The 56,335-nt window shown below is 65.9% G+C and carries 51 protein-coding genes (2 of these 51 running past the window's edge); 20 read left to right on the top strand and 31 right to left on the bottom strand.

The genetic code is table 11. The features are described 5' to 3' along the window. From msrQ to AC3ANW_RS18345, 5 genes are all read right to left on the bottom strand, one after another. Positions 1–338, bottom strand: the 5' portion of a protein-coding gene (gene msrQ, locus AC3ANW_RS18325; protein ID WP_488342263.1) for a protein-methionine-sulfoxide reductase heme-binding subunit MsrQ. 322 nt of this gene lie to the left of the window's left edge; the window shows 338 of its 660 coding nt (coding positions 1–338); it begins with the start codon at positions 336–338; its stop codon lies off the left edge, out of view. 15 nt (positions 339–353) lie between these two features. Beyond that, positions 354–1,352, bottom strand: a complete 999-nt coding sequence (msrP, locus tag AC3ANW_RS18330; protein WP_488342264.1) for a protein-methionine-sulfoxide reductase catalytic subunit MsrP — start codon at positions 1,350–1,352, stop codon at positions 354–356. A gap of 113 nt (positions 1,353–1,465) precedes the next feature. After that, positions 1,466–2,830: a c-type cytochrome biogenesis protein CcsB gene (ccsB, locus tag AC3ANW_RS18335; protein ID WP_488342265.1), complete on the bottom strand. Its 1,365-nt coding sequence runs from the start codon at positions 2,828–2,830 to the stop codon at positions 1,466–1,468. 16 nt (positions 2,831–2,846) lie between these two features. Continuing rightward, positions 2,847–5,012, bottom strand: coding sequence for a cytochrome c biogenesis protein ResB (locus AC3ANW_RS18340; protein ID WP_488342266.1), 2,166 nt, complete (start codon positions 5,010–5,012; stop codon positions 2,847–2,849). A gap of 145 nt (positions 5,013–5,157) precedes the next feature. After that, positions 5,158–5,766, bottom strand: a complete 609-nt coding sequence (locus AC3ANW_RS18345; protein WP_488345462.1) for a c-type cytochrome — start codon at positions 5,764–5,766, stop codon at positions 5,158–5,160. Between the two features lie 196 nt (positions 5,767–5,962). Here AC3ANW_RS18345 and yihA point away from each other — a divergent pair, with 196 nt between their 5' ends. Beyond that, the gene (gene yihA / locus AC3ANW_RS18350) at positions 5,963–6,745 is read left to right on the top strand and encodes a ribosome biogenesis GTP-binding protein YihA/YsxC (protein WP_488342267.1); all 783 of its coding nucleotides are present in this window, start codon (positions 5,963–5,965) and stop codon (positions 6,743–6,745) included. Here the strand turns inward: yihA and AC3ANW_RS18355 are convergent. Then, positions 6,742–7,605 carry a lysophospholipid acyltransferase family protein gene (locus AC3ANW_RS18355; protein ID WP_488342268.1) on the bottom strand — a complete coding sequence of 288 codons (864 nt, stop codon included), beginning with the start codon at positions 7,603–7,605 and terminating at the stop codon, positions 6,742–6,744. The genes yihA and AC3ANW_RS18355 overlap by 4 nt on opposite strands. Further along, positions 7,602–8,456: a lysophospholipid acyltransferase family protein gene (locus AC3ANW_RS18360; protein ID WP_488342269.1), complete on the bottom strand. Its 855-nt coding sequence runs from the start codon at positions 8,454–8,456 to the stop codon at positions 7,602–7,604. Before AC3ANW_RS18360 ends, AC3ANW_RS18355 begins: the two co-directional genes overlap by 4 nt. A 222-nt stretch (positions 8,457–8,678) precedes the next feature. Between AC3ANW_RS18360 and metK the strand changes: the two genes are divergently transcribed. Together metK and AC3ANW_RS18370 are read left to right on the top strand one after the other, a co-directional pair. Beyond that, complete coding sequence (metK, locus tag AC3ANW_RS18365) at positions 8,679–9,860, top strand: methionine adenosyltransferase (RefSeq protein WP_488342270.1); 1,182 nt, start codon at positions 8,679–8,681, stop codon at positions 9,858–9,860. Between the two features lie 76 nt (positions 9,861–9,936). Continuing rightward, a complete protein-coding gene (locus AC3ANW_RS18370; RefSeq protein WP_488342271.1) occupies positions 9,937–10,200 on the top strand; it encodes a hypothetical protein in 264 nt (87 codons plus the stop codon). Between the two features lie 15 nt (positions 10,201–10,215). On the opposite strand, the gene AC3ANW_RS18375 is transcribed toward AC3ANW_RS18370, so the two are convergent. Genes AC3ANW_RS18375 through AC3ANW_RS18390 form a run of 4 tightly spaced genes read right to left on the bottom strand, consistent with a single transcriptional unit; the run spans position 10,216 to position 14,198 of the window. After that, complete coding sequence (locus tag AC3ANW_RS18375; RefSeq protein WP_488342272.1) at positions 10,216–11,208, bottom strand: tripartite tricarboxylate transporter substrate binding protein; 993 nt, start codon at positions 11,206–11,208, stop codon at positions 10,216–10,218. Positions 11,209–11,247: 39 nt separating this feature from the next. Then, complete coding sequence (leuD, locus tag AC3ANW_RS18380) at positions 11,248–11,865, bottom strand: 3-isopropylmalate dehydratase small subunit (RefSeq protein WP_488342273.1); 618 nt, start codon at positions 11,863–11,865, stop codon at positions 11,248–11,250. Next, a complete protein-coding gene (leuC, locus tag AC3ANW_RS18385) occupies positions 11,865–13,298 on the bottom strand; it encodes a 3-isopropylmalate dehydratase large subunit (RefSeq protein ID WP_488342274.1) in 1,434 nt (477 codons plus the stop codon). The genes leuD and leuC overlap by 1 nt, the downstream gene beginning before the upstream one ends. A 9-nt stretch (positions 13,299–13,307) precedes the next feature. Continuing rightward, positions 13,308–14,198, bottom strand: a complete 891-nt coding sequence (locus AC3ANW_RS18390; protein ID WP_488342275.1) for an isocitrate lyase/PEP mutase family protein — start codon at positions 14,196–14,198, stop codon at positions 13,308–13,310. Between the two features lie 237 nt (positions 14,199–14,435). On the opposite strand from AC3ANW_RS18390, the gene AC3ANW_RS18395 reads away from it, so the two are divergent. Continuing rightward, positions 14,436–14,903, top strand: coding sequence for a hypothetical protein (locus AC3ANW_RS18395; RefSeq protein ID WP_488342276.1), 468 nt, complete (start codon positions 14,436–14,438; stop codon positions 14,901–14,903). Positions 14,904–14,961: 58 nt separating this feature from the next. On the opposite strand, the gene uvrA is transcribed toward AC3ANW_RS18395, so the two are convergent. Next, positions 14,962–20,718, bottom strand: a complete 5,757-nt coding sequence (gene uvrA / locus AC3ANW_RS18400) for an excinuclease ABC subunit UvrA (RefSeq protein WP_488342277.1) — start codon at positions 20,716–20,718, stop codon at positions 14,962–14,964. A 177-nt stretch (positions 20,719–20,895) separates the two neighbouring features. Here uvrA and AC3ANW_RS18405 point away from each other — a divergent pair, with 177 nt between their 5' ends. Continuing rightward, positions 20,896–22,143 (top strand): multifunctional CCA addition/repair protein, encoded by a 1,248-nt coding sequence (locus AC3ANW_RS18405; RefSeq protein ID WP_488342278.1) that lies wholly within the window; start codon positions 20,896–20,898, stop codon positions 22,141–22,143. On the opposite strand, the gene AC3ANW_RS18410 is transcribed toward AC3ANW_RS18405, so the two are convergent. Further along, entirely contained in the window at positions 22,130–22,840 is a 711-nt protein-coding gene (locus AC3ANW_RS18410) for a LytR/AlgR family response regulator transcription factor (RefSeq protein ID WP_488342279.1), read from the bottom strand. The two genes, AC3ANW_RS18405 and AC3ANW_RS18410, sit on opposite strands and share 14 nt — an antisense overlap. 301 nt (positions 22,841–23,141) lie before the next feature. Continuing rightward, positions 23,142–23,714 (bottom strand): 5-formyltetrahydrofolate cyclo-ligase, encoded by a 573-nt coding sequence (locus AC3ANW_RS18415; RefSeq protein ID WP_488342280.1) that lies wholly within the window; start codon positions 23,712–23,714, stop codon positions 23,142–23,144. A gap of 10 nt (positions 23,715–23,724) precedes the next feature. Here AC3ANW_RS18415 and AC3ANW_RS18420 point away from each other — a divergent pair, with 10 nt between their 5' ends. Continuing rightward, the gene (locus AC3ANW_RS18420; protein ID WP_488342281.1) at positions 23,725–25,725 is read left to right on the top strand and encodes a lytic transglycosylase domain-containing protein; all 2,001 of its coding nucleotides are present in this window, start codon (positions 23,725–23,727) and stop codon (positions 25,723–25,725) included. Positions 25,726–25,743: 18 nt separating this feature from the next. Here AC3ANW_RS18420 and AC3ANW_RS18425 read toward each other — a convergent pair whose 3' ends face one another. Both AC3ANW_RS18425 and AC3ANW_RS18430 read right to left on the bottom strand, forming a co-directional pair. Then, the gene (locus tag AC3ANW_RS18425; protein ID WP_488342282.1) at positions 25,744–26,934 is read right to left on the bottom strand and encodes a hypothetical protein; all 1,191 of its coding nucleotides are present in this window, start codon (positions 26,932–26,934) and stop codon (positions 25,744–25,746) included. A gap of 293 nt (positions 26,935–27,227) precedes the next feature. Continuing rightward, positions 27,228–28,160 carry a LysR family transcriptional regulator gene (locus AC3ANW_RS18430; protein WP_488342283.1) on the bottom strand — a complete coding sequence of 311 codons (933 nt, stop codon included), beginning with the start codon at positions 28,158–28,160 and terminating at the stop codon, positions 27,228–27,230. Between the two features lie 128 nt (positions 28,161–28,288). Here AC3ANW_RS18430 and AC3ANW_RS18435 point away from each other — a divergent pair, with 128 nt between their 5' ends. Both AC3ANW_RS18435 and uraD read left to right on the top strand, forming a co-directional pair. After that, positions 28,289–29,266, top strand: coding sequence for a Bug family tripartite tricarboxylate transporter substrate binding protein (locus AC3ANW_RS18435; protein ID WP_488342284.1), 978 nt, complete (start codon positions 28,289–28,291; stop codon positions 29,264–29,266). After that, positions 29,263–29,799: a 2-oxo-4-hydroxy-4-carboxy-5-ureidoimidazoline decarboxylase gene (uraD, locus tag AC3ANW_RS18440; protein ID WP_488342285.1), complete on the top strand. Its 537-nt coding sequence runs from the start codon at positions 29,263–29,265 to the stop codon at positions 29,797–29,799. Before AC3ANW_RS18435 ends, uraD begins: the two co-directional genes overlap by 4 nt. On the opposite strand, the gene AC3ANW_RS18445 is transcribed toward uraD, so the two are convergent. Continuing rightward, on the bottom strand, positions 29,789–30,706 hold the full coding sequence (locus AC3ANW_RS18445; protein WP_488342286.1) for an MBL fold metallo-hydrolase: 918 nt from the start codon (positions 30,704–30,706) through the stop codon (positions 29,789–29,791). The genes uraD and AC3ANW_RS18445 overlap by 11 nt on opposite strands. A 96-nt stretch (positions 30,707–30,802) precedes the next feature. On the opposite strand from AC3ANW_RS18445, the gene AC3ANW_RS18450 reads away from it, so the two are divergent. The 5 genes from AC3ANW_RS18450 to AC3ANW_RS18470 all read left to right on the top strand — a co-directional run bounded on the left by AC3ANW_RS18450 (position 30,803) and on the right by AC3ANW_RS18470 (position 35,316). Then, entirely contained in the window at positions 30,803–31,720 is a 918-nt protein-coding gene (locus tag AC3ANW_RS18450) for an esterase/lipase family protein (protein ID WP_488342287.1), read from the top strand. Positions 31,721–31,758: 38 nt separating this feature from the next. Continuing rightward, positions 31,759–32,487: a GNAT family N-acetyltransferase gene (locus AC3ANW_RS18455; protein WP_488342288.1), complete on the top strand. Its 729-nt coding sequence runs from the start codon at positions 31,759–31,761 to the stop codon at positions 32,485–32,487. A gap of 123 nt (positions 32,488–32,610) precedes the next feature. After that, complete coding sequence (locus AC3ANW_RS18460) at positions 32,611–33,483, top strand: CorC family transporter (protein ID WP_488342289.1); 873 nt, start codon at positions 32,611–32,613, stop codon at positions 33,481–33,483. After that, entirely contained in the window at positions 33,480–35,018 is a 1,539-nt protein-coding gene (lnt, locus tag AC3ANW_RS18465; RefSeq protein ID WP_488342290.1) for an apolipoprotein N-acyltransferase, read from the top strand. Before AC3ANW_RS18460 ends, lnt begins: the two co-directional genes overlap by 4 nt. 55 nt (positions 35,019–35,073) lie before the next feature. Further along, positions 35,074–35,316: a helix-turn-helix domain-containing protein gene (locus AC3ANW_RS18470; RefSeq protein ID WP_488342291.1), complete on the top strand. Its 243-nt coding sequence runs from the start codon at positions 35,074–35,076 to the stop codon at positions 35,314–35,316. Here AC3ANW_RS18470 and AC3ANW_RS18475 read toward each other — a convergent pair. Both AC3ANW_RS18475 and AC3ANW_RS18480 read right to left on the bottom strand, forming a co-directional pair. Continuing rightward, positions 35,287–36,012 carry a hypothetical protein gene (locus tag AC3ANW_RS18475; RefSeq protein ID WP_488342292.1) on the bottom strand — a complete coding sequence of 242 codons (726 nt, stop codon included), beginning with the start codon at positions 36,010–36,012 and terminating at the stop codon, positions 35,287–35,289. The two genes, AC3ANW_RS18470 and AC3ANW_RS18475, sit on opposite strands and share 30 nt — an antisense overlap. Positions 36,013–36,047: 35 nt before the next feature. After that, positions 36,048–36,470 (bottom strand): DUF4148 domain-containing protein, encoded by a 423-nt coding sequence (locus AC3ANW_RS18480; protein ID WP_488342293.1) that lies wholly within the window; start codon positions 36,468–36,470, stop codon positions 36,048–36,050. A 206-nt stretch (positions 36,471–36,676) separates the two neighbouring features. Between AC3ANW_RS18480 and AC3ANW_RS18485 the strand changes: the two genes are divergently transcribed. Beyond that, positions 36,677–37,774, top strand: coding sequence for an acyl-CoA dehydrogenase family protein (locus AC3ANW_RS18485; protein ID WP_488342294.1), 1,098 nt, complete (start codon positions 36,677–36,679; stop codon positions 37,772–37,774). Between the two features lie 17 nt (positions 37,775–37,791). Here AC3ANW_RS18485 and AC3ANW_RS18490 read toward each other — a convergent pair whose 3' ends face one another. The 7 genes from AC3ANW_RS18490 to AC3ANW_RS18520 form a co-directional block, all read right to left on the bottom strand. Then, positions 37,792–38,565 carry an alpha/beta fold hydrolase gene (locus AC3ANW_RS18490; protein WP_488342295.1) on the bottom strand — a complete coding sequence of 258 codons (774 nt, stop codon included), beginning with the start codon at positions 38,563–38,565 and terminating at the stop codon, positions 37,792–37,794. Beyond that, on the bottom strand, positions 38,566–38,862 hold the full coding sequence (locus tag AC3ANW_RS18495; protein ID WP_488342296.1) for a YciI family protein: 297 nt from the start codon (positions 38,860–38,862) through the stop codon (positions 38,566–38,568). It lies immediately after the preceding gene. A 10-nt stretch (positions 38,863–38,872) separates the two neighbouring features. Continuing rightward, complete coding sequence (gene catC / locus AC3ANW_RS18500; RefSeq protein ID WP_488342297.1) at positions 38,873–39,157, bottom strand: muconolactone Delta-isomerase; 285 nt, start codon at positions 39,155–39,157, stop codon at positions 38,873–38,875. 31 nt (positions 39,158–39,188) lie between these two features. Beyond that, on the bottom strand, positions 39,189–40,526 hold the full coding sequence (locus tag AC3ANW_RS18505) for a short-chain fatty acid transporter (protein WP_488342298.1): 1,338 nt from the start codon (positions 40,524–40,526) through the stop codon (positions 39,189–39,191). A gap of 32 nt (positions 40,527–40,558) precedes the next feature. Continuing rightward, the gene (locus AC3ANW_RS18510; RefSeq protein ID WP_488342299.1) at positions 40,559–41,608 is read right to left on the bottom strand and encodes a cyclase family protein; all 1,050 of its coding nucleotides are present in this window, start codon (positions 41,606–41,608) and stop codon (positions 40,559–40,561) included. Between the two features lie 21 nt (positions 41,609–41,629). Further along, the gene (locus AC3ANW_RS18515; protein ID WP_488342300.1) at positions 41,630–42,373 is read right to left on the bottom strand and encodes an IclR family transcriptional regulator; all 744 of its coding nucleotides are present in this window, start codon (positions 42,371–42,373) and stop codon (positions 41,630–41,632) included. An 81-nt stretch (positions 42,374–42,454) separates the two neighbouring features. Next, positions 42,455–43,204 carry an IclR family transcriptional regulator gene (locus AC3ANW_RS18520; protein ID WP_488342301.1) on the bottom strand — a complete coding sequence of 250 codons (750 nt, stop codon included), beginning with the start codon at positions 43,202–43,204 and terminating at the stop codon, positions 42,455–42,457. Positions 43,205–43,308: 104 nt separating this feature from the next. Between AC3ANW_RS18520 and AC3ANW_RS18525 the strand changes: the two genes are divergently transcribed. From AC3ANW_RS18525 to AC3ANW_RS18545, 5 genes are read left to right on the top strand one after another with little or no spacing between them, the layout of a single operon-like run. Further along, positions 43,309–44,319 (top strand): tripartite tricarboxylate transporter substrate binding protein, encoded by a 1,011-nt coding sequence (locus AC3ANW_RS18525; RefSeq protein WP_488342302.1) that lies wholly within the window; start codon positions 43,309–43,311, stop codon positions 44,317–44,319. An 11-nt stretch (positions 44,320–44,330) separates the two neighbouring features. After that, complete coding sequence (locus AC3ANW_RS18530; RefSeq protein WP_488342303.1) at positions 44,331–45,149, top strand: enoyl-CoA hydratase/isomerase family protein; 819 nt, start codon at positions 44,331–44,333, stop codon at positions 45,147–45,149. Continuing rightward, positions 45,146–47,245 carry an acetate--CoA ligase family protein gene (locus tag AC3ANW_RS18535; RefSeq protein WP_488342304.1) on the top strand — a complete coding sequence of 700 codons (2,100 nt, stop codon included), beginning with the start codon at positions 45,146–45,148 and terminating at the stop codon, positions 47,243–47,245. Before AC3ANW_RS18530 ends, AC3ANW_RS18535 begins: the two co-directional genes overlap by 4 nt. 30 nt (positions 47,246–47,275) lie before the next feature. Next, entirely contained in the window at positions 47,276–48,262 is a 987-nt protein-coding gene (locus AC3ANW_RS18540) for a Bug family tripartite tricarboxylate transporter substrate binding protein (RefSeq protein WP_488342305.1), read from the top strand. Between the two features lie 11 nt (positions 48,263–48,273). Next, a complete protein-coding gene (locus AC3ANW_RS18545; protein WP_488342306.1) occupies positions 48,274–49,224 on the top strand; it encodes a D-2-hydroxyacid dehydrogenase family protein in 951 nt (316 codons plus the stop codon). Here AC3ANW_RS18545 and AC3ANW_RS18550 read toward each other — a convergent pair. Then, on the bottom strand, positions 49,206–51,641 hold the full coding sequence (locus AC3ANW_RS18550; RefSeq protein ID WP_488342307.1) for a membrane-bound PQQ-dependent dehydrogenase, glucose/quinate/shikimate family: 2,436 nt from the start codon (positions 51,639–51,641) through the stop codon (positions 49,206–49,208). The two genes, AC3ANW_RS18545 and AC3ANW_RS18550, sit on opposite strands and share 19 nt — an antisense overlap. A 110-nt stretch (positions 51,642–51,751) precedes the next feature. Further along, positions 51,752–52,849 (bottom strand): NAD(P)-dependent alcohol dehydrogenase, encoded by a 1,098-nt coding sequence (locus AC3ANW_RS18555; protein ID WP_488342308.1) that lies wholly within the window; start codon positions 52,847–52,849, stop codon positions 51,752–51,754. A 177-nt stretch (positions 52,850–53,026) separates the two neighbouring features. Here AC3ANW_RS18555 and AC3ANW_RS18560 point away from each other — a divergent pair, with 177 nt between their 5' ends. After that, a complete protein-coding gene (locus AC3ANW_RS18560; RefSeq protein WP_488342309.1) occupies positions 53,027–54,097 on the top strand; it encodes a flavodoxin family protein in 1,071 nt (356 codons plus the stop codon). A gap of 30 nt (positions 54,098–54,127) precedes the next feature. Here AC3ANW_RS18560 and AC3ANW_RS18565 read toward each other — a convergent pair whose 3' ends face one another. The 3 genes in view from AC3ANW_RS18565 to AC3ANW_RS18575 are tightly spaced (at most 22 nt apart) and all read right to left on the bottom strand, a layout consistent with a single transcriptional unit that may run on beyond the window. Next, positions 54,128–54,526, bottom strand: a complete 399-nt coding sequence (locus AC3ANW_RS18565) for a RidA family protein (RefSeq protein ID WP_488342310.1) — start codon at positions 54,524–54,526, stop codon at positions 54,128–54,130. After that, positions 54,516–55,652: a DSD1 family PLP-dependent enzyme gene (locus AC3ANW_RS18570; protein ID WP_488342311.1), complete on the bottom strand. Its 1,137-nt coding sequence runs from the start codon at positions 55,650–55,652 to the stop codon at positions 54,516–54,518. Before AC3ANW_RS18570 ends, AC3ANW_RS18565 begins: the two co-directional genes overlap by 11 nt. A gap of 22 nt (positions 55,653–55,674) precedes the next feature. Then, positions 55,675–56,335, bottom strand: the 3' portion of a protein-coding gene (locus AC3ANW_RS18575) for a tripartite tricarboxylate transporter substrate-binding protein (protein WP_488342312.1). The gene runs 326 nt beyond the window's last position; 661 of the gene's 987 nt are visible here — the last part of the coding sequence; the start codon falls outside the window, past its right edge; the stop codon is at positions 55,675–55,677.

Genomic DNA, 56,335 nt, shown 5'->3' on the forward strand with positions numbered 1-56,335 from the left:
CGCTTGGCGATGTCCTTGAGGATCTCCCCGACATCCAGGCCCATGTCGAACCACGAATAGCAGAACAGGTGCAGCACGACGTAAAAATAGACGTACAGGCCGAACATGCGGCGAAAACGCGCCAGGCCGTTCCAGCCGGTGATCACCCGCAGCGGCGTCACCGCCAGCACGATGCAGATGAAACGCAGGGTCCAGTCGCCGGTGGAACGCACCAGCGCCTCGGCCGGGTTGGCGCCCAGCGCATCGGCCAGAGCGCCGTACACCAGCCAGGCGAACGGCCCCAGGCACAACAGGAAAACCAGCGGCTTGGTGACGGGGTTGAGCAACAGCTTGTTCATGCGCGGGGACGGTGATCAGAAGTTCTTCTTGAGGTCCATGCCGGCATACAGCTTGCCGACCTGCGCTTCGTAGCCGTTGAACATCTCCGTCTTGCGGCGCTTGGCGAACAGGCCGCCACCGTCGCCGATGCGGCGTTCGGTGGCCTGGCTCCAGCGCGGATGGTCCACGTTCGGATTCACGTTGGAATAGAAACCGTATTCGTTCGATGCCGCCTTGTTCCACGCAGTGCCCGGCTGCTGCTCGACAAAACGGATCTTGACGATGGACTTGGCGCTTTTGAAGCCGTACTTCCATGGCACGACCAGCCGCACCGGCGCGCCGTTCTGGTTGGGCAGGACTTCGCCGTACATGCCGAAGGTGAGCATGGTCAGCGGGTGCATGGCCTCGTCCATGCGCAGGCCTTCGGCATACGGCCAGTCAAGCACACGCGAGCCGACGAAAGGCATGGTCTTCGGGTCGGCCAGCGTCAGGAACTCGACGTACTTGGCATTGCCCAGCGGCTCGACCTTCTTGATGAGTTCGGCCAGCGAATAACCCACCCACGGAATCACCATCGACCAGCCTTCGACACAGCGCAGGCGGTAGATCCGGTCTTCCTGCGGGCTGAGTTTCAGCAGATCTTCGATGTTGAAGTTGCCGGGTTTCTTGACGAGGCCCTCGACCGCCACCGACCAGGGCCGGGTTTTCAGGGTGTGGGCGTTTTTGGCCGGATCGGACTTGTCGGTGCCGAACTCGTAGTAATTGTTGTAGGTGCTGGCGTCCTTGTATTCGGTCGCCTTTTCCATGGCCTGGGCGCCATCGACCCTGGACTGGATTCCGGCCAGCGCCGGCAGCTTGCCGGGAGCCGCGGTTTGCGCCATTGCCTGGCGGCCGGCCCAGGTCGCCAGCACGGTGCCGGCGGCACCACCGGCAGCCAGTTTCATCATCCGGCGACGGTCTTCATAGACGGCCTGAGGTGTGATGTCGCTGGAGTGGGGATGGTCGAAACCGTCGTCGCGTGAGCGGATGAGCATGGGCAGCCTCTTCGGTGGAACCGTTGAAATGGGTAGAACGAAGGGTTTTCCTCCGAGCCACTATTTTGACTACGCAGCGTCGGGCCGACCGGTTTCGAAACTTCAAATTTCCGTTACAAGGTCCCGTAGCTGTGCAAACCCGACAGGAACATGTTGACGCCCAGGAAAGCGAAGGTGGTAACCGCCAGCCCACCCAGCGCCCACCAGGCCGACACCACGCCGCGCAAGCCCTTCATCAGCCTCATGTGCAGCCACGCCGCGTAGTTGAGCCAGACGATCAGCGCCCACGTTTCCTTCGGATCCCAGCTCCAGTAGCCGCCCCAGGCCTCTGCCGCCCACAGCGCGCCCAGCACGGTGGCGATGGTGAAGAACGCAAAACCGACGGCGATGGCCTTGTACATCATGTCGTCCAGCACCGGTAACGGCGGCAACTTGGCGGCGATGCGTTTGCGGCCGAACATGATGGCCGCGACGATCAGCGCCGACACGCCGAAATACACCATCCAGTAGGCGCTGCCGTTGTTGCCTGCCGTCTTGCGGAAAACGATGGGCTCGAAACACAGAACGATACCCAGCAGCCACAACGGCGCCAGCTTGACCAGCCGGGTCTCGCCGGCCTGCTGCTTGATGAGGTATGCAAAGGCCACCATCGCCGACAGTGCGAAGGTGCCGTAGCCGATGAAGTTGGCCGGCACGTGGAGTTTCATCCACCAGCTTTTGAGGGCCGGCACCAGCGGCTGGATTTCCTGCGCTTCCCGCGCCACCGTGTACCAGAGCAGGAAACCCACGGCGCCGGTCACCACCAGCATGACGAAGGCACCCAGCGCCCGGGTCTTGTAATGGTCTTCGTAATACAGGTAGAAGGTGGTGGTGAGCCAGCAGAACAGCACGAACACCTCGTACAGGTTGCTGACCGGAATGTGGCCGATGTCGGCGCCGATGAGGTAGCTCTCGTACCAGCGCACCATGGTGCCGGTGAGCGCCATGGTGATCGCCACCCAGGCCAGCCGCGTGCCCACCAGCGACATGGCCGTGCCCTCGCCTTTGGACAGCATGCCGATCCAGTAGAAGACGGTGCTCATGCAGAACAGCACGCTCATCCACAGGATGGCGGACTGGCTCGACAGGAAATATTTGAGCCAGAACACCTTGTCGGCCTGCTCCAGCTGGCCTTCGCCACCGGTCTGGTAAGACGCCAGCGCGAGCAGCGACAGCAGCGCCACCGCCAGCATCAGCTTGCGCAGCGGCCGCCAGAACCAGCCCAGCCAGGCGAAGAAGGGAATTGCCGCCAGCAGGATGCCCTTTTCATAGACGTCCATGAAGGCGCCGTAACGCTGCAGGGTGAACAGGCCGCCGGCCGCCACCATCAGCGCGAAGACCCAGTCGAACACGCTGCGGCGGGCGAAGAAACCCGATTCGAGTGTGTAGGTGCGGGGGCCGGTCGGGGACGTTGTCGTGGTGCTTGTACTGGTATTCATCGTCGATCACTCCGTATCAGGTGGCAGCACCGAGCAGACGCTCGCGCAGGCGCTCGAATTCGCGGTCGCCGTCGAGCGTCTTGCGGTTCGCCGACAGGGCCATGGTCGCGGTCGAACCGCCCTGCGCATCCGGCGCCAGCCAAAGCCATAGACGCCGCTCCCGGATGAACAGCATCGCAAACACCCCGGCGATCAGGAACACACAACCGGTGTAGACCACGATGCGGCCGGGCGCGCGGGTCACCTGGAACACGCTGGCCTGCACCTGCTGGAAGTCTTCCAGGCGGAACGCCATGGGCGCCGGATAGAGCGCCATGTCGCCCAGCGACAGCACCGACTGCGTCATGAAGGCACGCGCGGCGGCGTCGCCGGCATCCAGCGGCGGCTTGCCGGCGTCCTTCCGGCTTTGCTGCAGCAATTCGAACAAGGCCCCGTTGAGGATGCGCACCAGCACCTCGCCAGCGCGGGCACGTTCGGCCTCGGGGACGTTGGTTTCCATGAAGGCCGACACCGCCTGCAGGCCCCCATTGCGTTCGGAGCTTCCCTCCGCGGCCTGCGGATTTCCGGCGAACAAGGCGAGCGCCCGCGATGCCGACGCCTGCAATTGCGCGACCAGCTCGGGCCGGGCGGCATCCACCGAAGCAGCCGCATAACGCTGGACGGCCGCCTCGCGCCTGACCGGATCGGCCAGCGCGGCACGCAGGCGAAGGAAGGCGTCGAGACTGCCGTCCTCGTCGGCCGGCAGGCGCAGGTAACGGAAGGCGTCGGCCACGTCGGACCGGGTGCCGAACAAAAACACCGGCACACCGTCGCCCAGTTCTACCGGCAACATGTAGTTCTGGTATTCGATCGCCTGGCCGGCGGCATCGCGCAGGCGGTAGACGATGCTGGGACCGACGTTGCGCAGCGACCGGTCGGCATTGGGCCTGTTGGGTGCGCCCATGCGGGATTCGACGGCCTGGCGCAGGTCGACCTTGCGCACGTCGACCGGGCCGCCATCGCCCGCCGCGCCCGAACCGTTGTCGCCGCCCTTGCCGAAGTTCTCGACGTTGATGGTGCGCAGCGAGGCGTATTCGAGCGTCAGTTTGCCGCCGCCCTTTTCGTTATTGCCGCCCTGGTCGAGCGCGGTGCTGCCGCCGATGGTGCCGTTGACCTCGAAGTCGGCCGCCGTGCCTGCATGCATCGGCACCGCCTTGAGTTTCACCTTCGAGCCGCCGTCGTCGAAACTCGACTGGTAGATTTCCACGCCCCGCCAGCTGACCGGATGGTTCACCTCGACCCGGGCACTGCGCGATTGGCCGGTCTCCCGGTCATGGATGACGATGTCGCTGGCGAACAGCTTGGGCATGCCGGTGGAGTAATGCTCCACCACGAACTTCTTCAGCTCGATGGAAAACGGCAGGTCCTGCACCACGATGCCGTCGGCCTGGTTGAGGATGGCGGTGCTGGACTGCGTGCCTTCGGACACCAGCAGGTTGCCGCGGAAGGTGGGATTGGAAGGCGACAGGCGGTGCTGCGGCGCGACATCGGCGATCATGCCGCCGCCGCCGTATGCGGTCTTGCCGTGCAGCAGCATCTGCGCACGCACCACCAGGTCGCCGTCGAGCAGCCCGCCGATGCAGACCAGCACGATGGCGCTGTGGGCGGCGATGTAACCCAGCTTGTTGGCGCGGCCGGCCTTCGCGGCAATCATCCAGCCGGTGCCCGGACGCTCCTGCAGCTTGACTTTCCAGCCGGCACCCGCCAGCGCTCCGCCGAGGCGCTGCGCCGCGGCCTGCGGAGAGTCGGTCAGACTGCCCTCGGCGCGGTGGGCGAAGGCGCGCAGCCCCTGCACCCGCATGTCTTCCCGGTAGACCTGCAGGTCGGCCAGGATGCGCGGCGCGCTGCGGGCAATGCATAGCGAGGTGCTGGTGACCAGGAAGGCCAGGATCAGCAAGAACCACCAGGCGCTGTACACCCGGTAGAGCGAGGCAGCGTCGAACACCTCGGCCCAGAACGGGCCGAACTGGTTGACGTAGTTGCCGTAAGGCTGCTGCTGTTGCAGCACGGTGCCGATGACCGAGGCGATGCAGATGACGCTGAGCAGCGAAATGGCAAACCGCATCGACGACAGCAGCTCGACTCCGGAACGCAGGAATTGCGACCCGGAATGGACGCGGATGCCGTGAGTGGAAACGGACATGGAGGACGGGAACTAGAAGACCAGAGCCTGGAAAACCAGGGCGAAAAAGAACGGGTCGCCAATGGTGGAAACCCGTAACCAGATGCTTGAGTGTGCCGCCTGCGGATTAGTTCACCCGCACGCGCCGTTGCGAACGCAAAAAAGATCAGCGCAACCCGGCGACGTAATCGCCCAACGCCTTGATCTCGCGGTCGTTGAGCTTGGCAGCCACGCCCGTCATGACCGCATTGTTGTTGCGCACGCCGTCGCGGAATGCCGTGAGCTGGGCGACGGTGTAGTCGGCATGCTGGCCGGAGAGTCGCGGGTATTGGGCGGGCAGACCTGCACCGTTCGGGCTGTGGCAGCTGGCGCAGGCCGGAACCTGCCGGTCGGCGATGCCGCCACGCCAGATCTTCTCGCCCAGCGCCACCAGGCCTTTTTCCTTGGCGAAACCGGTCTTGGGAGCCTTGCTGGCAACCCAGAACGAGATGTTGTGCATGTCGTCTTCGGACAGCGCCGCCGCAAAACCCTGCATGACCGCGTTCTTGCGGGTGCCGGCCTTGAATTCACGCAGTTGCTTGACCAGGTATTCGGGGTGCTGGCTCGCCAGTTTGGGCTGTGCCGGCACGGACGAATTGCCGTCGGCACCGTGGCAGGCCGCGCAGACCGCCGTGTAGCTGGCTTCGCCCTTCGCCAGGTCGGGCCTGGCGGCCTTCTGAGCCGTGGCCGGCGCCCCTTCTGCGGCCCTTGCCGGCGAAACCGACAGCAGGGACATCAGCAACACACAGGCTCCCAGTGTGGCTTGCGTGGCTTGCAGCAAGACGGACATCTTCATATCGAGGGTCTCTTCTTATGAGCGCAAAACCCCATGATTCTACAATGGGCACCCTTGCCGCAAGCCCGGTTTACCCTGGAGCGGCCCCCTCAGTTTCCCTGCCCCCGGCCGCATCCGCGTCCTGCATCCACCACCCATGACTTCTATCCGACCACCCGTGCGCTACGACGGCCAGGCCACCGTTGCCGATGCCGAGGCCAAGGCCGCCATGGGCTGGATGCACACCGCGCGTTTTTTGACCACCGCCGCCCAACTGCACCACCTGCCCCATCTCGAACTGCCCGAGATCGCCTTCGTCGGACGCTCCAACGCCGGCAAGTCGACCTGCATCAACACGCTGGCGCAGCAGAAACAGCTGGCGTTCGCATCCAAGAAACCGGGCCGCACCCAGCACATCAACCTCTTCTCCCTGGGCCGCCAGGGCAGCACCGACGCCATCCTGGCCGACCTGCCCGGCTACGGTTATGCCGCCGTGCCCATGCAGGACAAGATCCGCTGGCAACGCGTGATGGGCCAATACCTGGCCAGCCGTGAAAACCTCACCGGCGTGGTGCTGCTCTGCGACCCGCGCCTGGGCCTGACCGAACTCGACGAACTGCTGCTCGAACTCATCCGGCCACGTGTCGCCGAAGAAGGCCTGAAGTTCCTGCTGCTGCTGACCAAGGCCGACAAACTCACCCGCCTGGAGGCCGAAAAGGCGCTGCAGATCGCGAAACTCAATGCCGGCGGCGGCCACGCCATGCTGTTCTCGGCGCTCAAACGCAAGGGTGTCGACGAGGCTGCGTTGCACATCCGCAAATGGGTGGAAGAAGCCACAGCCGAAAACGCCGCCCGGCAGGCTGCCGTGCAGGCCGAAGCAGCGGACACAGACGGTTCCGACACCGCCGCACCCGACGCAGGACCGTCTTCCGCCGACTAATAGACGCCTTGGTCGCCCGGCGGACGTGTCTTGAATCGTTTGTGCACCCAGTAGTACTGCTCGGGCATGGTGGCGATGAAGCCTTCGAGCCGGCGGTTCATCAGCGCGGTATCGGCCACCGCATCGTCGCCGGGAAAATCCTTCCAGGCCGGCATCAGTTCCACCGTGTAGCCCTGCGGCGTGATGCGCGGCAGCACTGTGATGACCTTGGCACGGCCCAGCCGGGCGAAACGCGGCACTGACGGCAGCGTGGCCGCGGGCACACCGAAGAAAGGCACGAAGACCGAATCCGACGGTCCGAAGTCCATGTCGGGCAGCAGGTAGAAAACGTCGCCGCCCCGCAGCGAAGCCACGATTTCCTTCAGGCCGGTCGTGCGCGAGAACACCCGGCAGTCACCGAAACGCAGGCGCCCGTTGCGGATCCATTCGTCCACCACCGGATCGGCCTGCTGGGTGTAGATCGAGGTATAGCGGCGCGGAATCCGGATCGCGATGGCCGTGGCCGCCGCGTCCAGTCCGTAGAAATGCGGAGCGAAAAGAATGGTGGGCTCGTCGCCTTCAAGTTCATCTAGCGCGCCGACCAGATGGAGCCGCCGAGCCACTACTTCCGGCGGGGCATGCCACAGCCATCCCCGGTCCATCCACGACTGCCCGAAAGCCACGAATGTGCGGCGCGCCAGCTTGCGGCGTTCGCCCGCGGCCATTTCCGGGAAACAGAGGGCCAGGTTGGTCCACACGACCTTGCGGCGCGACGCCACCAGCAGGAACAGCAGTTGCCCCAGTAGCCAGCCGATGGCGCGCACCCAGCGCAGCGGCAGGCAGGCGCTGCGCTGCATGAGATAGATGCCCAGCCGGCTCATGGCGGCGACGCCTCTTGCGGAACTGACATGGCCGACATTGCGCGGGGTTTCTTGTAGCGGGCGTAGCCCCAAAGGTATTGGTCTGGGCGGAGGCGGATCATGTCTTCCATGTCGGTATTGAGGGCGGCCGTGGCGGCTGCCAGGTCGTCCGGCAGGGGGGCGGTCCGGGCGCTCACATGCACCACGAATCCACGGCCCCATGGCAGCCGCTCGGTCCAGGCCAGCAACACGGTGGCGCCCGACTGCTGGGCCAGGCGCGCGGCCAGGGTCATCGTATAGGCCGGCTGGCCGAAGAACGGCACCCAGACACCCATGCCCTCGGGTGGCACCTGGTCGGGCAGCAGGCCCACGGCCTCGCCGCGGCGCAGCGCCCGCAGCAGGCCGCGCACACCGGACAGCGTGGTGGGCACCGCCTCCAGGAAGGGACGCGAACGGGCGGTCGCCATCAGCCGCGCCAGCCACGGCTGCCGGGCTGGCCGGTACAGCACCGTCATCGGGCCGTGGTCCGGGCCGTAGTCGGCCGCCAGGGCTTGCGGCGACAGCTCGAACCCACCCATGTGCGGTGTGAGGAACAGGATGCCGCGTCCCGCGGCGAAGGCCTCGGCGATGCAGCCGCCGTCGTTCCAGGTCCAGCGCGGCACCGGGCCCCACCACATGCGGGGCAGCTCGGCCACCATGCGGCCGGCATGCGCCACCGCGCCGCGCACGACCGCGAACCGATAGCCGCCCAGCGACGCGTTGGCGATGAAACGCCGCCGATAACTGGCAGACAGCAGGAAGGCGCTCCAGCCGAGGAAAACACCCAGGGCATGCAGCAAACCGAGCGGTGCATGAGAGAGAAGCCGACGCAAGTGAACCCGATGCTGAAGGGTGGAAGAAAGCAAGGACAGAAAGGTAAGCCGGCGTGACTGGCGCAATCGTTTGCGCCTCGTTTGGCTAGAATGTGCAGGTCGCCGAGTTAATTTGAGCAACTTGCAGGGCGACGTTAAACACAACTGCTAAAGCGTTCGCCACAGCTCCGAGAGGCCTGGGCAGCGCCCAACCAGCCTCGCAACCCCGGAGTTTATTCAAACATGGCGAACGACTTTCTCTTTACATCCGAATCTGTTTCCGAAGGCCACCCCGACAAGGTCGCCGACCAGATCTCCGACGCCATCCTCGACGCCATCTTCGAACAGGACCCGCTGAGCCGGGTCGCTGCCGAAACCCTGACCAACACCGGCCTCGTCGTGCTGGCCGGCGAGATCACCACCAACGCGCATGTCGACTACATCCAGGTCGCGCGCGACACCATCAAACGCATCGGCTACGACAACACCGAATACGGCATCGACTACAAGGGCTGCGCCGTCATGGTGGCCTACGACAAGCAGTCCAACGACATCGCCCAGGGCGTGGACCACGCGTCCGACGATCACCTGAACACCGGTGCCGGCGACCAGGGCCTGATGTTCGGTTATGCCTGCGACGAAACGCCCGAGCTGATGCCCGCGCCCATCTATTACGCCCACCGGCTGGTGGAGCGCCAGGCCCAGCTGCGCAAGGACGGCCGGCTGCCTTTCCTGCGTCCCGACGCCAAGAGCCAGGTCACCATGCGGTATGTCGACGGCAAGCCGCACAGCATCGACACCGTGGTGCTGTCCACGCAGCACAGCCCCGACCAGAGCGAGACGCCCAAGAAGATGAAGGACAGTTTCATCGAGTCGGTGATCGAGGAAATCATCAAGCCGGTGCTGCCCAAGGAATGGCTGCAGGACACCAAGTACCTGATCAACCCGACCGGCCGTTTTGTCATCGGCGGCCCGCAGGGCGACTGCGGCCTGACCGGTCGCAAGATCATCGTCGACACCTACGGCGGCGCCTGCCCGCACGGCGGTGGCGCCTTCAGCGGCAAGGACCCGTCCAAGGTCGATCGTTCTGCCGCTTATGCCGCGCGTTACGTGGCCAAGAACATCGTCGCCGCCGGCCTGGCGCGCCAGTGCCAGATCCAGGTGGCTTATGCCATCGGTGTGGCCAAACCGATGAACATCACCGTATACACCGAAGGCACCGGCGTGATTCCGGACGACGAGATCGCCAAACTGGTCGAAGCGCATTTCGACCTGCGGCCGAAGGGCATCATCCAGATGCTCGACCTGCTGCGCCCGATCTATCAGAAGACGGCGGCCTATGGCCACTTCGGCCGTGAAGAGCCGGAATTCAGCTGGGAGAAAACGGACAAGGTGGAACTGCTCAAGGCAGCGGCAGGCCTGTAAGGGCGGTCTTGTCCGACACTGGCCCGGCGTCGGCGGTTTGAAGGTATCTGCTGTTCCCACCGACAGGAGATTCACCATGAACCAGAAAACCACCATCGAACGCACCACCGACTCCGTCGGCCCATCCGACGAGGGCGCCCTGCCCGGAGGCAGGGTCGATGGCGGCTCGGCCTCGGACCGGGTCGCCGTCAATTTCGACGACGACGAAATCTATTCCGGCACCGGCAACAACACCCGCCAGGGCGGCACGACCCATGCCAAGGGCGGGGATAGCGGGAAGGTGGAGGCACCGTCCGAACAACTCTCGCGCAGCAACGAACCGCGCGAACGCAACTTCTGATCTGTCCGGCCGGACCTATTCCGGCGTGGCGCCGGTCGCCTTGACGACCTGCTTCCAGCGCACGATGTCCCTGGCGACGAAGTCGCCCAGGGCCTCGGGCGTGCCGCCCACGCCGTCGAGTGCGTCCAATTCGAAACGCGTCTGGACTTCCTTCGATGCCACGGCTTTCACCACTGCGGCGTTGAGCGCCGCCACCACCGGTGCAGGCAGCCGGGCCGGACCGAATACCCCCCACCAGGCAGTCGATTCGAAACCCTTGACGGTTTCGCCGACTGTCGGGACTTCCGGAAACTCGGTCATGCGTTTGACGCCGGTCGTCGCCAGCAGCTTTACCTTGCCGGTTTTGATGTGCGGAAGCACGTTGCCGATGGACGAAAACATGACCTGCACATGCCCGCCCAGCAGGTCGGCCAGGGCGGGTGCGGTGCCCTTGTAGGGCACGTTGACGATGTCGGCTCCGGTGACCATCTTGCATTGCTCGCTCGCCATGTGCAACGACGAACCGACCCCACCGATGCCGAAGCTCAGCTTGCCGGGGTTCTTCTTGGAGTACGCGATGAGTTCCGCCACGTTGCCCACAGGCAGAGACGGCGACACGACCAGCAGGGCAGGAGCCGTCGCCACCATGGAGATCGGCGTGAAGTCCTTCACCGTGTCGTAGGGCAGCTTGGGAAACAGGCCGGCGTTGATGGTGTGACTGCTGTAGCTGAGCAGCAGCGTGTGGCCGTCCGGCGCGGATTTGGCCACGGTCTCGGCCGCGATGTTGCCGCCCGCACCGGCGCGATTCTCTACCAGCACCGGGGTGCCGAGCAGCACAGACATCTCCTGCCCGACCGCGCGGGCGATGATGTCGGTGCTGCCACCCGGCGTTGCGCCGACGATGAGCCGGATGGGTTTGCCCGCCCAGTTGACCGCTGCTGCCGGCTGGGCGAAGGCAGCCAGCGGCAACAGGGCTGAAGCGGCCAGCAGGCCGAGGGTCCGGCGTTTGTTATGAATGTGCATGTGCATCGTCTTGTCTCTTTCTTTTGGATGTCCGTCGCTGCGGTTTCAGGCTGGCAGCTGCGCCCAGGGTCGTCGCAAACCATCGCCTTCCAGCCACTCGGCGACCTGGGGCCTGAAGCTGCGGGTGATGTCGATGTCGTCCCAGCCATTGAGCAATCGCAAACGCCAGACCGGGTCGATGTGGAAGGCAAAGCTCTGCCCAGCGGCGCCGACGGTGCAGGCCTCCAGATCCACCACGGTCTCGACGCCGCCGGGCGCCAGCAGCGCCAGCAGCTTCTCCATTTCGGTCTCTTCGACACGGGCCGGCACCAGGCCGTTGTTGACCGCGTTGGCCGCGAAGATGTCGCCATGCGAAGGCGCGATCACACAGCGGATGCCGGCATCCACCAACGCGTAGACGGCCGCCTCGCGCGATGATCCGCTGCCGAAGTTGCGGCGCGCCGCGATGAACTTCGCACTGGCGTTTTTCGGGTCGTTGAGCGCAAAACCCGATTCGAACGTACCGTCGGCACCGCGCCGCAGGTCGTGGAAAAGATAGGGCGCATAACCTTCCGGTGCGGTGCGCGGCTGCTTCATGAAACGCGCGGGCAGCACCTGGTCTGTGTCGATATTGATTTGCGGCAGCGCGCAGGCCACCGATGTGACGCGGACAAAAGCTTCCATCAGGCAACCGCCTCCCCGGCCAGCGAACGGACGTCGACCAGACGGCCTGCGACCGCCGCGGCGGCCACCATGGCGGGCGACATCAGGTGGGTGCGGGAACCGAGTCCCTGCCTGCCCTTGAAGTTGCGGTTGGTGGTCGATGCGCAGCGCTGCCCGGCCTGCAACGTGTCGCCGTTCATGGCGGCACACATCGAACAACCCGAACCGCCCCACTCCAGCCCGGCGCCGATGAAGACCCGGTCCAGTCCCTCCTGCTCGGCCTGCCGCTGCACCAGGGTGGATCCGGGCGACACCAGGCCGGGCACTTTGCTGCGGCGCCCCTCCAGCACGGCGGCGGCGGCGCGCAGGTCTTCGATGCGTGCGTTGGTGCAGGAGCCGATGAACACCCGGTCGATCACGATGCCGGTCAGCGGCATGCCGGCACTCAGCCCCATGTAGTCGATGGCGTCCCGCACATGGCCGGCGCGCGATGCATCGGCCAGACGGTCCGGGTCGGGCACGACGGCATCGATGGCCAGGGCGTCCTCGGGTGTGGTGCCCCAGGTCACGGTCGGGGCGATGTCGGCGGCGTCGATCAGCACCTCGCGGTCGAACACCGCGTCGGCATCGCCGGCCAGCGCCAGCCACTGTGCGGCGGCCCGGTCGAATGCCTCGCCCTGTGGTGCGAACGGCCGGCCGCGCACATAGTCGAGCGTGACCTGGTCGGGCGCCACCAGGCCGCAGCGGGCGCCCGATTCGATGGACATGTTGCACAGGGTCATGCGCCCTTCAACGCTCAGCGCTCGCACTGCGGAACCGGCGTATTCGATGACATGGCCGACCGCGCCGTCGGCGCCCAGCCGTGCCACCACCGTCAGCGCCATGTCCTTGGCCGAGATCCCCGGTGCCAGCGAACCTTCGATGCGCACCCGCAACTGGCGCGGGCGTTTCTGCCACAGGGTCTGGGTCATCAGCACATGCGCCACTTCCGAGGCGCCGACACCAAAAGCCCAGGCACCTAGAGCCCCATGGGTGGATGTGTGGCTGTCACCCTCCACCACCAGCAGGCCGGGGAGGGTCATGCCCAATTCGGGCCCGACCACATGGCAGATGCCCTGCCAGGAATGGTCCATGCCGTAGTGGCGGATGCCGAACTGCGCGGCGTTGGCACCCAGCTGGTCCATCATCCGCGCCAGTTCGGCATTGGCAGCACCGCCCGCCATTGGTCGGCCACGCCCGCGAGTGGGCACGTAGTGGTCGGCGATGGCGACGGTGAGGTCAGGACGGGCGACCGTCTCGCCCCGTTCGCGCACCTTGTTGAAGGCATGGAAGGAACCTTCCTGCACATAGTGGCGATCCACCCAGACGAGGCTGGCGCCGTCTTCACGTTGTGCGATGACGTGGCTGTTCCAGAGCTTGTCGAACAGGCTCTGCGGTTTCGGTTCGGCCGTCATGGAAACGCCTCAACCCTGGTACTTGTTGCCCAGCGCCAGCAGTTCGGGGGTGCCGATCAAGGCGTTGAGCTGGTCGAAGTCGAACATCTCGCCCTTCATCGGCGCGGTGGTGCCGTGCTGTTTGAGGCTGCCGTAATAACGCTGCAACTGCCGTGCCGCGAAACGGGCGGTTCCGCCCGGGAAGATGACGATGCGGTAGCCACGGCCGCTCAGTTCGTCCGCACTCTGGATCGGTGTCTTGCCGCCTTCGACCATGTTGGCCAGCATGGGGATCCGGCCCGCGAAGATGCCGCACACACGGTCCATCTCGGCCGCGCTGTAGACGGCCTCGATGAAGAGCGCATCCACTCCGCAGGCGAAGTAGGCCTCGGCCCGGTCGATGGCGGCATCGAGGCCTTCCACCGCAACGGCGTCGGTGCGCGCCAGGATCAGCGTCTGGTCCGAATGCCGGGCGTCGAGCGCGGCGTGCAGCTTGCCGCACATCTCGGCGGTCGACACCAGCGACTTGTTCTCCAGGTGGCCGCATTTCTTGGGGAAGGTCTGGTCTTCCAGCTGGATCATGGCGGCGCCGGCACGTTCGAAATCGCGAACGGTGCGCTGCACGTTCAGCGCGTTGCCGAAACCGGTGTCGCCATCGACGATGACCGGGGTGCGCACCCGGTCGGTGATGCGGGCCAGCACGTCGACCGCTTCCTTGGCCGTGGTCAGGCCGACATCGGAACGGCCGAACTGGCTGTACGCCACCGCGCCACCCGAAAGGTAGAGCGCCTCGAAACCAGCCTGCTCGGCGATGAGTGCGGTGAGCGCGTCATATACGCCCGGTGCCAGTACGGCGGATGGATTCTCCAGGCGCTGCTTGAAGGTTTGTGCGGGGGTGGATTCGAGTGGGGTGGCGGTCAAGGCGCTTGTCTCCGGTCGCTTGTAATCGGCCCAATCTACCGGCTGCCTTGCAAGCCGAATATCGATATTTATCTCATCGCCAAGTGAAAAATTTTGACGATGAAGAGCAGACCCTCACAAAAGCCCTAAACAGTTACCCAACCGATGGACGAATGTCGACCGATTTAAGCGTTACAAACTGTCGCCCGCCCTTTCAGGCGCGGTACACAAAAAATCGACATTCCTTGGAGGGAGATCATGAAGTCCATCACCGTCGCGGCACTCGCCGCCGTTTCTCTGCTGTCCGGATGCGCCAGCATCGTCAACGACACCACCCATCCGGTGCGTTTCGAGACCTATGCGGCCGACGGCACCGAAGTCAAGGCTATGCAGTGCAAATATGAAAACGACTACGGCTCGCATACCGTGACGACCCCGGGCACCGCGCAAGTGCGCCGTTCTTCCAAGGACCTGCAGATACTGTGCTCCAAGGACGGCGTAGCGGATGCCGGGGGCACTTCCATTTCGCGTGCCAACGGTGGCATGGCCGGCAACATTCTCCTGGGCGGCGGCATCGGCGCCATCATCGACCACAACAAGGGCACCGCCTACACCTACCCGGAATGGATTCGTCTGGTGACGGCTCGGCAGACCAGCTTCGACCGCCGTGACGACAAGGAAGGCACGCCGAACATCGGTCTGATTCCGCCCGTCGCCGCCAAGTAAGGGGCCTCGAGCAAAACGCCGCCCGATGGGCGGCGTTTTGTTTCATGTGGCGGGTCGTCTATCGCGCCAGCACCGGCGCCAGCGCCTTGCCGGTATGCGTGCCCAGGCGCACCACGTCTTCAGGCGAAGCGGTCGCCACCACCCGGCCGCCGCCGGAGCCACCTTCCGGCCCCAGGTCGATCACCCAGTCGGCTTCGGCGATCACGTCCAGGTCGTGCTCGATCACCAGCACGCTGTGGCCTCCATCGGTCAGCCTGTGCAGCACACGGATCAGCCGTTCCACGTCCGACATGTGCAGGCCCACCGTGGGTTCGTCCAGCACATAGAAGGTGTGCGGCGCCTTGTTGCCGCGCCGGGTGATGTCGTCGCGCACCTTGCTGAGTTCGGTCACCAGCTTGATGCGCTGCGCCTCGCCGCCCGACAGCGTCGGCGACGGCTGGCCGAGCGTCAGGTAACCCAGGCCCACGTCGCGCAGCAGCTGCAGCGGATGCGAGATGTTGGGCATGGTCGAGAAGAAGTCGACTGCCTCGTCGACCTCCATCTTCAGCACGTCGCCGATGGTCTTGCCGCGCCAGCTGACCGCCAGCGTCTCGGGGTTGAAACGCGCGCCGTGGCAGGCCTCGCAGGGCACCTTCACATCCGGAAGAAAGCTCATGCCGATGGTGCGTACACCCGCGCCTTCGCAGACCGGGCAGCGCCCCTCGCCGGTGTTGAAGGAGAACCTGCCAGGACCGTAACCGCGCGCCTTGGCTTCCAGCGTGTCGGCGAACAGCTTGCGGATGGTGTCCCAGAAACCGATGTAGGTGGCCGGGCAACTGCGCGGTGTCTTGCCGATGGGGGTCTGGTCCACTTCGAGCACCCGGTCGATGCCTTCGTAGCCTTCCAGCGACTCGCATCCCGACCACGCGGGATGATCACCCGCATCGTCCTTGTCGCGGCCGGCCCGGGTGCTGCGCTGCTGCACGGCGGCCTGCACGTTGGCCAGCAGCACGTCGCGCGCCAGGGTGGATTTACCCGAGCCGCTGACGCCGGTAATGGCCACCAGGCGTTTCAGCGGCACGTCGATATCCACCTCCTGCAGGTTGTGCAACTGGGCGCCGCGCAGTTCGATCCAGTCGATTTCCACATCCACCGGCGCAGCGTCCTTGGCCATCGACGGCGCCACCGGCCGCCGCGGCTGAAGCGGATGTTTCATCGCATGCATCAGGTAGCGGCCGGTGATGGAATCGGCCGATGCCGAGATGTCGGCCACCGCACCCTGCGCCACGATCCGGCCACCCCGGCTGCCAGCTCCCGGGCCGACGTCGATGATGTGGTCGGCACGGCGGATGGTGTCCTCGTCGTGCTCCACCACCACTAGCGTGTTGCCCTTGTCGCCCAGTTTGTGCAGGGCGTCGAGCAGTATCTGGTTGTCGCGTGCATGCAGGCCGATGGTCGGCTCGTCCAGCACGTAGCAGACGCCTTGCAGATTGCTGCCCAGCTGGGCCGCCAGCCGGATGCGCTGTGCCTCGCCGCCGGACAGCGTGGGCGCACCCCGGTCCAGCGTGAGGTAGCCCAGGCCGACTTCGCCCAGGAATTCGAGCCGGCTCTTGATCTCCGGCACCAGGTCGCGGGCGATGCCGGCTTCGCGGCCGGCCAGGGCCAGTTCCTCGAACCACGACCGCACGTCGACCACACTCTTGGCGGCGATGTCGGCGATGCCCACGCCGCGGAACAGCACCGCACGCGCCACCGGATTCAGACGGCTGCCGTGGCAGCTGGGGCAGGCCGCGCTGCCGACGCCTTCGGCATCGGGCTCGTCGAAGGTCTGTTCGCGGCCCTTCTGGTCATCGGCCAACACCGAGTCGTCGAACACCTTGCGTTGTTCCTTGCTCAGCTTGACGCCGGTGCCGACGCAATCCGGGCACCAGCCGTGTTTGCTGTTGTAGCTGAACAGACGCGGGTCGAGTTCGGCATAACTGGTGTGGCAGACCGGGCAGGCGCGTTCGGTCGAGAACACCTGCACCGTGCCGATGTCGGCGGTCGGGCTGCCCGACTCCATGGCTTCCGCCAGGTCCTCGATGTCGGAGATCACATGCACCACGCCCTTGCCGTGCTGCAGCGCCTTGGCGAGTGCTGCGCGCAGCGCGGCCTCGTTCTCGGGCGTGACGAACAGGCTGGCCACCGGCAGCTCGATGCTGTGTTCCTTGAAGCGGTCGATTCGCGGAAAGTGAAGGGTCGACAGGAAGTTTCCGTCCACCCGCAGATGGGTAAAACCCCTCGGCCGGGCCCAATCGGCCAGTTCGGTATAGACGCCCTTGCGGGCCGTCACCAGCGGCGCGAGCAGGCCGATGTGCCGGCCGCGGAAACGCGCCAGCAACTGGGCGGCGATGCTTTCCTCGGTCTGTGGCTGCACCGCAGCGCCGTCGTGGATGCAGTGCTGCACACCCATCTTCACGTAGAGCAGACGCAGGAAGTGCCAGACCTCTGTCGTGGTGCCGACCGTGCTCTTGCGGCCGCCGCGCGAAAGCCGCTGCTCGATGGCCACCGTCGGCGGAATGCCGTAGACCGCGTCCACCTCGGGCCGGCCGGCGGGCTGCACGATGCTCCGGGCATAGGCGTTGAGGGATTCGAGGTAACGGCGCTGGCCTTCGTTGAACAGGATGTCGAAGGCAAGGGTCGACTTGCCCGAGCCGCTGACACCCGTCACCACCGTGAAGATGCCGCGCGGAATATCCACGCTGATGCCCTTCAGGTTGTGTTCCCGGGCATTGACGATCTGGATGGCATTGGGCGCGGTCGACGGCTTGCGGCGGGCCTTCAATGCGTGCTGCAGCGGCATGCCTTCGTGCACCGAATGACCGCCGTGGCCCAGCTGGGTTTCGTAGTCGGCCAGCGCCCGGCCGGTATGCGAGCTGGGATGCAGGCGCAGTTCTTCCGGCGGGCCTTCGGCCACCACCAGGCCGCCGCCCTCGCCGCCTTCGGGGCCGAGGTCGATCACCCAGTCGCTGGCGCGGATCACGTCCAGGTTGTGTTCGATCACCACCAGCGAATGGCCGGCGTCCAGCAGCTTGCGCATGGCGCGCATCAGCTTGGCGATGTCGTCGAAATGCAGGCCTGTGGTGGGCTCGTCGAACAGGAACAGCGTGCCCTTCTTCGCCACCGGCTGCCGGCTGCTGCTGCCGCTTTTGGCAGCTTCGGCCAGAAAACCGGCCAGCTTCAGGCGCTGCGCCTCGCCGCCCGACAGCGTCGGCACCGGCTGGCCGAGCTTCACGTATTCCAGGCCGACGTCGACGATGGGTTGCAGGGCACGGATCACCTCGCGGTCCACTGCGAACAGGCCCGCGGCCTCGCTCACCGTCAGCTCCAGCACGTCGGCCACGCTGAACAGGCGGCCGCCGCGCTCGATCTTCACTTCGAGGATTTCGTTGCGGTAGCGCCGGCCGTCGCAGTCCGGGCAACGCAGGTAGACGTCCGACAGGAACTGCATCTCGACATGCTCGAAACCCGAGCCGCCGCAGGTCGGGCAGCGGCCGTCGCCGGAATTGAAACTGAACTTCGACGCGGTATAGCCGCGCTCACGCGACAGCGGCGCGATGGAAAACAGTTCACGCACTGCATCCCAGGCGCCGACATAACTCACCGGGTTGGAACGCGCCGTCTTGCCGATGGGCGATTGGTCGACGAACACCACGTCGGCCAGGTAGTCGGCACCCAGCAGGCGGTCGAAAGCGCCCGGTGTTTCGGTAGCCTTACCGAAGTGGCGCAGCAACGCAGGCGCCAGCACGTCCTGCACCAGGCTCGACTTGCCAGAACCGCTGACACCGGTGATGGACACCAGGCGCTGCAACGGAATATCGACATCGACGTTGCGCAGGTTGTGCTCGCGTGCGCCTTCCAGGATCAGCCGATGGGTGTTCTCGGTCACCAGGCGCTTCAGGCCCATGCCGACCTGCTTGCGGCCGCCCAGGTAGGCGCCGGTCAGGGTGTCGGCGCTGCGTAGTTCGTCGGTAGTGCCGTCGAAGACGATCTCGCCGCCGCGCTCCCCCGGGCCGGGGCCCATGTCGATCACCCGGTCGGCGGCCAGCATCACCGCCGGGTCGTGCTCGACCACCACGAGCGTGTTGCCGGCGTCACGCAGGCGGTGCATGGCCTGGGTGATGCGGTCCATGTCGCGCGGATGCAGGCCGATGCTGGGCTCGTCCAGCACGAACAGGGTGTTCACCAGCGAAGTGCCCAGCGCGGTGGTCAGGTTGATGCGCTGCACTTCGCCGCCCGACAGCGTGCGGCTCTGCCGGTCCAGCGTCAGGTAACCGATGCCGACGTCGTGCAGGTAACGCAGGCGGGTGGTGATTTCTTCGAACAGCAGGCGCAGCGCCTTCGCGTCCGCCTCGCCCGCCACCGTGCCGTCGCCGTGATGTTCCACCCGGTCGAAGAAACGCCGCAGCCTTTCGATAGGCAGGATCATCAGGTCGTGCAGGCTCAGTCCCGGCAAGGCTTCGAGCTGGGCACGGCTCCAGGCCGCGCCCACCGGCAGGAAACGCTGGGCCGGTGCCAGCACGTCGTCCGCGTCTTCCTTGCTGCCGATGCGCCAGAGCAGCGGTTCGAGTTTCAGGCGCGCGCCGTTGCAGGTCGGACAGGTGGTGTAGCTGCGGTACTTCGACAGCAACACCCGGATGTGCATCTTGTAGGCCTTGCTCTCCAGGTAACCGAAGAAGCGCCGGATGCCATACCACTGCTTGTTCCAGTTGCCTTCCTTGAAGCCGGGCGTGCCCTCGATCACCCAGTCGCGCTGGTCCTGCGTGAGTTTTCCCCAGGCGGTGTCGCGCGGAATGCCGGCGGCTTCCGCGTATTTCATCAGGTCGTCCTGCGCTTCGGACCAGGCCGGCGTCTGGATCGTCTTGACCGCTCCGGCGCGCAAGGTCTTGCGGTCGTCCGGGATGACCAGTCCCCAGTCGACGCCGATCACCCGGCCGAAACCCCGGCAGGACTCGCAGGCACCGGCCGGCGAATTGAAGCTGAACATCGACGGCAGCGGGTCCGAATAACGGATGTCGCTTTCCGGGCAATGCAGGCCGGTCGAAAAACGCCAGGTTTCGGTCACCGCATCTTCGCCCGGCGGCGTGGCGTGCACCGTCACCCGGCCGGCACCACGTTTCAGCGCTGCCTCGATGGCTTCGATCACCCGCACGCGTTCGGCCGTGCCGATGCGGAACCGGTCGGCCACCACATCCAGCATGACCCGAGGGCCCGCCGGCGTCATTTCCTCACGCTCGGCATGGATGCGGGTGAAACCGCTGGCCGAAAGCCATTGCTCGATCTGTTCGCGTGAAGTGCCCCCCGGCAGTTCGACGGGAAAGGTCACCACCAGGCGCGGATCGTCGAGTGCAGCGGCGCGTGCCTGCATCCCGGCGTAGATGCTGTCGGGCGTGTCGTGGCGCACCGGCAGGGCCGTCTGCCTGTCGAACAGCTGGGCGGCACGGGCGTAGAGCAGCTTCAGATGGTCGTTCAACTCGGTCATGGTGCCGACCGTTGACCGCGAGGACCTCACCGGATTCGTCTGGTCGATCGCGATCGCCGGCGGCACGCCTTCCACCCGGTCGACCGCCGGTTTGTCCATGCGGTCCAGAAACTGCCGGGCATAGGCCGAGAAAGTCTCGACATAACGGCGCTGGCCTTCGGCGTACAGGGTGTCGAACACCAAGCTGGACTTGCCCGAGCCACTGGGGCCGGTGACCACCGTCAGTTCGCCGGTGCGGATGTCCAGATCCAGGTTCTTGAGGTTGTGCTGGCGGGCGCCACGGATGCGGATGGTGCCTTCGGATCGATCTGTCATAGCGCCTGCAAATAAGGGTGGGGGCGGAAGATTCTAGAGGTCAATGAGGTATCCAGAAGCGACCGGATGTGTCCACAAGGACGCCCTTTATTTCGCACGGATTCAGACGACAAAGATGCCGGACAACACCGCGGGTGTACGTGCTGACCACGCTCTCACCGCTCTAGACTTGGTGGCATGCAAATCTATAAAGTCGGCGGCGCCCTGCGCGATGCCATGTTGGGCCTTCCGGTGCAGGACACCGATTGGGTAGTGGTGGGCGCCACGCCCGAAGCCTTGCAGGCGTTGGGTTATCTGCCGGTGGGCAAGGATTTCCCGGTGTTCCTGCATCCCCTGACGCATGAGGAATACGCCCTCGCCCGCACCGAACGCAAGACGGCTCCGGGCTACCGCGGTTTCGTGGTGCATGCCGCGCCCGATGTCACGCTCGAAGAGGACCTGGCGCGCCGCGACCTGACGATCAACGCGATGGCCCAGCCGGCAGATGCTGCCGGCCTGGACGGTCTGGTCGACCCCTACGGCGGCCGGCGCGACCTCCAGTCGCAGGTGCTGCGCCATGTGACGGATGCTTTCCGCGAGGATCCGGTCCGCATCCTGCGCCTGGCACGTTTCGCGGCGCGTTTCAGCGATTTCTCGGTGGCGCCGGAAACCATGGATCTGATGCGCCAGATGGTGGCCGACGGCGAAGTCGACGCACTGGTGCCGGAACGCGTCTGGCAGGAACTGAGCCGCGGCCTGATGGAAGGCCGGCCCTCGCGCATGCTCGGCGTGCTGCGTGAATGCGGTGCGCTGGCCCGTCTGCTGCCCGAGGTCGACCGGCTCTGGGGTGTGCCTCAGCGGGCCGACTACCACCCCGAAGTCGATACCGGCATTCACCTGAACATGGTGCTGGACATGGCGGCCCGGCTGCATGCGCCGCTGGAAACCCGTTTTGCCTGCCTTACCCACGACCTGGGCAAAGGCACCACCCCGGCCGACGTATTGCCGCGCCACCTCGGCCACGAAGGCCGCAGCGCCCGGCTGCTGGCGCCCCTGTGCGACCGGCTGCGGGTGCCGCTGGCCTGCCGCGCCACCGCCGACGTGGTGGCACGCGAACACGGCAACATCCATCGCAGCGAAACCTTTGATGCCGCGGCGGTGCTGCGGTTGCTCGAACGCTGCGACGCACTGCGCCGGCCTGATCGTTTTGCCGACGTGCTGCTGGCTTGCGAATGTGATGCGCGCGGCCGCCTCGGACTGGAAGAGCACCCTTATCCGCAGCGTGGCCGCTTGTGGCGGGCGCTCGAGGCCGCCAACGGCGTGGAGACCGCACCCGTGGCCGCGGCAGCCGCCGCGGCAGGGGCACGCGGCCAGAAGATCGGTGAAGCGGTGAGCCGGGCGCGCGAAGCCGCCGTGGCCGCCGCCCTGGGGGCTACATCACTCTAAACTGCAGTTCGTAGGGTTTGCTCACGGTCAGCTCTTCGATCATGCCGTGCAGCTTGACCCGCAACCGGCCCATGTCGTCGCGCCGGACCCGTTCCACAAAACGGAAGTTGAGCAGGGTGGAGCGGTGGATGCGCTTGAAGAATTTCTCATCGAGCAGATGCTCGAACTCGGCGATGGGCGTACGCACCAGCCCTTCCTGGTCGGCCATCACCACGCGGGTGTACTTGTTGTCGGCCTGGAAGTAATAGATGTCGTGGGTCTGGTAGACCATCATGTCGCTGCCGCGGGCCGCCGTGATGGTGGCCAGTGGCACGGTGGGCGGCCGCAGGGGCCCACGGCCGTCGTCGTTGCGTTTGTAGAGCCGGTCGAAAGCACGCGACAGGCGCTCACGGGTGATCGGCTTCAACACATAGTCGACTGCTGCGACCTCGAAGGCATTGACCGCGAAGCTGGGGTCGCCGGTGGTGAAGATCACCGCGATGTTGCCGCCCAGCGCGTTCAGCCAGGACGGCTCGTCGCTGTCCTTCATGTGGATGTCGAGCAGCAGCAGGTCGGGTTTGTGCAGCGCCACGGCCTGCACCACCTGGGCCACGCTGTCGACACGGGCGACCACCTGCCAGTTGGGTCGCAACTCGTGGATCAGGCCGACGACATGCGCCTGCTGGACCGGATCGTCCTCGGCTACGACAACCTTCATGCAGACCTCCGGGTCCATGCGCCGCAGGCATGATCTGTGAGAGGAGAATTCGGGAATCTTCTTGGCATCGCAAACCTCGCACGCTCCGAAACGGCCTTCGGCTGGTCCGAAGAGTGCATCAATTGTTGCACCTAACGTTCCATGCGAATCCGCGGGAGCAAAACCAAATGAGAATATGTCGGCCTATGCCGCACCGGATCGGATCCGGTGCGTCTGGCCAGACGCGGCAGCCCACTGGCTAGATGTGAGCGTACACACTCTATCTGGATGCGGGCCGCCTGTATTCAAGGCGGCGAAGGCTTTACTGGGGCCAGACCACGCCGTTGTCGTTGAGGATGGCGTCCAGCGGCAGGTCGTGCGCTTCGGGTTCGAAGTCATCCAGGTAACCCTGGGTGAAACCCAGCCCGACGGTGACCGGGCGCGGCTCCAGTGCCGCGAGCGTCCGGTCGTAGAAACCGCCGCCGTAACCCAGCCGATAACCGCCGGCTCCGTAACCCACGCAGGGCACGAAAAGCAGCGTGGGCACTACAAGTTCGGTGTCCTTCGGTTTTGGGATGCCGTAGGCATCTTCTTCCATCGGGCAACCCGGATACCAGGCATGGAAGGTCAGGGTCTTGTGCTGGCGGTCGATCACCGGCAAGGCGATGCGGCGCCGCTGCGTTTCGCCCGTGAGTTCGCCGTCTTCCTTCCAGCGATGCAATGCGGGCAACGGATCGAATTCGCCCTTGATGGGCCAGTAGGCACCGATCACCACATCGGGCCGGCCCACCAGCCAGATACGCATCACCCTCTGCAACTGGTCGGCGCGCACCAGCCGGTCGGGCAGGTTGAGACGTTCTTCGATGAGTGCCCGGCGAACGGCAGCTTTGTCCATAATTCCCTTGATGAGTATCCCTTGGAAGATTTTGACATCCGCCACGCTGGCATTGTCGGTGGCATTGCCCGTCGTCGCGCAGACGTTGACGGCCCGCAACGGAGACGATGTTGTCATGGACATGTCGCAGGCGTTCCGCAGGGGAGACCGCAGCCGTCTTTCCACGCTGCTGCCGCTGGTGCGCGGCCATGCGCTCGAACCCTGGGCCGCCTACTGGGAACTGAAGGCACGGCTAGCCGATGCCCAGCCCGCCGAGGTCGACGCCTTCATGGCGCGCTGGGCCGGCAGCTACCAGGAAGACCGCCTGCGCAACGACTGGCTGCTGCTGCTGGGCCAGCGGCGCGACTGGCAACGTTTTGCCGACATCTATCCGTCATACCGCATGGCCGACGACCGCGAGGTGCGTTGTTACGCCCTGGTGGTCAACCAGCTGGGAGGTGGGGGTGCGGCGGCGCAGGATCCGGCAGCCGAGGTGCTGCGCAACTGGTACGCCCAGCGTGATGCAGGCGACGGTTGCGCCACCGCCGCCGGCGAATTCTTCACTGCCGGCAAAATTCCGCCGGCGGCCATCTGGCGCAAGGCACGGCTGGCCATCGAGGCCAACCGGCCCGGCGTGGCGCGCACCGCTGCCAACATCGTGGCACCGGACGAAGCGCCCTTCGTCAGCCAGCTCAACGACAGCCCGGCCAAGTTCCTGGCGGCCCGCGCGGTGGCCAATTCCAAGGCCCGCAAGGAGCTGATCACGCTGGCGCTGCTCAAGATGGCGCAATCGGATGCCGACGCCGCCGCGCTGCAGCTGGACAGCAAGTGGAGCGTGCAGATATCGGCCGAAGAGCGCAATTACATCTGGGGCGCCATCGGCCGGCAGGCGGCGAGCAAGCTTTCGCCCTACGCCACCGAATATTTCGACAGGGTCACCAAGGATTCCGACCTCAGCGGCGACATGCTGGGCTGGAAGGTCCGAGCCGCCTTGCGTGCCGGCCGATGGCGAGATGTCGTCAACGCCACCTCCGCGATGGACGAGACCACGCGCAACGACCCGGCCTGGGTCTACTGGCGCGCCCGTGCCCTGGTGGCGGTCAAGCCGTCGGCCGCGCAACAGGCCGAGTCGCAGCAGCTGCTGGAAACCATCGCCAGCCCGCGCGGTTTCTACGAACAGCTGGCGATGGAAGAACTCGGCCGCCCCATCGTGCTGCCGGCCCGACCCGCACCGCCGACGCCGGACGAACGCGACGCGGCCCGCACCAATCCGTCCTTGTCGCGCGGCCTCTACGCGATCCTGATGGGGCTGCGCAGCGAAGGCACCCGCGAATGGAACTACGGCACCAACCTGCACACGCCGGGTGGCATGAACGACCGCGAACTGCTGGCGGCCGCCGACATGGCCTGCCAGAGCGAGGTCTGGGACCGCTGCATCAACACCAGCGAACGCACCAGCCGCGCCGTTTTTGACTACGTGCAGCGCTTCCCCATGCCGCACCAGTCGCAGGTGGTGCAGCGCAGCCGGCAGATCGGCATCGACCCGGCCTATGTGTACGGCCTGATCCGGCAAGAGAGCCGTTTCGTCACCGACGCCCGTTCCGGCGTCGGTGCCTCGGGCCTCATGCAGGTGATGCCTGCCACCGCCCGCTGGACCGCCAGAAAGATCGGCCTGACCGGCTTCAGTCCCGAACAGATCTCCGACCGCGACACCAACATCACCATCGGCACTGCCTACCTGAAGCTGGCGCTGGACGACTTCCAGGGTTCGATGCCGATGGCGGCCGCCGCCTACAACGCCGGACCCGGCCGGCCCCGAGCGTGGCGCGAAGGCCCCACGCTGGAAGCCGCGATCTGGGCCGAGAACGTGCCCTTCGCCGAGACCCGCGACTACGTGAAGAAGGTGCTGTCCAACACCGTGAGTTATGCCGCCGTGCTGAACGGCAACCAGCCGCAGTCGCTCAAGGCGCGGCTGGGCAGCGTGGGGCCGAAGGACCCGAACTTCGTCGAACCCAACAAGGACCTGCCGTGAAGCTTGCGGCCGGGCCGATCAGACGCTGACGGCATCCGCATCCGCATCCGCATCGGCATCGGCCGGAGCGGGAGCGACGGCGGCCCGGGGCGCCGGGCCCCTCAGCGACTGCAGCATCAGGCCTGGGCCGGCGGATGCGAGCGGGAAACCAGCGAACAGCGGCATTGTCACCAGCGTTCCCACCAGTTGCGTGATCAGCTCCTGCACCGCCGGCGAATGGCCTTGCGCCGCCATGCTTTTGCGGACCGCATCCGTCACATTGCCGCCGGTGGTCACCAGGCCGGCCACCAGCAGAAGCTCGCCGATCGTGCCGGGATCGACCGCATGTGAAGCGAGTTTGTCGGGAGTCGTCGCCAGTGCCCTCCCCAGCTCCATGGCGCTCGAGCCCAGTTTTTTCGCCCGCTGTGCGATGCCTCCGATGGTGGCGACCGGCTGTTCGCGCTGCAAGGCCTCAAGCAGTGGCAGGCAGTCCTTGCGCGCCAGCAGCACTGCCATGACACCACGGTCATCGCCGGTAATCTTGCGGTTGACCTGTGCGAAAAGCGTTGCGCTCATGGTCAGCAACAGCGCCGCGTCCAGCACCTGGCCGACGAGCTCCGCCTTCCCGGTATCGAAACCCGCTGCGGCCATGGCGATCTGCGCACTACCCCGTACCAGATTGCGTGCGGACATCGCGGCCGCGAATCCCGCCGAGGCAGCCACCAGTTTCCTGGCCGTGCCGGCGGTCTTCCGGCCGAGATAGTCCAGCGCCGCGGGTTCCAGCAATGCCGTGTCCGGCACCTTGCCGTAATAGACATCGGCCTTGGCGCTGGTGTCGAATATCGGAGCCAGGCCTCTCGCCGTCCCACCGATGACCGCCCCGACCAGGGCTTGGCCGCCCAGCTGGCCGTACCGTGCCACCAGCGGCGATGCGAAATAGCGCGAAAGGAATCCCATGACCGCGAACGGCACGAAAGCGATCGAGGCCTGGCCGGCCTGCGCCAGGCCATCGCGGTACTGCAGTGTCGGCTCAAGGGCTGCGAGCTTCTCGGGAGTGAACCCCATGGCGTGCAGGTCGAAAGCCCGACGGTCCAGCAGGGCCGCCAACGGCGCCGGTACGGGATTGCCTTCGCCAGGCTCGGAGCCGTAGTAGGCGTAAACGGCCAGGCGCATCGCACGCAAAGGATCCTTGCCGCACTCGGCGAAGTCGGCCGGGACGACGGCGCTCAACCCGCTGCGGGTCAATCCATCCAGCTGGATCGGGATTTCAGGCGCGGAATGCCGGCGTGCCGGCTTCGGCCTCTCAAGGTTCGTCCGGGATTGCCAATCGGTGCTGGCAGGGGAAAGTGGCGGCGGAGGGGTGCCGGTGGCAACGGCGGGGGAAGGCGAAAACATCGAGGTACTCCAGATGAACATGACATATCTCCGAACGAGATACAGCCATCTGTCAGCATTCGAAGGTGATCGTTCGATAGCTTCAAGCGACCAACCGAAATCGGGCCGCCGAAGCCGAAGCCCTCTTGTCAGGCTGAGCGCATGCGCGCTTCCAAAAGGCAGTTTTCGAATGCCTGGGTGAGCAACTGCGCGACGATGCGTGCGACCGCCGACAGCGGTTTGCGGGCGTCGATCACCACATCCACCGTCTGCGCTTCCACGCCCTGGTCGCGCAGCGGCAGAAACCGCAGGCTGCCCGCCGCCAGCTCGGGGGCGGCGTCCAGCTCCGAAGTCAAGGCCACATAACGGCCGCTCAGCACCAGCTGTTTCAGCAGGTGGAGAGAATTGGTTTCCACCCGCTGCGGGCCTTCGCCGAACAGCCATCGGTAGTGCGACTCGAGATAACGCCGGATCAGCAGCGCCTTGCTCTGCAGCACGATGGGGTGGCTGCAGACCGCCTGCAGGCTGGTGCTGTCGCCGGCGGCCAGCGGGTGGCCCGGCGCCACCACGCAGCCCAGCGGCAGGGGCGAGCTCCACAGTGTCACCAGTTCGCGCCGCGGCTCCAGATTGAAAACCGCCGCCAGCTCGATGCGGCCGGCCAGAAGGGCTGACACCGCATCGTCGGTGCTGCCCACTTCGGCCGCGAGCGAGATGCGCGGATGCGATACCGAGAGCGCCTCGACCAGCCGCGGCATCGCGCTGGTGGCATGGCTGTCCATCGCCATCATGCGCACCTGCCCCTGGTGCACGCCCTCCATCTGGCGGATGGCCTCGCCCAGCCGACGTTCGTCCTCACGCCAGCGCCGGGCCAGCGTGACGATGGCATCACCCGACGCTGTCAGCCGCATGCCGCGTGGCAAGCGGTCGAACAGCGGCACGCCGAAAGCCTCCTCGATTTGCAGGATCTGCCGGTTGACGGCCGACGCGGCCACATGCAGTTCGCGTGCGGCCTGCTGGATGGAGCCGGAACGCGCCACCTGGTCGATGTAGCGCAGGGCGGCGGGGGTCAAGGAAGGGCGCATCGGATTTGGCTCGGTTTTTGCGTACTGATTTTTCGCATGGATTGTTGCCCATCGCATGATGGACGGCAATGCAGCGGCTGCCTACGATTCGGGCAGTCCCTTCCACTTTCCCCGTCTGGCAGTCCCCCATGTTCAAGTTTCCTTGCCGTGCTTTCCTGGCCGTCGCAGCCGCGACTTTCGCCCTGCTTTCCGGGGCGGCGCAGGCCGCCTGGCCGGAGAAGCCGATCCGCATCGTGGTCACCTTCGGCGCGGGCGGTGCCAGCGACATCGTGGCCCGCGAAATCGCCACGCCGCTGGCGCAGGCCCTGGGCCAGCCGGTCATCGTCGACAACAAACCGGGTGCCGGCGGCACCATCGGCGGCTCGGAAGTGGTGCGTTCGGCTCCCGACGGCTACACACTGATGCTGTCCAACTCGACCCCGCTGTCGATCGGCCCGTTCACGCTCGCCAAGCTGCCCTACGACCCGGTGCATCAGTTCACCCACATCGCCATGCTGGGCGTGGCGCCGGTGCTGATCATGGCCAACCCCAAGGCCGGCATCGGCAGCCTGAAGGACATCCCCAAGGCGGTCGGCTCGGCCGGCGGCCAGATGGGTTTTGGCAGCGGCGGCCCGGGATCCATCGGCCAGATCGTCGGCGAGATGATGAAGGCCGACATGAAGGTCAATCTCGACCACGTGCCCTACCGCGGCGGCGCGCCGATGTCGGCGGACCTGCTGGCCGGCACCATTCCGCTGGGCATCGACGTGATCACGGCCTATGTGCCGATGGTGAAGCTGGGCCAGATCACCGGCCTGGCGGTCACCTCGCGTACCCGTTCGCCGCTGCTGCCCAACGTCCCGACCGTGGCCGAGGCCGGTTTCCCGGACCTGATGGCCGACAACTACTTCGGCGTTTCCGGCCCTGCAGGCATGCCGGCGCCCGTCGTCGAGAAGTTGCGCGCCGCGCTGGCCGAGATCGTCGCCCGCCCCGCCATCCTGAAGCGCTTCGAAGAACTCGGCGTGCTCCCCAGCTATGCAGGCCCCGCCGCCTTCACTACCGTGGTCGAGAAGCAGATCCGCGACTGGACGCCGGCCATCAAGGCTTCCGACCTCGGCCCGAAGTGAAAGCCGTGGTGTCGCTCGACGAACTCAACTCCCAGGACGAAGCCGGTTTCTCCACTGCCCTGTCGGGTGTCTTCGAACACGCGCCCTGGGTGGTGGACGCGGTGGTGGACCAGCGTCCCTTCGCCAGCGTTGCCGCACTGCATCAGGCCCTGATCGGCGTGTTGTGCGGCCTGCCGGAACGGTCGCTGGTAGCGTTTCTGTGCCTGCATCCGGAACTGGCCGGTTCGGCAGCGCGCGCCGGCACCATGACGGCGGATTCCGAGCGTGAACAATCGGGACTGGCGCTCGGCCGCCTGCCGCCGGAACAGTCGTCACGCTGGGACCAATTGAACGCCCGTTATCGCGAAAGGTTCGGTTTCCCGTTCATTCTGTGCATTCGCCGTCACGACATGGCCTCGGCGCTGGCCGCCTTCGAAACCCGGCTGGAGAACAGCCGGGTGCAGGAACTGCATTCGGCCCTGGTCGAGATCACGGCGATTTCAGGCCTGCGTCTGGCAGAGCGGCTCAGCGAGCCGGCCGCCGCTACAGGTTGAGGATCCAGGCGCCCTCGCGCCGGGCGGCGCCGGCCTTTTCGAGGTCCGCCACCAGCGCTCCGGCCCATGCATCGAAGGGCAGGCTCGGAAAATAGCGGCGGTGCACCATCTGCAGATATGCGGTGCCCCCGGCCCAGGCCAGCAAGGCCCCCAGTTGCCAGCGCTGCCAGTCGAGCAGCCGAAACTTCAGCAGCACCCGTGCTGCGTGGCCGGCATGGCGCGCGGGATCGAGCAGGAAAGCCCCCAGCCGCCGCCGCGCGGTGGCCAGGGCGCCCTGCACGTCGTCGAAGACCGGACCATGGCCCGGCACCACGAGCGCGGGGTCCAGTTGTTCGATCAGGTCGAAGGTGGCGGCCACCGCACCGAAGGCGTCGTCGCCTTCCAGTTCCGGGAAAACCACACCGAAACCTTCGGCCCACAAAGCGTCGCCTGAAATCAGGGTGCGGGTTTCGGCGTCGAACAGCACCACCGCATGGGTATCGTGGCCAGGCGCCGCCAAGACCCGCCACGGGCGACCGCCCAGCTGCACCTCGGTGTCCGGCACCAGCAATTGCTGGAAACCGAAACGCGGGCACTCCTGGCCGGTCGGCGCATAACTCAGCGCGGCTTCGTCCCAGTCGCGCACCGCCTCGGCCTCGCCGGGCGGAATGGCGGTCTTCAGATGCGGATAACGCCGCTGCAGCGCGGCGTTGCCACCGCAGTGATCGCTGTGCAGATGGGTGTTGAGCAGCAGGTCGAGAGGCCGGGCGCCCAGCGCGGACTCGACCAGCGCCAGCGTCTGCGCGGCGTGGCTGCAGTAACCGCTGTCGACCAGCGCCGTGGGATGATCCGGCGCATCGAACAGCACGCCGTTGGCGGAAAGCCAGCCGCGCTCCAGGACCGTCATGCCATCGGGGAGTTTCTGCATGGCCGCGTTACCGGAGTGAATGAATGCAGCATTTTTCGGCCCCGCCGCGCAGGTCGCCAGGGGACTTCTACCGACAGCAGGGTTCAAGAGCCCGCCATGCCCGTACAACGCCGAACCAACATGCTCGCCAGACTGCAACGATCCATCACCCTGGGCCTGCTGGCCTGTGCGCTGGCCTGGCTGTGGTTCTGGCTGCCGTCGCGGCCGGTGACCGCCGTGCTGGGCGTGTTGTTGCTGCTGACCGGCCACGCCTGGTTCCTGGCCTATGAGATGTGGCACATGCAGCGGGCCAACCGGGCCGACCCGGCGCCGCTCGCCACCCGGCAACAGGTGATCAAGGCCTGGCTGCGGGAAACCTGGACCGCGCCCACCGTGTTCTGCTGGCGCCAACCTTTTTTCTCCAGGCAGGTGCCCGACCACCTTCCGCACGATGCACTGGGTCGGCGCGGCGTGGTACTGATCCACGGGCTGCTGTGCAACCGCGGTTTCTGGACACCCTGGCTGCGGCAGTTGCGGGCCCGTGACCAGCCTTTCGTCGCCGTCGACCTGGAGCCGGTGGTGGCCGACATCGAAAGCTACCGCGCCATCATCGACGGCGCCGTCAGCCGCATCACCGACACCACCGGACTGCCGCCGGTATTGCTTTGCCACAGCATGGGTGGCCTGGTGGCGCGCGACTGGCTGCGGGCCGGCCGCAACCACGAACGCATGGCCCGTGTCATCACCATCGCATCCCCGCACCACGGCACTTGGCTGGGCCGCCATGCCCGCAGCGGCAGCGGCCTGCAGATGCAGCAGGGCAACGCGTGGCTCGCGGCCCTGGCCGACGTCGAGGAACCGGCATTGCTCACGCGTTTCAGCTGCTGGTATTCGAATTGCGACAACGTGGTGTTCCCGGCATCGACCGCCACCCTGCCCTGGGCCGACAACCGCCTGGTGGTGGGCCTGCCGCATGTCGCGATGGCTTTCGACTCCCGGCTGATGGCCGAAGTGCTGCAGGATCTCGTCGATTAGGCCTAGGGTTAACCCTGGATTTCGCCTAAAATATGGGCATGATCGCTCCCAAGACCTGGCTCAACGCTTCCTTTCATGCCGGCCGTCGCTGGTTACGCCCTGAGCATGTAACGGGCGACGGTCCGGTGAAGACCGGCGCGGCCGGGCTCGTTCCGATCCGGGTGCTGGGGCCGCAACACCGCGAACGCATCCGCGCCCATTTGCTGGCTCTCGACGAATCCGACCGTTACCTGCGCTTCGGTTATGCCGCCAGTGACCGACAGATCGGCCAATACGTCGACAAGCTCGATTTCGAACGCGACGAGGTCTTCGGCATCTTCAACCGCCGGCTCGAACTCATCGCCCTCGCCCACCTGGCCTACGGCAACCCTTCGGCCCAGCCACGCAATGCCGAATTCGGCGTGTCGGTGGTAGCGCGTGCACGAGGCCGCGGCTACGGCGCCCGCCTGTTCGCCCGCGCCACGGTGCACGCCCGCAACGCTGGCATCGGCCAGATGGTGATCCAGGCGCTGAGCGAAAACGCCGCGATGCTGCGCATCGCCCGCAAGGCCGGTGCCACGGTGCACCGCGACGGCCCGGAATCCGAAGCCTTTTTGACCCTGCCGCCCGCCACCATCGACAGCCGGGTGCTGCAATGGTGGGAAGCCCACATCGGCGAGACAGACTACCGCTTGAAGCGCGATTCGAAGCGTTTCTGGGACTGGATCGGCGGCATGCAGGAAGTCCGCCGCGATGTCCGCGCCGGCCGCCGCCCGACCGGCCGCTGAGTTCGATACCCGCGGTGGCGGGATCGGCAGGCCTGCGGGTTATTTGTGACGATATGTTCACTTCACGCGCTTCCGCTATCCTTGTCATCCCATTCGCAACAGCACGTCCTGCACCATCCGCCTGTGTCCGAGCCGCATCCTTCGCGCATTGACAAGGAAGACAAACGCACCTTCCTTCAGAAGGTCGCCGAATTCATCCACCCTGCACCCGACACCAAGGAAGACTTGATGGAGGTGCTGGCAGCAGCCGAGGACAACGATGTGATCGGCCCCGAATCCCGCGTGATGCTCGAGCGGATACTGCACATGGAAGACAAGAGTGCCGGCGACGTGATGGTCGCCGCACCGCGCATGGACCTGGTCGATATCGACGCGCCCTACGAAGAACTCATCAACCTGGTCATCGACACCGCGCATTCGCGGTTTCCGGTGTTCAGCGGGGAACGCGAGAACATCGTCGGTTTCCTGCTCGCCAAGGACCTGCTGAAGTTGCAGAGGGCACCCGACCTCAACGTTCGCGCCCTGCTCAGGCCCGCGGTCTTCGTGCCCGAAAGCAAGGGACTGAACGACCTGCTGCGCGAGTTCCGCGCCAACCGCAACCACCTGGCCATCGTCATCGACGAATTCGGCCGGGTCGCCGGCCTGGTCACGATCGAGGACGTGCTCGAACAGATCGTCGGAGAGATCGAGGACGAGTTCGACATCGGCGAAGAGGAAGGCGACATCTTCGCCCTGGCCGACCGCAGCTACCGCGTCTCCGGAGACACCCCGGTCGAGCGGGTGGCGGAAGCCTTCGATGCGGTCCTGGCTCCCAGCGACGAAGACGACGATTTCGACACTATCGGCGGTCTCATCGCCCACGAAATGGGCCATGTGCCCCGGCGTGGCGAAACCTTCGTGCTGGGCGGCCTGCAATTTCTGGTGATGCACACCAAGGGCGGTGCGGTGCGCTGGTTCAAGGTGACTCCGGCGCCCGCGGACGCCGACGACGCTTGACCGTCCTTTTGTCACGCCTCCGGCCCTGGCTGCTGGCCGCGCTGGCCGGCCTGGCGCAGGCAGCCTCCATCGCCAGCCCGCTGGACAGCGCTCCGCTGTGGTGGCTGCAATGCCTGTCGGTCGCCGGACTGGTCGTATTGCTCGATCGCGCTGCCGGATGGCGGTCGGCATTTCTGCTGGCCTGGGTTTTCGCCACCGCCTGGTTGTGCGGCACCTTCTGGTGGCTCTTCACTTCCATGCACACCTACGGCGGGCTGGCCGCGCCGCTGGCGTTGCTGGCGGTGTTGGGGCTGGCCGCGTTCCTGGGTCTTTATTACGCAGCCGCGGGCGCGGTCTACCGCGCGCTTCGGCCTTGGGGCCTATGGTGCCGCGGCTTGGTGTTCGGCGGTTTGTGGCTGGTGGCCGAACTACTTCGGGGCACATGGTTCACCGGTTTTCCGTGGGGTGCCGGGGGTTACGCCCATGTCGATGGAGCCGCGCATTGGCTGGCTCCGCTGATCGGGGTATACGGCGTCGGCGCTCTCGCGGCAGCGTTTTCTGCTGCCCTGGCCGGAGCGCTGGCTCGTCGGCAGCCTGTGCGGGGTGCGGTTGTTCTGGTTGTCTGCCTGCTGGCTTCTCAATGGCCGCAGCCGGCCTCCGTTTCCTCGGGCATGAAGCCCCTGTCGGTTTCCCTGCTGCAAGGCAACATACCGCAGGACGAGAAGTTCCAGCCCGGGAGTGGTGTGCCGCTGGCGCTGGAGTGGTATGCGCAAGAGTTGCAGGCCTCGAAGGATTCCCTGATCGTCGCACCGGAAACTGCCATTCCGATCCTCCCGCAGGATCTGCCGGAGGGTTATGCGGATGCGTTGCGCAAACGTTTTTCTTCTGGTGAACAGGCTGCTCTCATCGGCATTCCACTGGGTAACGCGACTGCGGGCTACAGCAATGCGGCGATCGGCCTGAAACCGGCGCAGGGCTCCCTCTATGTTTATGAAAAGCACCATCTGGTGCCTTTCGGCGAGTTCGTGCCGCCCCTGTTTCGGTGGTTCACAGAGATGATGGATATTCCGCTGGGGGATTTCAGGCGGGGGGATGTCGGCCAGCCTTCGTTCGAATGGATGGGGCAGCGGTTGGCGCCCAATATCTGCTACGAGGATTTATTCGGGGATGAGTTGGCCCGGCGGTTTGCGGACCCTGCCACTTCACCTACGGTTTTTGTGAACATCAGCAATATCGGGTGGTTCGGGGACAGCGTGGCCATCGACCAGCACCTGAATATTTCCCGCATGCGCGCGCTGGAGTTTGCCCGGCCTGTGGTTCGGGCCACCAACACCGGCGCTACGGTCGTCATCGATGACCGCGGCGTGGTCACGGCTTCTCTCGAGCCTTATACGCGGGGGGTCTTGCGTACCCAGGTAGTGGGGCGGGCTGGCGCGGCGACTGTTTATGCCCGTTGGGCTAGCCGGTTCGGACATTCGCCGCTTTGGGTTTTCGGGCTTTCGATGGTGGTGCTGGCCGGGGTTTTGCCGGCTTTTGTACGGCGTCGCGGTCGATAGGCTTCATCTCCTCTTCACCCCCTCCAAAAAAATCCCAAAGAGAAGAGAGCAAAAAATGGCCCAAGGCAAACGGATCTCGGCAGACATAGACGCAGGCGCGCTGCAAACCATCAAGGACCTGGGCGCAGCCGCCAAAGCGGCAAGACTGCAAGCCGCGGAAGGCCAATCGACGGCCGCCGCAAAACTCGGCGTCCACGTCCAGACCATCGCCCGCATCGAATCCGGCGAACCCGGAGTCTCCGCCGGCCATCTCTTCGGCCTGCTGGCCCTATACGGCCTGACCGCCCAGGTGCGGTAGCAAGGCCTTCGCAGCCTCGATCCGCAAGGCCATGTCCAGCGCGGCGTCGTTCATGACCCGCAGCAGGAACTGCCGCGGATCGGTCTCGTCGCCAGCCGCCATCGGCGACAACACCACACGGGCCGCAGCCCGTGGCGCCAGGCGCGAAATAGCCGCCTCCAACGCAGACGGCTTGATCACCGCCAGGACCCGCAACAAGGCAGTCTGCCCTTCATCGCCGGGCGGAATATCCAGCCACGGCGTATCGGCGAACACCGGTGCCAGGTCGGGCGCCAGAAACGCCGACCAGTTGCCGGTCGAAACCTGTTCGGCGGGCACCAGTCGCACCGGCTGATCCGCCGCCGGAAGCAGACGCAAACGCCGTGGCTCGACATCCGCCAGGAAACGCTGGACCAGCCCCTGCAGGAACGACCGCCCCTGCACGACCGGCACCGCATCCGGCAACGAGAACCACAGCTGCAGGGCATCGGTGCCGGAGACGGCGATGGCGGGCGCCGGCAAGTCCAGTTCGGCCTGCACACCGTGCCAGACACGTCCCAGCTCGCGCCAGTCCGGCGGCCCGGTCAACTCCAGCACCACGCAACGAACAAACCCGTTCCCGTCGCTCAAGGCGCCGGAACGGGTCAGATAAAGGCGACGCAGTTCCGATTGAAGCGGCGTCGAGGCGGGAGACTGGGGCACAGGCAGGTCGGACATATCACCCGACTCTAGCCGGCCCCGCCGGCCACCGATCAAAGCGACTTGCCGTAGGCGCCGTAACCGTAGCTGTTGCCGACCAGTGCGGCGACTTCACCGCTCTTGATGGCGCGGACAGTGTCGGCGCGCACTTCTGCGCGGCTCAGCCGGCCATTGCTGGCCTGGGTCGTGTAGCCGTAGCTGTCACCCAGTTGGGCTTCGACTTCACCGCTGGCCAGGGCGCGCTGGGTGGTGGCAAGCACCTCGGCGCGGCTGACGGTCGATGTGCCGGTCGACTGCGGGCCGAAACCCCACTGGTCGCCGACCGAACCCAGGGTGCCGGCTTTCTGAGCGGCGACCACCGAATCGCGTACCTGCGCACGCGTCAGGTCCTGCGCCTGGGCCGATACGGAAGAAAGAGCGCCGACCAGGGCGAAAGCGGTGGCGGCGAAAGCGGTGCGTGCAGTGATGGTGTTCATGATGATTTCCTGTTCGGTGTCGAGATTTGCAAGAAAAAGCTTCGAGGACCGGTGCCTTCCGGCTTCGGTATCGCCGCTGCGTCTTGCAGTGCGATGGGTGAACTTTATTGTCCGCAGTCGAATAGATAAAGCACGTGGATAGAACAACATCGTCAACTGATTGGAGACAATCAAACCGCAACCGAGCCTCCTTCTATAGTCGTCCGATGCCCGACCCGAACCCGAAACTCCTGTCCCGCGATCTGTCACGTCTGCGACGCCACGCCGCCGCCGCCGATGCGGCGGGTTGCCTCAGCCCGGCCCAGCAAGCGGTGATGCACCGACGCGGCTGGCTGAAGTTGCTGGCGCCGCGCTCGGCCGGCGGCGCCGAATGCCCGCTGCCGCGGCTGGTTCGGCTGGAAGAAGCCATCGCCGCGGTGGACGGCAGCTGTGGCTGGGTCTTCACGCTTTGCGCCGGCGCCGGCTGGTTCGCCGGTTTCCTGCCGCCAGCCCTCGCGCGCGAAGTGATGCAAACGCGCCGCGCCTGCATCGCCGGCAGCGGCGCACCGACCGGTTTTGCCGACCGTGAAAGAGACGGCTGGCGCCTGTCCGGCGAATGGTCCTATGCCAGCGGCGCACCGATGGCCACGCACTTCACCCTCAACGCGGTGTTGCGGCGAGGCGGCGAAGTGTTGCGCGACGAATCCGGTGCTCCACGCATCAGTGCCTTCATCGTGCCGGCCGACCGGTTGTCTGCACGCACGGCAGGCTGGTTCGCCATCGGCATGCGGGCCAGCGGATCGCATGGGTATGCCCTTGACGGCGTCTGGGTGGCAGACGGCCATGCCTTTGCCATCGACCCGTCCGCCGCCACGTCCGGCGGTCCGCTGTATCGCTTCGACTTCCTGTCGCTCGCCTGGGTGACGCTGGCCGCCAACCTGGCCGGCATTGCGCGGAATTTCGTGGAACTGGCCGACCCGCTGATCCGCCAACGCCGGCCGCTGCGCGCAGCGTCGCCGTTGGGCGAAGACCCCGCCGTGCACCGCAGCCTCGCGTCGGCAGCAGATGGCCTGGCGGCTGACTGGCAGGCCATGCTGGTGTCGCTGGATGCAGCCTGGGCCGGCGTCGAGGCCGGCGCCCGGCTGAGCGCCGACCAGCAAGGCGAATTACGGAGCCGCTCCCTTGCGGTGGTGCACACCGCACGGGCCGCCGTAGACGGCCTGTACCCGCTGTGCGGCATGCATGCGGCCGACATCCGCAGCGAACTCAACCGCGTCTGGCGCGACTTCCATACGGCGTCCCAGCACGCGCTGTTTGCCAGCTGACTTTCCAGCGCATTTTTTCAGCCGACGCGGTCGATGAAACTGCGGAGCGCTGCCTGAAAAGCCTCCGGTTCCTCGATGGGGCCGAGGTGGGAAGCGTTGGCCAATATCTCCAGCGTGGCACCCGGAATGCGCTGCTGGATCTCGGCCGCCATCGCCGGTGTGGCGCCGCCGTCGAACGCGCCGGCCAGCACCGCCGTCGGGCAGGCGACGGCATGCAGTTGGTCCAGCCAGTCGACACCGGCTACCGCCTGGCAGTTGGCGATGTAGCTCCGCACGTCGTTGGCCAGCAACTGCTGCCGCATGTCCTGCACCAGGGCCGGCTGGGCATTGCGCACCGTCTCGGTCAGGTAACGCTGCAGCACGGTCTCTACCACCGCAGAAAGCCCCTGCGCCGCGACGGTCTCGACCCGCTGTTGCCAGCCTGCCCTTGCAGCGTGCGAATAGCGCCCGGCCGTATGCGCCAGGAACAGGCCGCGCAGCAGTTCGGGCCGGCGCAACGCGACGCCCTGTCCCGCCATGCCGCCCATGGACAGGCCGACGAACAGCACCGGGCCACGACCCCAGTCCTCGATGACCGCTGCCGCATCGTCGGCCACCTCGGCCATGGTCCAGGGGCTCTGCACCTGCGGCGAAGCGCCGTGGCCGCGATGGTCATAGGCCAGCACCGGATGCCGGCCGCGCAGGCTTTCGGCGGTGCCCAGCCACATGCGGTGCTCCAGGCCCAGCGCATGGCTGAACACGATCGGCACGCCGGGGCCGTCGCTCAGCTCGATGGTGTGGAGCGAAGCCATTTACAGGTAACTCCGGCCGTCCACATAGGCCTTGCGCCAGCGGGTGATGTTGACCCGCTCGAAAAGATCCACGGAGGTGAATGGATCGGCCTTGATGAAGTTCTCGGCTTCTTCCCGGGTTTCCACATCGACCACGTAAAGGCCGCCGCCGGCACTGCTGCCATCGTCGTTCAGCTTGGCGCCGCAGGCCAGCAGCAAGGCCTTGTGTTCATCCAGGAAGGCGAGATGCACATCACGCGTTTTCGCCCGAAGGTCGGCGTGGCCGGGTTTGTCGAAGGTTTCGATCATGAAAGCCATGGGTCGACCTTCAGTTCTGCGCGATGGCCGAAGGATGCTGAGCCAGTGGCGTCACGGTAATCGCCATGTACGGATACAGCGGCAGTGCGATCAGCAGGTCGTGCAATGCGTCGTTGGATTCGACGTCGAGGACGCTGTAGTTGGCATATTGGCCGGCCACGCGCCACAGGTGGCGCCATTTGCCTTCCTGCTGCAGTTTCTGCGACATGGCCTTTTCATCGGCCTTGAGTTTCGTCACCATTCCGGCGTCGGCATCCAGGGGAATCTGCACAATCATGTGAACCAGAAACAGCATATTCTTCATCTCCAGGTTAAATAATGACGGGTCAACCCCAGGCCAGCACGGCGACCGTATAGACGATGCCGATCCAGAACATCATGATCACGGTATAACCCATGATGTCCTTCAGCTTGAGTTTGGAAAGGGCCAGCGCCGGCAGAATCCAGAAAGGCTGGATCAGGTCGTTCCAGGCATTACCCAGCATGACCGCGGTGGCTGTATGTCCGACCGATGCACCGATCGATTTGGCCGCCTCGATCATGAAGGGGCCCTGTATCACCCAGTGACCGCCGGCCGACGGCGCGAAGAAGTTGATGACAAACGAACTGATCAGGCCCCAGAAAGGCAGCGTGCCGGGCGTTGCGACCTGCACAAAATAATGCGACAGCGTTTCCACCAGGCCGGACGCCGCCATGATGGCCATGATGCCGGCGTAAAACGGATACTGCAGGATGATGCCGCCGATGGTCTTGATGCCTTCATTGAGCTTCTCGACATAGGCAATGGGTGTGCCCAGCAGGATAATGCCCAGGAAAAGGATGATGAAGTTGATCAGGTTCAAATCCATCGAGCCGCCGGCTCGGAAAAAAATGACCACATAAACCAGGCCCATCAAGCCGATCAACCCGCTGAGAATGCGGCTGTTATTCAGTTTGTGGGCAATCGTCTTGCGGTCGGCAATATCTTCATCGGTCGATGCGGCCAATTTCACCGGCTGGGTGTCCTCCAGCGCCGGGTCGATTTCCTTCACCGGCTGGCCCGGTTTCGGGTGCAGCCACGCATTCAGCAGCGGCAAGGTAATCAGCACCACCAAAGCAGTCACCAGCATGGTGGGCGAGAAAATGGTTTCGCTGAGCGGAATCACGCCCATCTGCGCTTCCAGGGGATGGCCCTTGGTGGAGATCAGCACCGGAATGCTCGCCGACAGACCCAGTCCATAAAGAGTGAAGCCGCTATAGGCCGAGGCGATGATCAGCGGGTAATGCACACCCTTCACCCGCAGCGCCAGCTTGCGGGCGACGATGCCGCCGATGACCAGGCCGAATCCCCAGTTCAGATAGCTGCCGATTCCGCCGACCAGCGTCGCCACGATGATCGCCATACGCGGTTCATGCACCTTGTCGACGATGCGGTCCAGCAAGCGCTCGGTCAGCGGCGCGGTGGCCAGCACATAACCCATGGTGAGAATGACCGCCATCTGTGTGGTGAATGCCAGCAGGGTCCAGAAACCCTTGCCCCATGCGGTGGTCAATGCCACCACGCCCTGGCCCTCGACCAGTACGGCCAGAGCCAGCGTCAGCAGCGTGAGGCCGATGGCGAACACGAAAGGGTCGGGCAGATACTTGCGCATCAACTCGGTAAAAAAGCCTGTTATTTTTTGCATTGTCAAAGTCCCCTTGGAAAATCTCTTGCCGGTCAGACCGTTGCAATCGGCGTGACGGGTGAACCCATGGCGCCGGGCAAACGCAAGGGCGGCGCGGTCAGCATGAAATGCGAGCGGTCATTTGCGCGCAGCCACCGGGCCAGATCCCGCAGATACCACAATTCACCCAGCGGCAAACCGAGCTTGAAAAGGCAATGGTGGTGCAGCGGCATCAACGGATAATGCTCGCCGACACCCGGTCTGGCAGGGTAACGCTCGACCGCATAGTTGTCCGCGGCCAATGCGGCGATGCCCGAATCGGTAATCCACCGCAGCAGGTGTTCGTCGCGACCGTCGAGTGCGCTGCAGTGGCTGCTCAATATGGCTTCGTCCGGATGGCGCTGCATCTCCAGCACCATTTCGGCAAAACCGGTGCGCAGCACCAGCATGTCGCCGCGTTCGATTTCGACCTTGTCTTTTTCGATGGCGAACATCAGGTCGTCATAACCGACGGTGCGGAATTCACGGCCATGGTGTGCAAAAAGGTCGATCAATACGCCACGGCCCTGCATCCCCTTCACCGCCAGGTTTTCGATCGACAGCGCATCGGCCCGGCTGTGTTCGTGGCCGCATGAAAACGGCTTGTAGCTGTCTGCTGCGTCGTATTCGACAGGCCCGACGATATCGGCATTTGCCTTGAAACCGTTGTAATAGACGCTTTCTGCCTCGCCGTCGCCGTCGGCATCGAACAAAGCGCCGACATGGGCCAGAGCATCCCACTGAGTCGAATATTGCAGGCTGAGCAATACCTGGTCGTCGCTCACCACATCGGTGGCGTTTTCCTGCAGTCGTGCAAATGGAAAGTTGACGTATGAAAACCCGTCCCTGGTGGTCGGTCGCAATACCGGTGGATGGCGGCGCACATTCAACTTGCTGTCGCCCGGATAATCCAGCGGCAACGACAGGCAGAAACTCAGGCCGGCGCGAATCTCCCGCGCACCTTTCAGCACCTGTTCGGCACCGATCAGGTTGGGCCGTCCCAGTTGGTCGTCGGCGCCGAAGTCGCCCCAGTTCGAGCCTTCCGGCCGGTTCTTCCAACGCATGGCGCTTGATCTCCGTTCTGTTTATTCGAGCAACGCGGCGGGTATCTGACGGAAGACTTCCGTCAGCGCGGCGACTGCCTGGGTTTCGTTTTTCAGAAGCCGCGCCTTGGGCCCGCCGATCACCAGCGCGAAGGGTTCTCCGTGGATCAGGAAACCTTTGGCAAAACCTGCCACGTCTTCGACCGCTTCGCCGCCGGAACGGTGCCAGCCGAGCATCGCGCCCCGGGCTACTTCGGCTTCCAGTTCAGCCCGCACGACCACCGACCCGTCGGTCGCGGCGCTGAAGGGCTCGGCGGCATCCAGCAGTTTCTTGCGGGCGGCGGGCGCCAGCGCACCCAGCAGCGCCTTGCCCGCAGCACTGGCGTGCAGCGCCATGAAACCGCCGGGTTCGTCGCTGTAGCGGATCTTCTGGCGCGACTCCATCACGTCGAGGTAGACGACCCGGTCGCCGGCCAGCGCGGCCAGGGCCGCCGTCTCGCCGGTGGCATCGCGCAGGGCGGTCAGCAGGGGCTGGAACAGCAGGGTCAGCGGGTCTTCCGCGCAGATGTCGCGAGCCACATGCAGCAGGCGCTGGGTGGGGTAATAACCCGCCTTCACGCCCGGCGCGTAGAGCCAGCCCTTGGCCACCATGGTCTGCAGGAGGGCGTGGCAACTGGACAGCGGAATTTCGGTGCGGCGGGCGATCTCGCTGTAGATCATGGGTTGGCGCACCTCCGCGAAGAGGTTGATCACGTCGAAGACCCGTGCTGCCGTTTTCACATCCATGACAGGATTGTCGACAGGTTGATAACCGGGGCACAAGAGGATTCAGGGTAAACACCGAGTCCCGTCCCGCCCCGCAGCCCGCTACCGCGACGCCATCAGCTGTTCGATGTCGTGGCCCAGGCGAAGCAGCGGGCCACCCAGCTCTTCCGCCACATCGCCCACCGGCTGGCTGGTCGAGACACTGACGTTCAGCGCGTGGCCCGCCTCGCCATCCAGCCGCAGCGGCATGGCGAGCGCGACGATTTCCGGCTGCCATGAAGCGGCGCACCAGCCGGTCGAATGCACATGGGCGATGGCTTTCTCGATGTCCGGAAGCAGTTGCGGCCAGTCGTGGCGGCGCACCGCCAGTTCATCAAACAGGCGCTGCCGTGCATCGGGTGCCGCCACCGCCAGCCATGCCCGGCCGAGCGAGGTCAGCTCGACCGGTACCCGCTGCCCGCTCACCACCTTGCGCAAGGACGCGCGGCGGTTGTAGCGGATGGATTCCAGGTAGACCATCTCGGCCCGGTCGGCCCTTGCCAGGCCGACGTTGATGCGCAGTTTCTCGGCCAGTTGCCGCATGCGTGGCGCGGCCTGTTGCAGCAGTTCCGATCCGCTGTGCATGGCGTGCGCCAGGCTGAGCACCGGCACGGCCAACCGATAGGCGCGGGCGGCCGGCACGTGCTCCAACAGGCCGGATCCGACCAGCGTCCTGGTGAGCCGGCTGACGGTGGCCGGTGCCAGGCCGGTGCGCTCGGCCAGTTCGCTGTTGCCCAGCAGCGTGGAACCGGGCCGGAAGGCCCGAAGGATTTCGACACCACGTTCCAGGGATCGATTCAGGTCGGCGGGCATGCGGGTTCTTCTCCAGCGTCTGTTTCCACCAGGTGGAATTGGGGGGATGCGGCCCCGGAGTATCGAACCTAAGCTGGAGGCAATCCAACAAAGAGAGACAAGACATGCAATCGACCGCGCCTTCCAGGACGCGGTGGCAGCGCCTCGGCCGCCACCTGTCCGCCCTGCTTTTGGTGCCGCTGGCCTGCGCCGCACTGCTCACCTTCCCGGCCCGCGCCGCCTTCCCCGACAAGCCCTTGCGGGTGGTGGTTCCCTTCGCACCCGGCGGCGGCACCGACGCCGTGGCCCGCACCCTCGGCCAGGGCATGGCGGTCGCGCTGGGCCAGCCGGTGGTGGTCGACAACAAACCCGGCGCCGGCACCCTCATCGGCAGCGAATTCGTGGCCAAGAGTGCGCCCGACGGCTACACGCTGGTGATGTCGACCTTCGCCCATGCCGTGAACCCCAGCATGCAGGCGAAGATGCCCTTCGACACCGACAAGGCGTTCGCGCCGGTCGCCTTCGTCGGTGTGTCGCCCAACGTGCTCGTGGTGCGCGCCGACGCTCCCTGGAAGACCCTGGCCGACCTGGTCGCCGCCGCCAAGGCCAACCCCGGCAAGCTGACTTTCGCGTCGATGGGCAACGGCACCTCGGCCCACCTGTCCGGCGAGTTGTTCAAGAGCCTGGACAAGCTCGACCTCACCCACGTGCCCTACCGCGGCTCCGGCCCGGCACTGACCGACCTGCTGGGCGGCCAGGTGAACATGATGTTCGCCACCGCCAGTTCGGCGCAGTCCTTCATCGGTGCCGGCAAGCTGCGTGCGCTGGCCGTGACCACCGCCCGGCGCTCGCCCGCCTTCCCCAACGTTCCGACCATGGCCGAAGCCGGTGTGCCCGGTTATGCCGCCGAAAGCTGGTACGGCCTGTATGCGCCGGCCGGCACGCCCCGGCCGGTCATCGACCGGCTGAACGCCGCAGTGCGCGAGGCCGCCCGCAGCCCCGCGTTCCTGAAGCAGACACAGGCCGAGGGCCTGGCCGTCAATGTCGGCACACCCGAAGAGCTCGACCGCTACGTGCGCGCAGAAGAAAAGCGCTGGCGCCCGGTGGTGCAGGACAACCACATCACATCCGACTGAGAAAGAACCCCATGAACAGCGCCAACCCCTCTTCGCCCGCCTCGCTGATCGACCTGCAGGTCGACGGCGGCATCGCCACCATCACCCTCAACCGACCCGACAAACGCAACGCCATCACCGACGACATGCGCAGCGATTTCATCGCCGCGCTGGAGCAGGTCACCGCCGATAGCGCCGTGCGTGCCGTGGTGCTGACCGGCGCCGGCAAGGGCTTCTGTGCCGGCGGCGACGTGGCCGGCATGCAGCGCCGCATGGATGCCCCGCCGGGCGAAGTCGGCTTCAAGGGCTGGACCCGGCAGCAGCGGGTGCACCGCTCGGTCGCGCTGCTGCACGACATGCCCAAACCGGTGATAGCGGCAGTCAACGGCGGTGCCAACGGACTCGGTGCCGACATGGCCCTGGCCTGCGATTTCGTGCTGGCTTCCGATGCCTCCAGCTTCACCTGGAGCTACATCAGGCGCGGGCTGATCCCGGACGGCGGCGGCATGTATTTCCTGCCGCGCCGGGTCGGCCTGGCGCGGGCCAAGGAACTGATCTTCAGCGGCCGCAAGGTCGAGCCCGAAGAGGCGCTCAGGCTCGGTATCGCCGACCGGCTGAGCCCGGCCGACACGCTGCTGGCCGATGCCCAGGCGTGGGCCCGCGAGCTCTCGCAGGGATCGGTTACCGCGCTGGCGCTGGGCAAGTCCATCCTCAACCAGACCTTCGAACTGACCGCCGACCAGGTGTTCGGCATGGGCAGCCAGGCGCAGGGCATCTGCTACACCTCGGCCGAACACCGGGCATCGGTGCTGGCGTTCCTCGACCCGGCACGCAAGGAAGGCCGCGCATGAAAACCGACGACGCCATCGGCACCCTGCTCCGTCCCCGCAGCGTGGCGGTGATCGGCGCATCGGCCGACCCCACCAAAACCGCCGGCCGGCCTGTGGCCTACCTCGCCAAACACGGTTTTGCAGGTGCCATCTATCCGGTCAATCCGCGCGCCGACACCATCGGCGGGCTGAAGAGTTATGCCGACATCGCCTCGCTGCCCGAATCGCCCGACGTAGGCATCGTTCTGCTCGGCGCAGAGCGGGCCCATGAAGCCGTGCGCGACCTGGCGGCACGCGGCACCCGCGCCGCCATCGTGCTGGCCAGCGGTTATGCGGAAGTCGGCCCGGAAGGCGCGGCGCGCCAGCAACAGCTGCTGCAGGCCGCCGGCGACATGCGGCTGCTGGGTCCCAACACCATCGGCCTGGTGAACCTCACCGACAACATCACCCTGTCGGCCAGCGGCGCGCTGGAGATGGACGGTTTCCAGGCCGGCCGCATCGGTGTGGTGTCGCAGAGCGGCGGCATCCTGGGCGCCCTGCTGTCGCGTGCCGCGGCGCGCGGCATCGGGCTGTCCAAGCTGGTCTCGACCAGCAACGAGGTCGACCTGGACATGGCCGATTTCGTCGACCACCTGGCCGACGACGAAGCGACATCGGTGATCGCCCTCTACATGGAGGGCCTGCGCAACCCGGACAAGTTCCGCGCCGCTGCCCGCAAGGCGGCGGAGCGGGGCAAACCGGTGGTCGTCTTCAAGATCGGCCGGTCCGAATCGGGTGCCGCCGCCGCCGTGTCGCACACCGGCGCGCTGGCCGGTGCCGACCGCATGTACGAAGCGCTGTTCCGCGAGGTCGGCGTGGTGCGCGCCCAGACTTTCGCCGACCTGCTCGACCTGCCCGCCGCCCTGGCCACCGGCCGCCGCCTGAAGGGGCGCCGCATCGCCGTGCTGACCTCCACCGGCGGCGCCGGAACGCTGGTGGCCGACAGCCTGGGCACCGGCGGTTTCGAGACGCCGCCACCGGACGAGCCCACCGCCGCCGCGCTGCGTGCACTGCAGTCGGGCAACCATGCGGTGCTGGACCGCAACCCCATCGACGTCACCCTGGCCGGCCTGCAGCCGGCGCTGCTGCGTGGCGCCATCAGCACGCTGCTGGCCAGTGATGGCTACGACGCCACGGTGGTCATCGTCGGTTCATCCGGCCTGGCGATGCCGGACCTGATGGCCGACGCCATCCACGAAAGCCTGCCGGCCAGCGACAAACCTCTGCTGGTCTACGTCAGCCCGCATGCACCCGGCATCGCCAGCCTGCTGAACCGGCGCGGCGTGCCGGCCTTCCTGGCGCCTGAGAGCTGCACCGGCGCATTCGCAGCGATGCTTGCCACCGTAGACACCGCAGGCGCCAAGCCGCCAAGCTCGAAGGAACTGCCCGGCACCGCCCTCCCCGCCGATCTGCCGAAAGGCTCGCTGGACGAAGCGCAGGCCAAACAGCTGTTCGCCCATTTCGGCATCGACTGCGCCGCCGAGCGGGTGGTGACGGATGCCGAATCCGCCACCCGGGCGGCACACGAACTCGGCGGCCCGGTGGTGCTGAAGATCCTCTCGGCCGACATCACCCACAAGAGCGATGTCGGCGGCGTGGCGGTCGGCATCGCCGCCGATCTGGTCGGTGACCGGCTGCTGCAGATGGCGGCCGATGTAGAGGCCCGCGCCGGCAGTCGGCCGCAGCGTTTCCTGGTGCAGGAAATGGTCGGCGGCGGGGTCGAGATGATCCTGGGTTTCCACCGGGATCCTCTCGGCTGCGCGGTGCTGCTGGGCATGGGCGGCGTCACCGCCGAGCTGCTGCAGGACACCACCCTGCGCATGCTGCCGTCCGGCGGGCTCGGCCCCGAGACCGCCCGGCAGATGCTGCGCGAGCTGAAGACCTGGCCGCTGCTCGACGGCTATCGCGGCCGCCCGCGAGCGGACGTGGAAGCCCTGGTCACCGCCATCGTGCGGTTCTCGCAGATGGCGGCCACGCTCGGCGACCGCCTGGTCGAGGCCGAGATCAACCCGCTCTTCGTGCTGCCGCAAGGCAGGGGCGTGCGGGCTGCGGACGGCGTCGCGGTGCTGGCGAACTGAGGCCGGAAAAACAAGAAGGAGACAAGACAGATGCAAACCCGAAACCTGCTGTCCCGGCGCGGCTTCAACACCGCGCTGGCCGCCACCATGGCCCTGCCCTTCGCGGCCCGCGCCGCGAACGAATTTCCGTCGAAACCCATCCGCATCGTGGTGCCCTTCACCCCCGGCGGCCCGACCGACCTGATGGCCCGCACCATCGGCAAGAACATGTCGGCGGCGCTGGGGCAGCCGGTCATCGTCGACAACAAGCCCGGCGGCGGCGGTGTCATCGGCATGGGAGAAATCACCCGCCAGCCGGCCGACGGCTACACGCTGGTGTTCCCCTCCATCCTGGCCGTCACCAACCCGGCGCTGATGCCGAACTATCCGTTCGACACCCTGCGGGATTTCGCGCCCCTGACCGTGGTCGGCTACATACCGCACGCAGTGGTGGTGCGGCCCGATTTCGAGGCGACCACCCTGCCCGCGCTGGTGGCGCTGGCCAAGGCCAGACCGGGCAGCCTGTCGTACGGATCGTCCGGCAACGGAACCTCGGCCCACCTGGGCGCCGCCCTGTTCGCACAACGGGCCGGACTGCAGGTCACCCATGTGCCCTACCGTGGCGCGGGTCCGGCGGTGCAGGACCTGCTGGGCGGGCAGATCCAGTTCATGTTTCTCGACATGAGCACCGCGCTGCCGCAGATCAAGGCCGGCAAGCTGCGTGCCATCGCGGTGGCACCGGCCAGGCGGTTCGCCGGCCTGCCGGACGTGCCGACGGTCGCGGAACAGGGTTACCCGGGTTTCGACGTGCACGGCTGGTACGGCCTGATGGCGCGTGCCGGAACACCCGAGCCCGTCTTGAACAAGCTCTACGCGGAGGTGAAGAAGGCGCTGGAAACCGACGAGGTGCGCGACATCTTCAAGGCCCAGGGCATAGAACCCGGCGGCCAGCCGCCCGCCGAGTTCACGACCCTGGTGCGCAATGACCTGACGCTGTGGAAACGCACCGTCGAACAGCTGAACATCCGGCTGGAATAGGGGGAACCGACATGCGAATCGTGATCCCCGACGATTACCAGGACTGTGTGCGCCACCTGGACTGCTTCACCCGGCTGTCCGGCCACGAGGTGGTGATCTACAACGACACCGTTACCGGCACCGACGCGCTGGCCGAACGTTTCGCCGCTGCCGACGCCATCGTGCTGACCCGCGAACGGACCCGCATCGACGCGGCGCTGCTGGCCCGGCTGCCACGGCTGAAACTCATCAGCCAGACCGGCAAGCTGGCCGGCCACGTGGACCTGCAAGCCTGTGCCGAGCACGGCGTGGCGGTGGCAGAAGGCAGCGGCGCGGGCTCCGCGACGGCAGAACTGGCCTGGACGCTGGCGCTGGCCAGCCGGCGGCACCTGGTCGAAGAAGTCGCTGCCATGCGCGCCGGGCAATGGCAGCGCCATCTCGGCCAGCAGATGGGCGGCCAGCGCCTGGGCGTGTGGAGCTACGGCCGCATCGGACGGCAGGTCGCCGCCTACGGCCGGGTGTTCGGCATGAAGGTCTGGGTGTGGGGCCGCAGTGCATCGACTGCGGCTGCACTGGCCGATGGTTTCGAGGTGGCGCCCTCGCGCGAGGTTTTCTTCGGGCAGAGCGATGTCATCAGCCTGCATGTCCGGCTGAACCCCGACACCACCGGCCTGCTCACCGCAGCCGACCTGGGCTGCATGAAACCCACCGCCCTGCTGGTCAACACCAGCCGTGCCGAACTGATCGAACATGGCGCGCTGGAACAGGCCCTGCAACGTGGCCGCCCGGGTTTCGCGGCGGTGGATGTCTACGAACAGGAGCCGGTGCTGGGGCAGGGGCACCCGCTGCTGCGTCTGCCCAACGCCCTCTGCACGCCGCACATCGGTTATGTCGAGAAGGACAACTACGAACGTTACTTCGGCATCGCCTTCGACAACATCAACCGCTTCGCGGCGGGCCAGCTTCAGTCCGGCAGCTTGTAGGCGACGACATAGTCGCCGCGTGCAGCCGACTGGCGGGCGCCGCCGGCCGAGATCAGCACGTACTGCCTGCCGGTCTTCGGCGACTTGTAGGTGATGGGCGTGCCCTGGCTGCCCACCGGCAGGCGGGCTTTCCAAAGCTCCTTGCCGTTGCCGCTGTCGAAGGCGCGCAGGTAGAAGTCCTGCGTGGCGGCGAAGAACACCAGGCCGCCCTGGGTGGTCAGAGAGCCGCCGATGGTCGGCATGCCGACGGGAATCGGCAGGGCCAGCTTCACGCCGTGCAGCACCGAGTCGCCGATGGTGCCCAGCGGCACTTCCCAGGCCACCTTCTGGGTGTCCAGGCTGACGGCGGTGAGCGAACCGAAAGGCGGCTTCTGGCAGGGGATGCCCAGCGGAGACATGAAACGGTCCTTCACCACCGAATACGGCGTGCCCTTCAGCGGCACCGCACCCATGCCGGCGTTGACGGCCTCGCCACCGTCGGAGGCGGGAGCATCGCTTTTCTGCGCCACCATGCGCACCCACAGGCCCAGGCGCATGTCGTTGATGTAGAGGGTGTTGGTGGTCGGGTCGATGGACAGGCCGCCCCAGTTCAGGCCGCCCAGCGAACCCGGGAAGCTCAACGACTTGTCGGTGTCGGGTGCCGTGTACAGGCCGTCGTAGCGCATGCCCTTGAAGGCGATGCGGCAGGCCAGCTGGTCGAACGGCGTGGCGCCCCACATGTCGGCTTCGGTCAGGGTCTGCGCGCCGATCTGCGGCATGCCGACCGATAGCGGTTGGGTGGGCGAATAGGGTTCGTTAGGGATGGTCGCGCCCTTCACCGGCTTCTCGATGACTTCGGTCAGCGGTTTGCCGGTGGCGCGTTCCAGCACATACAGCTGGCCGGCCTTGGTGCCGAACACCAGCGCAGGCACCTTGCTGCCGTCAGGCTTCTTGAAGTCGAAGAACGTCGGCTGCATGGGCACGTCGAAATCCCACAGGTCGTTGTGCACCGTCTGGTACACCCAGCGCTGCACGCCGGTGGTGGCATCCACCGCCAGCATGGATGCGCCGAACCTGTGGTCCAGTTCGGTGCGTTTTGCGCCCCACAGGTCGATGGCGGCGCTGCCGGTCGGCATGAAGACGGTGTTCAGTGCCGGGTCATATGACATCGATGCCCACACATTGGGTGTGGACCGGGTGTAGGTCTTGCCGTCGGCCGGCGCGTTCTTGTCGTCAGGGTTGCCGGGGTCGAAGGCCCAGCGCAGCTTGCCGGTGATGACGTCGAAACCGCGCACCACGCCGCCCGGCATGTCCATCGCGACGTTGTCCGAAACCCGTCCGCCCACCACCACCGTGGTGCCCGCCAGCGTCGGTGCGGAGGTCGGCACCCACAGCGGGTCAGGCGCGTCGCCCAGGCCTTCCTTCAGGTCGACATGGCCGTCACGGCCGAAGTCGCGGCAGAACTCGCCGGTGTCGGCATCCAGCGCCACCAGGTCTCCTGTGATGGTGTTCATCAGGATGCGGCGCTGGCACGCCGCACCGGCCGCCACCACCGCCGGCATCACCTGGCTGCTGCCGGGGCCGGTGGGCTGGACCAGCGGCTGGGCCGCATCGAAGTAGGCCAGGCCGCGGCAGCGCATCCACACCTTGGACTGCGCGTTGATGACACGCTTCCACTTCTCGGCGCCGGTGTCGGCATCCACGGCGATCACGTTGTTGTGCGGCGTGCAGACGAACACGGTGGAACCGATCTGAAGCGGTGTCAGCTGGTCTTCGGCGCCGTTGCCGTCGGACTCGGGCACGTCGCCGGTGCGATAGGTCCAGGCGACGGTGAGTTTGTCGACGTTGCTGCGGTTGATCTGGTCCAGTGCGCCGAACCGGTCTCCGCCCGGGCCATTGCCGTAATGCGACCAGTCCTTCGCCGAGGTCTGCGGTGTCACCGGCACCTGGCCCGAAGCCACCGTCGACCGGTGCAGGCCGTGAGGCATGAACATGCCGACCACCGTGGCCGCCAAACCGACGGCCGTCACCGCCGAAAGCCCCATGAACAGTCCGGTGCGGGGTGCCATCGCAGCACGTCTGCGCAAGCTCGGCTGCACCAGCAACACCAGCAACAGCAGGCCGGCAAAACTGAATAGGCGTGCGTGCAACGCCCAGAAATCGGCCCCGGCTTCTGACCACGCCCAGGCCGCCGTGCCGATGAACGCCAGCAAATAGATGGCCAATGCCGAGGCGCTGCCCCGCACCATCTGCACACCCGCCACGATCAGCGCCAGCCCCATCACCAGGTAATACCAGCTGCCTGCCGCAGCGATCAGCATCACGCCGCCACCTGCGAGCGCAAGGCCGACCAGGATCAATATGAGGCCCAGGACCACCGCGGGCCAGCGCGGCGCAGTCGATGGGGATCGGGATGAGGATGGAGGGTTTGCAGACATTAGGTGGCTCGGCAATCTTTTTTTGATGATGTTATATAAGTATATTCCCTAGGTTTTACGGTTGTCGTTGCTTGGCCTGGGCAGGTTCACTGCTGAAAAAGGCGCGGCGATCAGGACTTCAGGTCATCCTGCAAGGTCGCCATGTCGATGACGTAGCGGAACCGCACATCACCGTCCTCGACCTTCTTGTAGGCATCGTTCACCTGCTGGATGGAGATCACCTCGATGTCCGGCCCGATGCCGTGTTCGGCGCAGAAGTCGAGCACCTCCTGGGTCTCGGCGATGCTGCCGATGAGCGAGCCCGCGACCGACTTGCGGTGCATCGCGGTCTCCATGTTGTTGATGGGTTTCAAAGGCTCCAGCGCGCCGACAGCGGTGAGCGTCTTGTCGCGCTTCAGCAGTTCGACGAAGGGGTTGACGTCGTGTTTTTCCGGCACGGTCGACAAAATGAAATCGAAGCTCGCCTTGAGGGTCGCCAGGGTCTTTTCATCGTCTTCCATCACGCCCGTGACACCCAGGCGGGCGGCTTCGTCCAGCTTTTCCCTGGTGCTGGTGAAGACGGTGACGTCTGCGCCCATCGCCTTGGCGATCTTCACCACCATATGGCCCAGGCCGCCGAAGCCCAGCACGCCGACCTTGTCGCCGGCCTTCACGTTCCAGTGGCGCAGCGGCGAATAGGTGGTGACGCCGGCACACAGGATGGGCGCGGCGACCTCCGGGCGGAGGGCGGCCGGGATCTTCAACACGAAGTCTTCCTTCACCACCAGCGTGTCCGAGTAGCCGCCCATGGTGTTGTCGCGGCCGTACATGTTGTCGCCGGTGGGCGCTTTCTTGGCTGGCACCATCGGGCCGTTGTAGGTGGCGAGCCAGCTGTTCGGACCTTCGCAATAGTTCTGGAATCCGGCCTTGCAGGCGGGGCAGCTGCGGCAGCTGTCGATCATGCAGCCCACCCCCACCAGGTCGCCGACCCGGTGGCGCGTGACCGAAGCACCGACCTTGGTGACCTTTCCCACTACCTCGTGACCCGGCATGCAGGGGTAGACGGTGTTGGACCATTCGTTCTTCACCTGGTGGATGTCCGAGTGGCAGACACCGCAAAACATGACCGCGATCTCGACCTCGTCCGCGCCCGCCTCCTCACGTTCGAAATCAAAAAGCTTCAGGCTGCTGAACGAGTGTTTGGCGGCGTATCCATGGGACTTGATCACGGTCTGTTCCTTTGAAGAATTTTTGCAAAGGACGCAGATTGGGCAGCCGGTGCCGGACGCGGCGTGAGTCAAATCCGACGTGTGCCGTCGGACCTGTCGGACGGCCTGTCGGGTGGCGAGGCTTCGCCGCGCGACAGGGCCGCTGGCTACAAATTCCCCATTCCAAGAAAGAAAAATATGACCGAAGTCCGCACCGGCCAGGCCGGAGAAAAACTGGATCGCACAGCCTTCGGAGAACGTTTCCGGCGCAAGTTCTACGACCCGGCCTTTGCCGGGGAAGCCGAAGCCGTCGGGCGGCTCGAAGACATCGCCTGGGACGCGTATCACGAAGGCCGCAAGAGCCCGGTGACGGCGAAGGCCGGCCCCGGATTTTCCGACCCGGACTACGACCTTTCCGTCGAATGGCGGGCCACCAGCGAAAAACTGAAACGGGCGCAGCAACGCTGGTCGCAACCATCGACACGCAGCCGGGTGCTGGTGGTCAACGGCAGCGCCCGCAACGACGGCACCTGCCCCGGCGAGATCTCCAAGACCTGGCGCCTCTCCAAGCTGATCCGCGAGGTGGTCCAAGCCGCCGGTCAGGAATGCGACATGCTCGACCTGAGTGTGGTCACCTCCGAATACGGCCGCAATATCCACCCCTGCAAGGGTTGCGCCTCCACCGCCATGCCGCTGTGCCACTGGCCTTGCAGCTGTTACCCCAACCATTCGCTAGGTCAGGCCGAGGACTGGATGGACGAGATCTACGAACGCTGGGTCTCCGCGCACGGCGTCATCGTGATCGCGCCGACCTACTGGTACCAGTCGCCGACGCCGCTCAAGGCCATGATCGACCGTCTGGTCTGCGCCGACGGCGGCAATCCCGACCCCAGCAGCACCCACGGCAAGAAAGCCGCAGAGGCCAAGGCCATCGAAGCAAAAGGCTGGGACTACCCCAAACACCTGGCCGGCCGGGTGTACGGCGTGGTCACGCACGGCGATGTGGCGGGCATCGAGGTGCACCGCCGCAACCTGAACGACTGGCTCGACTGGATGGGCCTGGTCGATGCGGGCCATTACGCCAGGCTCGACCGCTACATCGGATATTTCGAGCCCTACTACAACAGCCACGACACGCTGGATGCCGATACCAGGACCCAGGAAGAAGTGCGAAACGTGGCCCGCACCGTCAGCACTGCCGTCTCGCTGCTGCGCGCCGGCAAACTCTCCGTGCCGGGTGACGGCCTGAAGAATCCGCGCGCCAAATAGGCAGCCGGCTTACGGATCGGGGATCGCGGCTCACGCCAGCGCCGTCGCTTCCACCTCGACCTTGAAGCCGAAATGCAGGGCCGCGGTCGGCACCACGGCGCGGGCCGGGCGTGATGCGCCGGCCCACTTTTCATAGAGCCTGTCGAAGGATGGCCAGTGGTGGATGTCGTCCACATAGACACGCACCTCGAGCAATCGGTCGATGCCCGAGCCCGCCGCCAGCAAGGCTGCCTCGAGGTTGGACAGGACCTGTGACACCTGTTCCTCGAAGCTCGCGTTCACCAGCCGTTCGCCAGCAGGCGTGATGGGCAATTGCCCGGAAACGAATACCAGCCCGCCGCCCCCCGCGGCATGGCTGTAGTGACCGCCTGGTTTCGCCAGCGCCGGCACCTGAAGATGGATCGGGACGGACTTGTTGTCACCAGCCATGGAAACGCTCCCAGGTCTGCACCGTGCCATCGGCGGCAAGTGCTGCGTATGCCGAGAACTGCGCACCGGTGGCGCAGGCATGGTTGGGCAGTATGCGCAACCGGGTGCCGGTCGGGAAGCGGGCGACGATGTCGTGATCCACGCCGTTGTCGAGCGACAGGATTCCGTGTTCCTGGTTTGCACCGGTCAGCACATATCCCTCCAGCGGTGTGCCGTCCAGCGTGCAGACCTGGCCATAGCCGTAGTCATGCGACTGCTTCGATGTACCCCGGTCGCGGCTCATCGCCATCCAGCCGGCATCGACGATGGCCCAGCCCTTGTCGGCCTGGTGACCTATGACGGTGGTCAGCACGCTCAGCGCGATCTGGTCGGTGCTGCAGACACCCACGTTGTGCATCACCAGATCGAAGAAGACATAGACGCCGGCACGCAATTCGGTCACCCCTTCGAGCGAGGCGACTTCCAGCGCGGTCGGCGTGGAGCCCACCGAGACCACGGCGCATGGCAGGCCGGCCGCGCGCAGGCGTTCGGCGGCCAGCACGCAGCCTGCGCGTTCCTGTTCGGCCAGCGCGGCGATGGCGGCCGGGTCGTTCAGTTCATAGCTCGAGCCGGCATGGGTCAGCACGCCGGCCAGCCGCATGCCGCCTTCGTGCAGCACACGGCCGACTTCCAGCAAGGCGGGCTCGCCGGGTTTGATGCCGGAACGGTGGCCGTCGGTGTCGATCTCGATCAGCACTTCGAAAACATGGTCGTGGGCGCGGCCGTAGTCGGCGATGGCCCGTGCGCCCTCCACGCTGTCGGTGAGGATCTGCAGCGCACAGCCGCTCCGGCGCAAATCCAGCGCATGGCCGAGGCGGTGCGGCGCCATGCCGACGGCGTAGAGGATGTCGGTCACGCCGTGGCCGAAGAACCGGTCTGCCTCTTTCAGTGTGGAAACCGTGATGCCGGTCGCGCCCGCTGCGCACTGCGCGGCGACGACTTCGGCGCATTTGGTGGTCTTGACGTGCGGTCGGAAGCGCACGCCCAGGGCGTCGGCCTGGCGTTGCATGCGTTCGATGTTGCCTTGCATGCGGGGCATCGAGACGACGGCCGCCGGGGTGTCCAGGGTCAGGAGGGTGTTCTGCATTTTTCGGTTGGATCGGTCAGGTTCAGTCGAGGTATTCGCCCTTGGCCTTCAGCGCGGGCACATCGTCGCGAATGCCTCGCGCAATGAGTGCCGACACTGTTGCAGGCGTGGTTTCGGCGACGGTCGGCAGGCCCACGCCCAGGTTGTCCATCTGCTTGCGCAATGCCGGGTCGGCAACCGCGTGCTGCAGGGCGTTGGTCAGCCGCGCCATCACCGGCTGCGGCGTGGCCCGCGGCGCGAAGAAGGCGTTCCAGGAACGGATGTCCAGCGGCAGACCCGCCTCGGCGGCGGTGCCGGTGTTCGGCAATTGCGCCAGCCGCGAACCCGACAGCACGGCGACTGCCTTGATGCGACCGCCGGCGATCTGCGGCAGCGCGGTGGTGGTCTGGTCGCACATGAAGTCGGTCTGGCCTGCCATCAGATCGTTCATGGCCGGGGCCACGCCCTTGTAGGGCACGTGGGTGGTGTTCTGGCCGATGGCGGACAGCAGCAGGACGCAGCCGTAATGCGAGATGGAGCCGACACCGGCGCTTCCGTAGGAAGCCTTGTCCTTGTTCCTGCCCAGCCAGGCGATGAACTCGCGCATGTTGGCGGCCGGCAGGTCGGCCCGGGCCAGCAGCAGCATCGGCGCCGAACCCGCTGGGCCGATGGGTGCGAAGTCGGCCACCGGGTCGTAGGCCAGC

This window comes from Xylophilus sp. PBN-3R (genome assembly GCF_057747805.1).

Excerpts from the sequence above, each read along its gene's own strand:
- AC3ANW_RS18570 (WP_488342311.1), bottom strand. The coding sequence starts at position 55,652 with ATGCAGAACACCCTCCTGACCCTGGACACCCCGGCGGCCGTCGTCTCG.
- AC3ANW_RS18530 (WP_488342303.1), top strand. The coding sequence starts at position 44,331 with ATGAACAGCGCCAACCCCTCTTCGCCCGCCTCGCTGATCGACCTGCAG.
- AC3ANW_RS18535 (WP_488342304.1), top strand. The coding sequence starts at position 45,146 with ATGAAAACCGACGACGCCATCGGCACCCTGCTCCGTCCCCGCAGCGTG.
- AC3ANW_RS18510 (WP_488342299.1), bottom strand. The coding sequence starts at position 41,608 with ATGCGTTGGAAGAACCGGCCGGAAGGCTCGAACTGGGGCGACTTCGGC.
- leuD (WP_488342273.1), bottom strand. The coding sequence starts at position 11,865 with ATGGAAGCTTTTGTCCGCGTCACATCGGTGGCCTGCGCGCTGCCGCAA.
- AC3ANW_RS18520 (WP_488342301.1), bottom strand. The coding sequence starts at position 43,204 with ATGCCCGCCGACCTGAATCGATCCCTGGAACGTGGTGTCGAAATCCTT.
- AC3ANW_RS18455 (WP_488342288.1), top strand. The coding sequence starts at position 31,759 with ATGATCGCTCCCAAGACCTGGCTCAACGCTTCCTTTCATGCCGGCCGT.
- AC3ANW_RS18545 (WP_488342306.1), top strand. The coding sequence starts at position 48,274 with ATGCGAATCGTGATCCCCGACGATTACCAGGACTGTGTGCGCCACCTG.
- AC3ANW_RS18415 (WP_488342280.1), bottom strand. The coding sequence starts at position 23,714 with ATGGACAAAGCTGCCGTTCGCCGGGCACTCATCGAAGAACGTCTCAAC.
- AC3ANW_RS18505 (WP_488342298.1), bottom strand. The coding sequence starts at position 40,526 with ATGCAAAAAATAACAGGCTTTTTTACCGAGTTGATGCGCAAGTATCTG.
- AC3ANW_RS18540 (WP_488342305.1), top strand. The coding sequence starts at position 47,276 with ATGCAAACCCGAAACCTGCTGTCCCGGCGCGGCTTCAACACCGCGCTG.
- AC3ANW_RS18490 (WP_488342295.1), bottom strand. The coding sequence starts at position 38,565 with ATGGCTTCGCTCCACACCATCGAGCTGAGCGACGGCCCCGGCGTGCCG.
- AC3ANW_RS18485 (WP_488342294.1), top strand. The coding sequence starts at position 36,677 with ATGCCCGACCCGAACCCGAAACTCCTGTCCCGCGATCTGTCACGTCTG.
- AC3ANW_RS18450 (WP_488342287.1), top strand. The coding sequence starts at position 30,803 with ATGCCCGTACAACGCCGAACCAACATGCTCGCCAGACTGCAACGATCC.
- AC3ANW_RS18515 (WP_488342300.1), bottom strand. The coding sequence starts at position 42,373 with ATGGATGTGAAAACGGCAGCACGGGTCTTCGACGTGATCAACCTCTTC.
- AC3ANW_RS18405 (WP_488342278.1), top strand. The coding sequence starts at position 20,896 with ATGCAAATCTATAAAGTCGGCGGCGCCCTGCGCGATGCCATGTTGGGC.
- AC3ANW_RS18395 (WP_488342276.1), top strand. The coding sequence starts at position 14,436 with ATGAAGTCCATCACCGTCGCGGCACTCGCCGCCGTTTCTCTGCTGTCC.
- msrP (WP_488342264.1), bottom strand. The coding sequence starts at position 1,352 with ATGCTCATCCGCTCACGCGACGACGGTTTCGACCATCCCCACTCCAGC.
- AC3ANW_RS18495 (WP_488342296.1), bottom strand. The coding sequence starts at position 38,862 with ATGGCTTTCATGATCGAAACCTTCGACAAACCCGGCCACGCCGACCTT.
- AC3ANW_RS18445 (WP_488342286.1), bottom strand. The coding sequence starts at position 30,706 with ATGCAGAAACTCCCCGATGGCATGACGGTCCTGGAGCGCGGCTGGCTT.
- AC3ANW_RS18340 (WP_488342266.1), bottom strand. The coding sequence starts at position 5,012 with ATGTCCGTTTCCACTCACGGCATCCGCGTCCATTCCGGGTCGCAATTC.
- leuC (WP_488342274.1), bottom strand. The coding sequence starts at position 13,298 with ATGACGGCCGAACCGAAACCGCAGAGCCTGTTCGACAAGCTCTGGAAC.
- AC3ANW_RS18430 (WP_488342283.1), bottom strand. The coding sequence starts at position 28,160 with ATGCGCCCTTCCTTGACCCCCGCCGCCCTGCGCTACATCGACCAGGTG.
- catC (WP_488342297.1), bottom strand. The coding sequence starts at position 39,157 with ATGCTGTTTCTGGTTCACATGATTGTGCAGATTCCCCTGGATGCCGAC.
- AC3ANW_RS18435 (WP_488342284.1), top strand. The coding sequence starts at position 28,289 with ATGTTCAAGTTTCCTTGCCGTGCTTTCCTGGCCGTCGCAGCCGCGACT.
- AC3ANW_RS18420 (WP_488342281.1), top strand. The coding sequence starts at position 23,725 with ATGAGTATCCCTTGGAAGATTTTGACATCCGCCACGCTGGCATTGTCG.
- AC3ANW_RS18565 (WP_488342310.1), bottom strand. The coding sequence starts at position 54,526 with ATGGCTGGTGACAACAAGTCCGTCCCGATCCATCTTCAGGTGCCGGCG.
- AC3ANW_RS18410 (WP_488342279.1), bottom strand. The coding sequence starts at position 22,840 with ATGAAGGTTGTCGTAGCCGAGGACGATCCGGTCCAGCAGGCGCATGTC.
- AC3ANW_RS18470 (WP_488342291.1), top strand. The coding sequence starts at position 35,074 with ATGGCCCAAGGCAAACGGATCTCGGCAGACATAGACGCAGGCGCGCTG.
- AC3ANW_RS18560 (WP_488342309.1), top strand. The coding sequence starts at position 53,027 with ATGACCGAAGTCCGCACCGGCCAGGCCGGAGAAAAACTGGATCGCACA.
- yihA (WP_488342267.1), top strand. The coding sequence starts at position 5,963 with ATGACTTCTATCCGACCACCCGTGCGCTACGACGGCCAGGCCACCGTT.
- AC3ANW_RS18475 (WP_488342292.1), bottom strand. The coding sequence starts at position 36,012 with ATGTCCGACCTGCCTGTGCCCCAGTCTCCCGCCTCGACGCCGCTTCAA.
- AC3ANW_RS18550 (WP_488342307.1), bottom strand. The coding sequence starts at position 51,641 with ATGTCTGCAAACCCTCCATCCTCATCCCGATCCCCATCGACTGCGCCG.
- AC3ANW_RS18375 (WP_488342272.1), bottom strand. The coding sequence starts at position 11,208 with ATGCACATGCACATTCATAACAAACGCCGGACCCTCGGCCTGCTGGCC.
- AC3ANW_RS18345 (WP_488345462.1), bottom strand. The coding sequence starts at position 5,766 with ATGTCCCTGCTGTCGGTTTCGCCGGCAAGGGCCGCAGAAGGGGCGCCG.
- AC3ANW_RS18525 (WP_488342302.1), top strand. The coding sequence starts at position 43,309 with ATGCAATCGACCGCGCCTTCCAGGACGCGGTGGCAGCGCCTCGGCCGC.
- uvrA (WP_488342277.1), bottom strand. The coding sequence starts at position 20,718 with ATGACAGATCGATCCGAAGGCACCATCCGCATCCGTGGCGCCCGCCAG.
- ccsB (WP_488342265.1), bottom strand. The coding sequence starts at position 2,830 with ATGAATACCAGTACAAGCACCACGACAACGTCCCCGACCGGCCCCCGC.
- AC3ANW_RS18480 (WP_488342293.1), bottom strand. The coding sequence starts at position 36,470 with ATGAACACCATCACTGCACGCACCGCTTTCGCCGCCACCGCTTTCGCC.
- AC3ANW_RS18355 (WP_488342268.1), bottom strand. The coding sequence starts at position 7,605 with ATGAGCCGGCTGGGCATCTATCTCATGCAGCGCAGCGCCTGCCTGCCG.
- AC3ANW_RS18370 (WP_488342271.1), top strand. The coding sequence starts at position 9,937 with ATGAACCAGAAAACCACCATCGAACGCACCACCGACTCCGTCGGCCCA.
- metK (WP_488342270.1), top strand. The coding sequence starts at position 8,679 with ATGGCGAACGACTTTCTCTTTACATCCGAATCTGTTTCCGAAGGCCAC.